35 protein-coding genes and 2 pseudogenes are annotated in these 40,700 nt (G+C 71.1%); 18 read left to right on the top strand and 19 right to left on the bottom strand.

Annotation, left to right across the window (positions count from 1 at the left end; translation table 11 throughout):
• The first annotated feature begins 270 nt into the window (after positions 1-270).
• Positions 271-1,776: a glycosyltransferase family 87 protein gene (locus ACWER9_RS25310; RefSeq protein ID WP_452304165.1), complete on the top strand. Its 1,506-nt coding sequence runs from the start codon at positions 271-273 to the stop codon at positions 1,774-1,776.
• A 58-nt stretch (positions 1,777-1,834) separates the two neighbouring features.
• On the opposite strand, the gene ACWER9_RS25305 is transcribed toward ACWER9_RS25310, so the two are convergent.
• Positions 1,835-4,144 carry a hypothetical protein gene (locus tag ACWER9_RS25305; RefSeq protein WP_452304164.1) on the bottom strand — a complete coding sequence of 770 codons (2,310 nt, stop codon included), beginning with the start codon at positions 4,142-4,144 and terminating at the stop codon, positions 1,835-1,837.
• Complete coding sequence (locus ACWER9_RS25300; protein ID WP_452304163.1) at positions 4,141-4,932, bottom strand: deoxyribonuclease IV; 792 nt, start codon at positions 4,930-4,932, stop codon at positions 4,141-4,143. Before ACWER9_RS25300 ends, ACWER9_RS25305 begins: the two co-directional genes overlap by 4 nt.
• 628 nt (positions 4,933-5,560) lie before the next feature.
• On the opposite strand from ACWER9_RS25300, the gene rpsF reads away from it, so the two are divergent.
• The 4 genes from rpsF to rplI all read left to right on the top strand — a co-directional run bounded on the left by rpsF (position 5,561) and on the right by rplI (position 7,208).
• Entirely contained in the window at positions 5,561-5,851 is a 291-nt protein-coding gene (gene rpsF, locus ACWER9_RS25295; RefSeq protein ID WP_036411437.1) for a 30S ribosomal protein S6, read from the top strand.
• An 81-nt stretch (positions 5,852-5,932) separates the two neighbouring features.
• On the top strand, positions 5,933-6,466 hold the full coding sequence (locus ACWER9_RS25290; protein ID WP_030331808.1) for a single-stranded DNA-binding protein: 534 nt from the start codon (positions 5,933-5,935) through the stop codon (positions 6,464-6,466).
• A 41-nt stretch (positions 6,467-6,507) separates the two neighbouring features.
• Entirely contained in the window at positions 6,508-6,747 is a 240-nt protein-coding gene (gene rpsR / locus ACWER9_RS25285; protein ID WP_013289355.1) for a 30S ribosomal protein S18, read from the top strand.
• Positions 6,748-6,761: 14 nt separating this feature from the next.
• A complete protein-coding gene (gene rplI / locus ACWER9_RS25280) occupies positions 6,762-7,208 on the top strand; it encodes a 50S ribosomal protein L9 (RefSeq protein WP_452304162.1) in 447 nt (148 codons plus the stop codon).
• Between the two features lie 95 nt (positions 7,209-7,303).
• On the opposite strand, the gene ACWER9_RS25275 is transcribed toward rplI, so the two are convergent.
• Complete coding sequence (locus tag ACWER9_RS25275) at positions 7,304-8,851, bottom strand: hypothetical protein (protein WP_452304161.1); 1,548 nt, start codon at positions 8,849-8,851, stop codon at positions 7,304-7,306.
• A gap of 395 nt (positions 8,852-9,246) precedes the next feature.
• On the opposite strand from ACWER9_RS25275, the gene dnaB reads away from it, so the two are divergent.
• Positions 9,247-10,650 carry a replicative DNA helicase gene (gene dnaB, locus ACWER9_RS25270; protein ID WP_452304160.1) on the top strand — a complete coding sequence of 468 codons (1,404 nt, stop codon included), beginning with the start codon at positions 9,247-9,249 and terminating at the stop codon, positions 10,648-10,650.
• Between the two features lie 23 nt (positions 10,651-10,673).
• On the opposite strand, the gene ACWER9_RS25265 is transcribed toward dnaB, so the two are convergent.
• From ACWER9_RS25265 to ACWER9_RS25245, 5 genes are all read right to left on the bottom strand, one after another.
• The gene (locus ACWER9_RS25265) at positions 10,674-11,354 is read right to left on the bottom strand and encodes a maleylpyruvate isomerase N-terminal domain-containing protein (protein WP_452304159.1); all 681 of its coding nucleotides are present in this window, start codon (positions 11,352-11,354) and stop codon (positions 10,674-10,676) included.
• A 106-nt stretch (positions 11,355-11,460) separates the two neighbouring features.
• Positions 11,461-11,838: a TFIIB-type zinc ribbon-containing protein gene (locus ACWER9_RS25260; protein ID WP_452304158.1), complete on the bottom strand. Its 378-nt coding sequence runs from the start codon at positions 11,836-11,838 to the stop codon at positions 11,461-11,463.
• Between the two features lie 22 nt (positions 11,839-11,860).
• On the bottom strand, positions 11,861-12,490 hold the full coding sequence (locus tag ACWER9_RS25255) for a phosphoribosyltransferase (protein WP_452304157.1): 630 nt from the start codon (positions 12,488-12,490) through the stop codon (positions 11,861-11,863).
• A gap of 41 nt (positions 12,491-12,531) precedes the next feature.
• Positions 12,532-13,881, bottom strand: coding sequence for a glycosyltransferase family 87 protein (locus ACWER9_RS25250; protein WP_452304156.1), 1,350 nt, complete (start codon positions 13,879-13,881; stop codon positions 12,532-12,534).
• A gap of 50 nt (positions 13,882-13,931) precedes the next feature.
• Positions 13,932-16,463 (bottom strand): putative bifunctional diguanylate cyclase/phosphodiesterase, encoded by a 2,532-nt coding sequence (locus ACWER9_RS25245; protein WP_452304155.1) that lies wholly within the window; start codon positions 16,461-16,463, stop codon positions 13,932-13,934.
• A gap of 543 nt (positions 16,464-17,006) precedes the next feature.
• On the opposite strand from ACWER9_RS25245, the gene ACWER9_RS25240 reads away from it, so the two are divergent.
• The 5 genes from ACWER9_RS25240 (at position 17,007) to ACWER9_RS25220 (ending at position 22,420) form a co-directional block, all read left to right on the top strand.
• Complete coding sequence (locus ACWER9_RS25240; RefSeq protein ID WP_452304154.1) at positions 17,007-19,691, top strand: AfsR/SARP family transcriptional regulator; 2,685 nt, start codon at positions 17,007-17,009, stop codon at positions 19,689-19,691.
• 10 nt (positions 19,692-19,701) lie between these two features.
• Positions 19,702-20,193, top strand: coding sequence for a cyclic pyranopterin monophosphate synthase MoaC (gene moaC / locus ACWER9_RS25235; RefSeq protein ID WP_452304153.1), 492 nt, complete (start codon positions 19,702-19,704; stop codon positions 20,191-20,193).
• Positions 20,190-20,660 carry a MogA/MoaB family molybdenum cofactor biosynthesis protein gene (locus ACWER9_RS25230; RefSeq protein ID WP_452304152.1) on the top strand — a complete coding sequence of 157 codons (471 nt, stop codon included), beginning with the start codon at positions 20,190-20,192 and terminating at the stop codon, positions 20,658-20,660. Before moaC ends, ACWER9_RS25230 begins: the two co-directional genes overlap by 4 nt.
• 78 nt (positions 20,661-20,738) lie before the next feature.
• A complete protein-coding gene (locus tag ACWER9_RS25225; RefSeq protein ID WP_452304151.1) occupies positions 20,739-21,995 on the top strand; it encodes a molybdopterin molybdotransferase MoeA in 1,257 nt (418 codons plus the stop codon).
• Positions 21,992-22,420: a molybdenum cofactor biosynthesis protein MoaE gene (locus ACWER9_RS25220; RefSeq protein WP_452304150.1), complete on the top strand. Its 429-nt coding sequence runs from the start codon at positions 21,992-21,994 to the stop codon at positions 22,418-22,420. Before ACWER9_RS25225 ends, ACWER9_RS25220 begins: the two co-directional genes overlap by 4 nt.
• A gap of 4 nt (positions 22,421-22,424) precedes the next feature.
• Here ACWER9_RS25220 and ACWER9_RS25215 read toward each other — a convergent pair whose 3' ends face one another.
• Together ACWER9_RS25215 and ACWER9_RS25210 are read right to left on the bottom strand one after the other, a co-directional pair.
• Entirely contained in the window at positions 22,425-23,891 is a 1,467-nt protein-coding gene (locus ACWER9_RS25215; protein ID WP_452304149.1) for a glycosyltransferase 87 family protein, read from the bottom strand.
• Between the two features lie 215 nt (positions 23,892-24,106).
• A complete protein-coding gene (locus ACWER9_RS25210; RefSeq protein WP_452304148.1) occupies positions 24,107-24,652 on the bottom strand; it encodes a DoxX family protein in 546 nt (181 codons plus the stop codon).
• A gap of 133 nt (positions 24,653-24,785) precedes the next feature.
• On the opposite strand from ACWER9_RS25210, the gene ACWER9_RS25205 reads away from it, so the two are divergent.
• On the top strand, positions 24,786-25,334 hold the full coding sequence (locus tag ACWER9_RS25205) for a GNAT family N-acetyltransferase (protein ID WP_452304147.1): 549 nt from the start codon (positions 24,786-24,788) through the stop codon (positions 25,332-25,334).
• A 22-nt stretch (positions 25,335-25,356) separates the two neighbouring features.
• On the opposite strand, the gene ACWER9_RS25200 is transcribed toward ACWER9_RS25205, so the two are convergent.
• From ACWER9_RS25200 to ACWER9_RS25190, 3 genes and pseudogenes are all read right to left on the bottom strand, one after another.
• Entirely contained in the window at positions 25,357-26,598 is a 1,242-nt protein-coding gene (locus ACWER9_RS25200) for an AAA family ATPase (protein WP_452304146.1), read from the bottom strand.
• A gap of 146 nt (positions 26,599-26,744) precedes the next feature.
• Positions 26,745-27,194, bottom strand: a complete 450-nt coding sequence (locus tag ACWER9_RS25195) for an LppU/SCO3897 family protein (RefSeq protein ID WP_452304166.1) — start codon at positions 27,192-27,194, stop codon at positions 26,745-26,747.
• Between the two features lie 431 nt (positions 27,195-27,625).
• Positions 27,626-28,111, bottom strand: a pseudogene (locus ACWER9_RS25190) (LppU/SCO3897 family protein); the annotation flags it as partial.
• 376 nt (positions 28,112-28,487) lie between these two features.
• Between ACWER9_RS25190 and ACWER9_RS25185 the strand changes: the two are divergent.
• A complete protein-coding gene (locus ACWER9_RS25185; protein ID WP_452304145.1) occupies positions 28,488-29,492 on the top strand; it encodes an EamA family transporter in 1,005 nt (334 codons plus the stop codon).
• A 10-nt stretch (positions 29,493-29,502) separates the two neighbouring features.
• Positions 29,503-30,156: a prepilin peptidase gene (locus ACWER9_RS25180; protein ID WP_452304144.1), complete on the top strand. Its 654-nt coding sequence runs from the start codon at positions 29,503-29,505 to the stop codon at positions 30,154-30,156.
• 30 nt (positions 30,157-30,186) lie between these two features.
• Here the strand turns inward: ACWER9_RS25180 and ACWER9_RS25175 are convergent, their stop codons facing one another.
• From ACWER9_RS25175 to ACWER9_RS25155, 5 genes are all read right to left on the bottom strand, one after another.
• A complete protein-coding gene (locus ACWER9_RS25175) occupies positions 30,187-33,363 on the bottom strand; it encodes a UvrD-helicase domain-containing protein (protein ID WP_452304143.1) in 3,177 nt (1,058 codons plus the stop codon).
• Positions 33,364-33,424: 61 nt separating this feature from the next.
• The gene (locus ACWER9_RS25170) at positions 33,425-34,669 is read right to left on the bottom strand and encodes a metallophosphoesterase (protein ID WP_452304142.1); all 1,245 of its coding nucleotides are present in this window, start codon (positions 34,667-34,669) and stop codon (positions 33,425-33,427) included.
• Between the two features lie 13 nt (positions 34,670-34,682).
• Positions 34,683-34,937, bottom strand: a complete 255-nt coding sequence (locus tag ACWER9_RS25165; RefSeq protein ID WP_452304141.1) for a MoaD/ThiS family protein — start codon at positions 34,935-34,937, stop codon at positions 34,683-34,685.
• A 2-nt stretch (positions 34,938-34,939) separates the two neighbouring features.
• Positions 34,940-35,953 (bottom strand): GTP 3',8-cyclase MoaA, encoded by a 1,014-nt coding sequence (moaA, locus tag ACWER9_RS25160; RefSeq protein ID WP_452304140.1) that lies wholly within the window; start codon positions 35,951-35,953, stop codon positions 34,940-34,942.
• Positions 35,950-36,864 (bottom strand): fructosamine kinase family protein, encoded by a 915-nt coding sequence (locus ACWER9_RS25155; RefSeq protein WP_452304139.1) that lies wholly within the window; start codon positions 36,862-36,864, stop codon positions 35,950-35,952. Before ACWER9_RS25155 ends, moaA begins: the two co-directional genes overlap by 4 nt.
• Before the next feature lie 164 nt (positions 36,865-37,028).
• On the opposite strand from ACWER9_RS25155, the gene ACWER9_RS25150 reads away from it, so the two are divergent.
• Together ACWER9_RS25150 and ACWER9_RS25145 are read left to right on the top strand one after the other, a co-directional pair.
• A complete protein-coding gene (locus ACWER9_RS25150; protein ID WP_452304138.1) occupies positions 37,029-38,072 on the top strand; it encodes a DUF4192 domain-containing protein in 1,044 nt (347 codons plus the stop codon).
• 152 nt (positions 38,073-38,224) lie between these two features.
• Positions 38,225-38,623 (top strand): hypothetical protein, encoded by a 399-nt coding sequence (locus tag ACWER9_RS25145; RefSeq protein ID WP_452304137.1) that lies wholly within the window; start codon positions 38,225-38,227, stop codon positions 38,621-38,623.
• A 27-nt stretch (positions 38,624-38,650) separates the two neighbouring features.
• Here the strand turns inward: ACWER9_RS25145 and ACWER9_RS25140 are convergent, their stop codons facing one another.
• Positions 38,651-39,274 carry a TetR/AcrR family transcriptional regulator gene (locus ACWER9_RS25140; RefSeq protein WP_452304136.1) on the bottom strand — a complete coding sequence of 208 codons (624 nt, stop codon included), beginning with the start codon at positions 39,272-39,274 and terminating at the stop codon, positions 38,651-38,653.
• A 49-nt stretch (positions 39,275-39,323) separates the two neighbouring features.
• On the opposite strand from ACWER9_RS25140, the gene ACWER9_RS25135 reads away from it, so the two are divergent.
• Together ACWER9_RS25135 and ACWER9_RS25130 are read left to right on the top strand one after the other, a co-directional pair.
• Positions 39,324-40,274, top strand: a complete 951-nt coding sequence (locus ACWER9_RS25135) for an NADP-dependent oxidoreductase (protein ID WP_452304135.1) — start codon at positions 39,324-39,326, stop codon at positions 40,272-40,274.
• Between the two features lie 201 nt (positions 40,275-40,475).
• Positions 40,476-40,700: pseudogene (locus ACWER9_RS25130) on the top strand (GAP family protein); the annotation flags it as partial.

The following is a 40,700-nucleotide window of genomic DNA, read 5'->3' as shown; positions in this document are numbered from 1 at the left end:
CAGCCGTACACGCCTATGCCTCCAGGGGTCGGTTGCGGGCCGGGCTGACGCTACGGCGCGCCTAACCCCGGCGGGGGTCCTGGCGGCGGCACAGGTGGGGGCGGCGGCGGGCTGCTGCCCGGCCTGCCACCCAACCGGGACTGACCCGCACCAGCGCACGACGCCGCCGCCGGCCGGACGACCTGTCCCGGCCGGCGGCGGCGTTTTCGTACCCGGAACTCCGCGCCGGGACGGGACGGGCACCCCTGTCGTACGGCAGGATGCCTCTTCATGAGCACCCAGTCGACGCCCGGCATCGACGACGCCGGAACCACTGATCACCCGTCCCGCTCCGACGGGTTCGTCCGCGGCATCTCCGGTGTCATCGGTGGTCCGCTCGGCGACCACGCGACCGCGCTGGACCGGCCGGCCGGGCGGGAGCGTCACTTCTGGACCGCCGCACGGATCGTGTTGGCGCTTGTGTGCCTCACGCTCGCGCTGCACTGGGTGCAGAAATCGCCCTGCCAGAACGGCGCCTGGCAGAACAACGTCCAGTACACCCGGTTCTGCTACACCGATGTCCTCGCCCTCTACTACGCCGAAGGGCTCAACGAGGGCAAGGTGCCCTACCGGGACCACCCGGTCGAGTACCCAGTCCTGACCGGCTACTTCATGGGTGCGCTGGGCCTGCCGGTGCACGCCATCGGTGACGGTGACCCGAGCATCAACCAGGGCCAGTGGTTCTACAACCTCAACGCGCTGGTGCTTGGCGCGCTCGCGGTGGCGACGGTGGGGGTGATCCTTGCGTTGCGCCGCCGACGACCCTGGGACGCGGCGATGTTCGCACTCGCCCCCGCGCTGGTGCTCACCGCCACCGTCAACTGGGACCTGCTCGCCATCGGGCTGGCCGCCTTCGGCCTGCTGGCCTGGGCCCGAGAACGACCGGCAATGGCCGGTGTGCTGCTCGGGTTGGCCGGCGCGGCGAAGCTCTGGCCGCTGTTCCTGCTCGGGCCGATCCTCATCCTGGCGCTGCGAGCCGACCGGGTTCGTGCCGCGCTCACCGCCATCGGCACGGCGATCGCGGCCGTGGTCCTGGTCAACCTGCCGGCGGCACGGGCGTACCCGGAGAACTGGGACCGATTCTTCGAGCTGAACACCACCCGACCGATCGACTGGGGCACGCTCTGGTACATCGGGCGCTACCTGGACGGCAAGGTCGGCAACGACCCCGCCAAGCTCGGCCCGTTCGAGTGGCTCAACGCCAACATCCCGACCCTCAACACCGTCTCGTACGCGCTGTTCGCACTCGCCTGCCTCGGCGTGGCCGTGCTGGCGCTGCGGGTGCCGCGCCGACCGCGGCTGGCGCAGCTCGGCTTCCTGGTGGTCGCGGCGTTCCTCATCTTCAGCAAGGTCTGGTCGCAGCAGTTCGTCCTCTGGCTGCTCCCGCTCGTGGTGCTGGCCCGGCCGAAGTGGGGCGCGTTCCTGGCCTGGCAGATCGCCGAGGTCTGCTACTTCGTCGCCTTCTACGGCGAACTGCTCGGCGCGGCAACCAGCCGTCCGGTCTTCCCGGAAGGGGTGTTCGTGCTGGCCTCGACGTTGCGGCTGGCCACTGTGGTGGTGCTCTGCGTGTTCGTCGTCAGGGAGATCCTGCACCCCGAGCAGGACGCGGTCCGGGCCACCTACCCGGACGACCCGGACGGCGGCGTCCTCGACGGCGCACCCGACGCCCCCTGGCTGGATCGCTGGCGCCGCCCCGTGAAGGAAGAACCCGCACCCGAACCAGCCATCACGACCTGACCACGTCACGGGTTGCGGGGAGCCCCGCCCGGCTTGGGCGGGCCCCCCGAAACCCGCCCTAGGAGTTCAGGCGATAGACGACGGCGTCCCCGACCTCCTGCCGGCTGATCCCGAGTGACTCGACAGGCGCGTCGATGGTGATCTCCCATGGCGTGCCGACCACCTGGCCGCGCAGCAGCACCACCGTGCGGACGCCGAGCGTGCGCAGATAGTCGACGCTCGTCTGGTCCGGGAACGACTGACTCACCCGGCGGACGTCGTCGAGCTGACGCGGCGTGAAGCCACTACCGCCGTTGACCACATCGGGGAACCCGCTCGTCGACCAGAGCATCACGTGCTGGTCCAGGCTCTGGTTGCTGGGCAGCACCAGCAGCGGCCCCTCCGCCGCACGCATCGCGGCCGGCTGGGTCGGCACCACCGGATGCGGGGTGGTGTTCAGACCTTCGACGGTGACAAGCAGCAGGGGCAGCAGAGTCGCCATCCGCAGCCACGGCCCCGGCCACGACGGAATCCGCTGCGCGGTCAACTCACGGACCCGGTCGGTGAGCGCGGTGACCGCGCCTGCCGCGAGCAGGCAGAGCAGCAACGTGGTCCAGAGCATCAACCGCCCAGGGGTACGCAGGCCGCTCCAGCCCGGCAGGTGCTCGAAGAGCGGCACGTAGGTGAAGGTGCCGTCGAAGAACCGGGTACCCATCGCGAAGGCCATCGTCACCAGCACCCCGGCGAGCAGCAGCAGTCGGTGCCGCAGCCGCCAGACCGAGAACAACAATCCGCCCGCGGCGAGCGCGTAGAGCACGAAGCCAGGCAGCAGGGTCATCTCCGGGTGCCAGGGCAGTGCTTCCCGGGCCCCCTCGTGCAGCCCACCCCAGATCCGCGACTCCGCGGGCGCCGTCACGAAGCCCGACGCCGGTGGTGAGAAGAGGCTGATGTCGCCGATCGTGCGCTCGGCGTACGGGTGCAGTTCGGTCACCTTGAAGAACGGGTACGCCATCAACAGACCGACACCGGCGAACAACACCCCGCCGAGCACGTCGGCGATGAACAACCGACGACCGAACGGAACTGCCTGTCCGGTACGCAGCCGCCGCGCGAGGAAGAGGACGGCAGCCACAAGCACCGCGCCGGCCAGGAAGTACGCGAATGGCAGGCCGATGCCGAAACCGAGGCTGAGTTGCCAGGCCGCCACCAACCAACCCGCGTAGACCCAACCGTCGTGCCGGAGCTCGGGACGGTAGCCGTGTCGCAGTGACCACCCGTGCCCGCGCGCCAACATCGCCAGCGCCAACGGAATCCCGCCGTTGGACAGCACGTGCAGGTGCCCGGCCTGGGCCAGCAGCCACGGTGCGTAGGTGTAGCTCACGCCGGCGACTGCCGCACCGATCCGGCCCGCACCGAGCTGTCGGGCCAGCGCGTACGCCCCGAGCGTGGCGAGCGCGTGCGCCAGCACGAACATGATGTTGTAGCGCAGCACCGCGTCCTCGGGGCCGCTGCCGAGCATCCCGGCCGGGGCGTACCCGAGCAGCGTGTCGGAGAACGCGAAGCTCCACAGCTCGGGGAAGAACGTGTTGGACTGCCACAGCCGCGCCGGGTCGGCCAGCAGGATGTGCCCGGACCAGGCCATCTGCCAGGCCTGCAGGCTCGGGTCCCAGTAGTCCTGCGGCAGGGTGTAGCGCGGAAAGCGGAGCGTCGGCCAGGTCATCAGCACGGCCAGGGCCAGTGCGCCGAGCGTGGCCAGGGTCCACTCGTGGATCAGGAATCGTCCGACGGCCCGGCCCGACCGCGTGACGATGGAGGGCCGTGGTTCCGGCGCGGAGGCGAACGCCTCCCAACGCTCCGGCCCGACCGGCTTCGTCTTGCCGTCGGCCTTGTCCGGACCGGCGGCGTCATCCGCCTTCGTACCCTTGGTCGCGTCGCCGTCCTTGGCTGCGTCGCTGTCCTTGGTCGCGTCGCTGTCCTTGGCCGGGTTGTTGTCCTTGGCGGTGGTGCTGTCCTTGGCTGGGTCGCCGTCCTTGGCCGGGTCGCCGTTCTTGGTCGCGTTGCTGTCCTTGGCGGGGTCGCTGTCCTTGGCGGTGGCGTCGGGCTTGGTTGTGCCGTCGGGCTTGGTCGTGGCGCCCTGCCGGGCCGCGTCCTTCCCGGCGGCGCCACCCTTCGCGAGGCCGGCCTCCGGGTCGTCGTTCGGGCCGGCTGCGGTCGTTCGACCGTTGCGTGGTGGGGAGTTACCCGTTGTGGTCTCCACGGGAGCCTTGTCAAGGGTGCGAGCCGGCTGGGTGGGTGTGCCGGCCGCCGCTGTCGTGGCGGGTCGGCTCTCGGCGTCCGCGTCGGTGGGAGTGGGCCGGGCGCTGCCGGTCCCGGGCTGTCCGCTCGTCATGCCGCCGGGCTCTCCGCTCCGAGCTGCTCGCGTAGGAAGTCGATGTCGGCGGCCTGACCTGTCACCCCACCCGGTGTCTCGACGACGACCGGCGCGCCGGCCGCCCGGATCACCGCCACCACCAACTCCGGGTCGATGGTCCCGCCGCCCAGGTTGTCGTGCCGGTCCTGGCCGGAGTTGAAGGCGCCCTTGGAGTTGTTGGCGTGCACCAGGTCGATCCGCCCGGTGATCGCCTTGACCCGGTCGACCAGGCCGAGCAGCTCCTCGCCCCCCGCGTACGCGTGGCAGGTGTCCAGGCAGAAGCCGACCTCGTGGTCACCGATGGCGTCCCAGAGTCGGGCGAGCGCGTCCAGTCGTCGGGCGCACGCGTTGTCGCCGCCGGCGGTGTTCTCGATCAGGACAGGCACGCCGAAACCGCCGGAGTCCGCCGCGTACGCGAACGTCTTACGCCAGTTGTCGAAGCCGACGGACAGGTCGTCGCCGGCGTTGACGTGCCCACCGTGGACGATGAGGCCCTTGGCGCCGATGGCGGCGGCCGCGTTGGCGTGCCCGAGCAGCAGCTTCCGGCTCGGGATCCGGATGCGGTTGTTGAGAGTGGCCACGTTGATGACGTACGGGGCGTGGACGTAGAGGTCGACCTCGGCAGCGCGGAGCCGATCGGCATCTTCGCGAGGCTTGGGCGCCTTCCAACCCTGTGGGTCGGAGAGGAAGAACTGCACGGTGTCGGCGGACCGGGCGGCCGCCTCCGCCAGCGGGTCGGTCGAATCGACGTGGGCTCCGATACGCATGCGAGCGAGCCTACGTCGCGACCCCGACCGGCGTGGTGACGGCCGGGGCGGTGTCGCGTCACCGGACGAACCGACGATCGTTGATGGGTGTGAACCGGCGACCAGTGCCCGGTGCGGCCAGCGGCGCGAGCGTCGCACACGGCGACCGGTGGTCGACGGCCGACAGCGAGGTCACCCCCGCCGCGCGGCCCGGCGCAGCGGGGGCGACCTGTCGCACAGCGAGGCACCGAGTAACGACGAATCTCGGAAAATTGTGCTTTTCCCCCCGACAAGGTACGAGTGCTGTTGTATCGTCAGATAACAACATGATAAAGCTCCGCGGGGCGTCTTCGGTCCAACCTCATCGGTGTGGTCGTTCCTCCCCAGGTCCCACCCAAGGAATGCGGACCGGACGCCCCGCGGCCTCGTAGACGGGGGTCCACCACGACCGATCGACGGTCGGACGGTGGGCCCCCGTCGGCACGTCCCGGGCGCCGACCCGACCGCTCCGGGCATGATCGTTCGGACCGGGTATCCTGGTCAGGTTGTCCGCGTCCGGCCGGGTTCCCTCGGCGGGTGCGGACGGCGACACAAGACCTCCTGCCACGGAAGGACCGTGGCCGCTTAGCCCACAGGAGGTGAGCACGTCTTGCGTCATTACGAGATCATGGTGATCCTCGACCCCAGCCTCGAGGAACGCACCGTCGCCCCGTCGCTCGACACGTACCTGAACGTGATTCGGACCGCGGGTGGCTCGGTTGAGAAGACCGACGTATGGGGCCGTAGGCGCCTCGCGTACGAGATCAACAAAAAGGCAGAGGGCATCTACGCCGTCGTCGACCTGCAGGCCACGCCTGCTGCGGTCGCCGAGCTGGACCGTCAGCTGCGACTCAACGAGTCCGTGCTGCGCACCAAGGTCCTCCGACCGGAAATGCGCTAAGCCTTCAAACCCCCGGTTCGTCCGGATCAGCCTCCGCGACTCTGTCGCACGGCTCTGAGAGCCTGTACGACGAGACGCTGAGTGCGCGAGGAGATGGTCATGGCAGGAGACACCACCATCACGGTCATCGGCAATCTGACCGATGACCCCGAGTTGCGGTTCACCCCCTCCGGGGCTGCGGTCGCCAAGTTCCGAGTCGCTTCGACGCCCCGTTTCATGGACAAGGCGTCGAACGAGTGGAAGGACGGCGAGCCGCTGTTCCTCGCGTGCACCGTCTGGCGGCAGGCCGCCGAGCACGTCGCCGAGTCGCTGCAGCGTGGCGCCCGGGTGATCGTGTCGGGCCGGCTGCGTCAGCGGTCGTACGAGACCCGCGAGGGTGAGAAGCGCACCGTCATCGAGCTTGAGGTCGACGAGATCGGCCCGTCGCTGCGCTACGCCACGGCGAAGGTGCAGAAGATGTCCCGCTCCGGCGGCGGTGGCGGCGGCTTCGGTGGCGGTGGTGGTGGCAACCAGGGTGGCGGCGGAGGCAACTTCGACGACCCCTGGGCTTCGGCCGCTCCCTCTCCCGCGCGTGCCGGTTCGGGCGCCAATTTTGACGAGGAGCCACCGTTCTAATGGCGCCGAGCGCCCGCGATCGCAAACCAGGAGCACGTGCAATGGCCAAGGCTGCGGCACTTCGCAAGCCGAAGAAGAAGGTGAACCCGCTCGACAAGGACGGGATCACCTATATCGATTACAAGGACACCGCGCTGCTGCGCAAGTTCATCTCCGACCGCGGCAAGATCCGCGCTCGACGGGTGACCGGCGTGACCTCGCAGCAGCAGCGGCAGATCGCCCGCGCGGTCAAGAACGCCCGTGAGATGGCGCTCCTGCCGTACACGGCCACCACCCGCTGAGAGGAGGCACCGATATGAAGATCATCCTGACTCAGGAAGTGTCCGGCCTCGGTGCCCCGGGCGACATCGTCGAGGTCAAGAACGGCTACGGCCGTAACTACCTGCTGCCGCAGGGCTTCGCGATCGCCTGGACCAAGGGCGCGGAAAAGCAGGTCACGGTCATCAAGCGGGCCCGTTCGGCCCGTGAGATCCGCGACCTCGACCACGCCAACGAGGTCAAGGCTCAGCTCGAGGGTCTCAAGGTCAACCTGAAGGTCCGCGCCGGCGACGGCGGACGGCTCTTCGGCTCGGTCACCCCGACCGAGATCGTCGACGCCGTCAAGGCGGCCAGCGGCCCGGTCCTCGACCGGCGTCGGCTGGAGGTGCCCGGTCACATCAAGTCGACCGGCACCTACCCGGTGAAGATCAAGCTGCACCCCGAGGTGACCGCGTCGTTCAACCTGAACGTCGTTCAGGGCTGACGTCCACAACACCACCACGAGGGCCCGCACCGAGCGATCGGTGCGGGCCCTCGTGCGTACGTCTCCCAAACCGCGGGCCCTGACCCGCCGGCGGGTCACCCGATGGGCTGGCCCGTCACCGCGCTGATCAGCACCGTGGACAGGCCGCCGCCCACGACCGCGGCGGCAACCGCGATGGTCGCCGAGCGCCACGTCGTACCCACCCGCCGTAGCAGTGCCGCCACCACCAGGCTGCTCGCCAGCGCGAGCCCGAAGCGCGGCGAACCGGCCAGGAGGGACTCCAACGCGCGGGACCGGGCCGAGTCGCACCCGCCTCCGCTGATGTCTGTCACACACCCAGCCGGCGCCTGGCTGTCCAACGTCAACAGCCAAACGAAGATCAGCATCGCCGGCACCAGGTAGCAGGCGGCCGTGTACAGCAGAGGCCGGACGGACCCACCCGGATCCGGGTCCAGCAGGTCGTCCTCCAGACGCCGGGCCCAGGCACCCGTGGCAGCCGACTCGACCCGCTGACGGACCGACGCCGTTCCCACCGACGGCCGGTCTGCCCGACGGCGGGGCGCAGCGGCACGCGGCACAGGCGCGCTGCGCGGCCGTGGAGCGGTGTATCCCACCACCGGAGACCGGGGCGCCGACGTCGGCGGATCCATCCAACGTGGGTCGTCACCGGCCAGCCGAGTGCCGGACCAGAATTCGTCCTCCCGGCTCGGCCACCCCTCGGCCGCCACCTGGCGATCGGAGCGCGGCGCAATCGTACGGTCCCACTGCTCGTCCTCGATCGCGGACCGCTCCCACTGGCCGGTGCGGTCCGATCGCTCCCAGCCGCCGACGCTCTCCACGGCCGACCACTGCCCGCTCAGATCCCCGGTGTCCGCCCCCGCCGCAGGCGGCCAGGCGTGCACGCCCGAGGCATCCCACGGGTCCACCGCCGGCGGGTACGACGGTTCGGGCTCCACCACCCGGTCCGAATCGCGGGCCCACGGGTCGGCGGGCGGGCGAGACCAGGACTCCTCCTCCGCCGCACGGCGGCTACGCCGGCTGCGGCGGGTCGGCTCCTGGTCCGGCACCTGCTTGTTCGGGGTGGCCTCCAACTCCCCGCCCGACCAGACCACCTGCGGACGGCCGACAGGCGCGCGGCGGGGACGCCGCTCCGAGACGGCGCCGGAGATTGGCTCGTCCTCCCCGGCATCGGCCCGTCGGCGGCCGGCGTAGCCCTGGTCCTGCGGCCGATCGAGCGTCCACTCCCGGGTGTGGTCCGAGTCTGGGGCCGCGCCGATCGCCGCCTGCTCCCACCGACGCGTCTCGCTGCCCCGCCGCCGACCACTCGACGACTCGGCGGAGCGCCGGCCCGTGCCGGACGTCGGCCGCTCGGGCTCGTCCTCGTGATCGTCGTCGTCCGGGGCCGCGTGGCGACCGCCACCGTCGGCGTGCCGGACCCCGGACTCCAGCGCCCACCGGGGCAGGTAGGCGTCGACAGGCTCGTCCTGGCCGCGGTCCAACGCACGCCGTCGGCTGGAGGTGCGGTAGCGCCCATCCTCGTCGTACGGATCAACCGGAACGGACGCCGCGTGCTCACTCCACGAGGCGGTTGGCTGGCGCTCGCGCGGGCTGCCATCGCCGCGTCCCCAGTCCCGGTAACTCACGGCCGGAGTGTGACCCTTCTGAACCGAAAGCGGAATCCGCTGTCCAGGTGTAGCCGTTCGCTGGAGATAGTACGGGACGATCGTGTCACAGGCCCGACCGAAATATTCTCCTCCACAGGCTGGGGAGCATGTTTCCGCAGGTCGACGACTTATGGCCGAGAATTCCCCAATGGTTGTCCACAGGCTGTGCACACGCTGCGCACATGCTGTCCACCGGGATCCACAGGTTGTCCCGAGGCTCGTCCACCGGCGTTGTTGAGTCTCTGACCTCGGGGTCCGTATGGTTGGCCCTCGACCGCCGGCGATGGCCCCCGATCGACCGGCCCGGTCGGACGGAAGTGTCGTACCCCAGCGGTAGAGCTGGGGCTGGATCCGGCGCAGTGGAGGGGGGACCCGTGTCGGTCACCGACGACATGCGGGCAGAGCCACGCTCCGGCGGGGGCCAGCCACCCGCGCCGCGGGATGGCCAGTTCGACAAGACCCCGCCCCAGGACGTCGCCGCCGAGCAGTGCGTCCTCGGCGGCATGCTGCTCTCCAAGGACGCCATCGCCGACGTCGTCGAGATCCTCAAGACCAACGACTTCTACCGGCCGGTGCACGCCACCATCTTCGACATCATCCTCGACATCTATGGCCGCGGTGAGCCGGCCGACTCGATCACGGTCGCAGCGGCGCTCGCCGACTCCGGTGATCTCGTGCGCATCGGTGGCGCGCCGTACCTGCACACCCTCATCGCCAGCGTGCCCACCGCCGCGAACGCGGCGTACTACGCCCGCATCGTCAGCGAGCGTGCGGTGCTGCGCCGACTGGTCGAGGCCGGCACCAAGATCGTGCAGTTGGGTTACGGCACCGCCAGCGGCGGCAGCCGCGACGTGGACGACGTCGTCGACCTCGCCCAGCAGGCCGTCTACGACGTCACCGAACGACGGGTCAGCGAGGACTTCGCGATCCTTGCCGACATGCTGCAGCCGACGCTCGACGAGATCGAGGCGGTGGGCGCGCAGGGCGGTGTGATGACCGGCGTGCCGACCGGCTTCAGCGACCTGGACCGACTGCTCAACGGCCTGCACGCCGGACAGTTGGTGATCGTGGCCGGAAGGCCGGGTCTCGGCAAATCGACCGCAAGTATGGACTTTGCCAGAAACGCCGCGATTCGGGCAAACCAGGCGGCGGCCATCTTCTCGCTGGAAATGAGCAAGGTCGAGATCGTCATGCGACTGCTCTCCGCCGAGGCGCGGGTGCCGCTGCACGTGCTGCGTAGCGGTCAGCTCTCCGACGACGACTGGACCAAGCTGGCCCGGTGTATGGGTGAGATCAGCGAGGCGCCGCTCTTCGTCGACGACACGCCGAGCATGAACCTGATGGAGATCCGGGCCAAGGCCCGCCGCCTCAAGCAGCGGCACGACCTCAAGATGATCGTGGTCGACTATCTCCAGCTGATGACCTCGCCGAAGCGCACCGAGAGCCGCCAGCAGGAGGTCGCCGACCTGTCCCGTGGTCTGAAGCTGTTGGCCAAGGAGGTCGAGTGCCCGGTCATCGCGGTCAGTCAGCTGAACCGTGGCCCCGAGCAGCGTACCGACAAGCGACCCCAGTTGTCCGATTTGCGCGAATCTGGCTCCATTGAGCAAGATGCCGACGTTGTCATTCTTCTGCACCGTGACGACTACTACGACAAGGAGTCGCCGCGGGCCGGCGAGGCGGATTTCATTGTTGCCAAGCACCGGAACGGACCTACCGACACGGTGACCGTCGCGGCCCAGCTGCACCTGTCCCGCTTCGTCGACATGGCCATCGGCTGACCGGCGCCGTGCCCTGTCGTCGGTCAGCCGAGCAGTGGGAACCAGCCCGCCGACTCACCCAACTCCAGCCGGTCCCGGTCGTTCAGCGGGACGCGCCCGGTGGCCTTCAGCAGGAAGTCGTGGTCGTCCCAGGCGGTGGGTCGAACGGTGTCGTCGCTGAGCAGGCCGTCCATGGTCGCCACCGCGACGCGTACCGCCAGAGGGCCGGGCGTCGGCGCGCCGGGCAGTTTCAGCGTCAGGTCCAGGTGGTGGACGACGGCCTCGGTGGTCAGGGTGGCGAGGAAATCCGGTACGCGCAGCACGTGCCCCTGTGTGGTCACGTACGCCTCGGGGTCGGCTGACGTGGCGGCGCGGACGGCTGCCGGGGCGGTGTCCCGCCAGAGGTCGACGATCCCGGTCGGACGGTCGAAGGCGGCAGCGGATCGGCGGACCCACCAGGCGTGCCCGGCGGCCCGGTTGTCGTCGCCGCCGGGGAAGTCGCGCCAGTAGCTCACGTCGTCGGCGTCGGCCGGGCCGTCGGCGGGGCTGGCCAGGGTGACGAGTGCCCGCTGGGCGTCGCCGAGCAGGTGCAGGAGCAGGTCGGCGACGAGCCAGCCCCGGCAGCGGGTGGCGTGTTGCAGGCCGGCGTCGTCCAGGCGGTCGACCACTGCGGTGATCCCGTCGTACGCCTGGGCCAGCGCCTCGTCCGGTCGAGTCGCGGTCATGCGATTCAGCCTCGCATGACCGCAGCGCACCCGCCAACGATCAATGGCCTGGGTGAGGTGCCCGGGCCGACGCGTCGATCGACCCGGGCTGGAGGTCGGCCTTGACTCAGCCGAACATCTCGTCGAGGAAGCCCTTGCGCTTCTTCTGCCGGTAGTGGCCGTGGTAGCCGTGGTGCTGCTGCTGGTGGCCGTAGGCCGGCTGCGGCGGGTAGCCGTGGGCGGGCGGGGGCGGCGGCGGGACGGTGCCGTAACCGGGCTGGTGCGGCGGGGGCGGCGGGGGCGGGTAACCGCCCGGCTGCTGCGCGGGCTGCCCGGGGGCGCCGCTCTGTTGGCGGCTCCAGTTTGCCTCCGCCTCGAACAGCTTCTCCAGCTCGCCACGGTCCAGGAAGATGCCTCGGCACTCCCCACACTGGTCGATGACGACGCCGCTGCGTTCGTACTGGCGCATTTCTCCGCGACACTTGGGACAGGTAAGGCTACTCATTGCCCGACGGTACCCGGTGGACCTATGCAGTTGCTGTGAGCGCCTCGGTGACTTCTTCGTCGGACACCTCGTGGAAGTCGTCGTAGTAGACGCTCACCGCGCCGAAGTCCGCTGGGCGTTGAGGACAGATGACCTGGTCCGCTTCGGCGGTCAGCAGCTCGTACGCCTCCTGTGCGCCGACCGGGACCGCGACGACGACCCGGTGTGCTCCGAGGTGGCGGACGACGTCGACCGCGGCACGGGCGGTCGCGCCGGTGGCGAGACCGTCGTCGATGATCACCGCAGTGCGTCCGGTCAGGCCCAGTTGCGCGCGTCCGCCGCGGTAGAGCCGTTCGCGGCGTTCAAGTTCGGCCTGCTCCCGGCGGCTGACCTCGGCGATGTCGTCGCTGCTGAGTCGGCTGGCCACCGCGTCGTTGAGCACCTGGACACCGCCGGGCCCGAGGGCGCCGAAGGCGACCTCCCGGGCCCACGGCATGCCGAGCTTGCGGACGACAAGCACGTCAAGTGGCGCGCCGAGCCGTTCGGCGACCACGCGGGCGACGGGCACGCCGCCACGCACGAGGCCGAGGACGACGACGTCGGGTTCGCCGATGAGTGCGGTGAGCCGTTCGGAGAGCACCCGGCCCGCGTCGGCTCGGTCGCGGTACGTCATGTCTTCAGGTCTACGCCCTGATGCGTCGTTCCGCCCGGGAGTTACGCCGAAGTGGTCCGACCGGACCGCTCGTCGAGAGCCGGGGCGGCCGGCGTGTCGGCCGGGCAGTGCAGCGCAGGTGCCCAGGTCAGCAGGGCCAGTGGGTACAGCAGGTAGCCGAAGCGGGTCGAGGGCATCAGGGCGATGGCGGCGAGCAGTCCGTACCCGCAGATGAGCGCGGTGGCGACGGCGGTGCGGGGCGGGCGGCGGGCGAGCCGGACGGCGATTGCCACTCCGGCCGCGACCAGCAGCCCTGCGGCGATCAGCCGGCCGGCGGGTAGTGCGGTGGCGATCAGGTGACCGGGGAAGGGAGACTGCGCGGGGCTGGTGACCAGCCCGTGGCCGAGGGGGAAGCGCAGTACGTTCTCGGTGAGGGCGTCGCGGTCCACAAGTAGCGCCGGCAGCAGCGCGGCGATGGGTAGGCCGATGGCGCCGGCGGCGACCCGGGTGCCGGCGCGTCGGGTGAGGCCCCAGACGATCAGCACCAGGGCGACCGGCCAGGCGAACAGCTTGAGTGCGCCGGCGAGTCCGACCGCGACACCGGCCCGGCCGGGCCGGTCGGTGGCGGCGAACGCGAGGGCAAGCAGGCAGAGCGCGAGTACGGGTAGGTCGTCGCCGCCGGTGGCGAGGGTGAGGGCGCAGATCGGCAGTACGGTGGCGGCCTGCACGCCGCGCAGCAGGGCGGCGTCCCGGCGGTGGGTGGCCGCGGTGGTGGCCCGGCCGGTGGTGGCGGGTGTGCCGCGCAGGGCGGCCACGGCCAGGGCGAGGGCCAGCACGGTGCCTACCGCGAACCAGACCCGGGAGTCGGTCCACCAGCTGTCGAGCAGTGCCCTGGGCAGGCCGAACACCGCCATGCCGGGCTGGTACGGGGTGTAGCCCAGCAGTTGCTCGCCGGGTGGCAGGGCGGCGATGGCGTCGGGTCCGAGGTACGGCGTGCCGTGCTCCAGGAGGCGGCTGCCGGCCTGCTCGACGACCAGCACCTCCTCCTGGGCCCGGTCGGTGCGTCCGCCGGCGCGGTCGATGCTCTGCCAGGCGAGGGGCAGCAGTGTGGTGCCCACCCAGGCGAGGCCGGTGATCGCCCAGCGGGCGGGCAGACCGGTCAGCCGGGAGGTCGGCGAGCGTCGACGTAGCAGGAGTTGGACGATCACGGTAAGCGTTGCGAGCAGGTAGCCGACGGCGGCGACTGCGCCCCAGGCGCGGTGCGGCAGCAGTGTCGACGTGACCGCGGTGATCGCGGCGAACGTGGCCGAGACGGCGTAGAGACCCAGGTCGAGGGCGAGTCCGCCGGCGGCGTTGTCGAGCGTCCGCACGTGCCAGCGACGGCGGTGCGCGCTCGGGTCGTCGACGATCACGCGCGACAGTCTCGCAGACCGGGCTGCCCGCCTGGTGGGCCGATGCCTGCTCAGGCGGGCAGGTGTGGGAGGCGGTCGGGCCTGGAGCGGCCGGCCGGGCGACGGTTCTGGCTCAGCCGGATCACCGCCCCGGCGTCGTGCAGGGGCGCGGCAAAGGTGCCCGGTCGGCCGCCTGAGCCGCGTTGCATCGCCTTGAGCAGGGTGCCGGACGGCATCGGCCGGGCGAACAGGTGCCCCTGGCCGGCCACGCAGCCCAACTCCCAGAGGGCCCGCCGCTGCGGCTCACTCTCCACGCCCTCGGCAACCACGTCCAGGTCGAGGCTGCGGCCGAGGTCGAGGGTGGAGCGGATGACGGCGGCGGCCTCCGCGGAACTCTCCATCGTCGTCACGAAGCTCCTGTCGATCTTCAGCTCGTGGACCGGGATCCGGGAGAGCAGTGAGAGGGAGGAGTAGCCGGTGCCGAAGTCGTCCAACGCCAACCGGACACCTTCGTCGCGGAGTCGGCTGAGCACCCGGTCGACCACGTCGAGTTGGCTGAGGGTGAGTGTCTCGGTCAGCTCCAGGACGAGCCGGTCCGGTGGTAGGTCGTGGGCGCGCAGACGGGCCAGCACCGAGCCGGGGAACCGCGCGTCGAGCAGGCTGCGTGGGGACACGTTGACCGCGACGGGTACGTCGAAACCGGCGTCGCGCCAACTGACCGCGGCGAGCAGCGCCTGGTCGAGGATCGCTTCGGCGAATGCCGGTAGCAGGCCCGAACGTTCCACCGCCTCCAGGAACCGCAGCGGGTCGATCATGCCGTGGGTGGGGTGGTGCCAGCGGGCGAGCGCCTCCGCGCTCGTCACCTCGCCGGTGCCCAGGTCGACTATCGGTTGGAAGTTGACGACGAACTCGTGGTCGGCGACCGCGCGGGGCAGGTCACCGCCGAGGGTGAGGCGGCCCAGGTCGGCGGTGTCCCGGGTCGGGGCGTACGTGGCGGTCCGCTGGCCGGCCCGCTTCGCCTGGTACATGGCCACGTCGGCGCGGCGCAGCAGCTCGGCCATGCCGCCGTTGGAGGGGGCGCCGGAGATGCCGCCGCTGGCCTCGACGCTGATGCGCATGCCGTCCAACTCGAAGGGCTCGTGCAGGGCGGTGAGCAGGGTCTCGGCCCGGTGCGCGGCCACCGCCGGGGCCGGCAGACCCCGCAGGAGTACGGCGAACTCGTCGCCGCCGAGGCGGGCCACCAGGTCTGTCGCCTGGGCGGCGGCCCGCAACCGGTCGGCCACCTGCACCAGCACCTGGTCACCGGCGGCGTGCCCGAGCGTGTCGTTGACCTCCTTGAAGTGGTTGAGGTCGATCAGCACCAGCGCGGTCACCCCGTCGGCGCGCCGGGTGCTCAACTGCTCGGTGCCCTGGTCGAGGAGGTGCCGGCGGTTGGCCAGGCCGGTCAGCGCGTCGTGGGAGGCGGCGTACGCGTGCTCGTCGGCGACCCGGGCCAGCTCTGCGTACGCCTGGGCGTTGCGGACGGCCGTGCAGAGCGCGGAGGAGAAGGTGCGCAGGGTGTACTGCTCCCGCTCGGAGAGCTGCACCGGGCCGCGGAAGCGCAGTCGAAGCACGCCGACGTCGACAGTCCGGTCGTGGCCTTCGAGCGGGGCGGGGACGATCGTGCCGTCCACGTCGGTGGGCGTGCCGGTCGGGCCGTCGAAGGTGATGCCGCCGGTGCCACCGCGGACGGTCCGGCCGCCGTCGCGCAGCTCGATCTCGACCTCGTCGGCGGAGAACAACTCGGCGGCCTGGGTGACGGCGGTGGTGAGGACGTTGTCCAGGTCGACCACGTTGAGCGCGTCGGTGGTGCGGGCCAGCCGCTGCCACGCCTGCTGCTCGGTGCGGCCTCTGATGCGGGCGGAGTAGGCGAGGTGCAGGCTCAGGACCAGGGGCGGGACGGCGAGCAGGAGCCGAGGGTCCGCCCAGAGGATGAAGAGGGTGCAGAGGGCGACGACGAAGCGTACGCCGAAGCCGGCCAGTCGGAGGTCGAGGTTGTTGAGGAACTGACGGGAGATCCGGGTGCCGGTCGCAAGTGCGATCACCGGGATCGCCAGCAGGTCGTCAAGCAGCGCTGCGACGAGGTAGATGGCTCCCAACAGGCCGATGAGCCCCATCGGCCCCGCAGGTGGCCATTGCCAGTGGACTGCAAGCGCGGTAGCGCTCGCTCCGCCGGCAACGAGGATGTTCTTGCTTACTCCGAAGGCGGTCTTGATCGTGGGGAGCTTCATGATCGCTGACGCGATGCCGACGCCCGCCCCGGTCGCCAGCAACACCCAGGCGGGTGGTGCCACCGCGAGACCGATCACGATCGCCGCCTCGATCCAGGTGATCGCGTGTGTGGTCGAGCGGATGCGGATGGGCGCCTTGATGATCGTCCCGAGGGCCGTCATGAAGGTCAGCGCGACGATCGTCGCCCCGTCGCCCACCGAGTTGGGCGGGTGGGCCAGTAGGTCGGCGACGGCGATGAGCGTCGGACCGATAGCCAGTACGACGATGAAGCCGACGAGCAACACAAGTCGCCGGTCTGCTCTCGTGGTGTCCTCGGATGTAACCCGACTCATGAAGCTCCTGTCGTTGCCGACAGTTACATGTTGACGACAGGAGCCTACCGCTGTGTGTCACTCGAATGTCAGTGCCAGTCGCTGCCGCGCATTGCACGCTCCCTCCACTCTCGTCTCCCGGGACTTGGTTCTGTGTCCCGGGCTCCATTTCGTGACGAGAGCCTAAGGCGAACTCGATGCGGTTAGCAGTAATAAATGTCGGTATGCGCAACATAAGCCAAGATAGAGGGTTTTGTAACGTTGTGTCCACGGCCCCTATGCGGAGCGCGGTCACGCACTGTTCGGTCTGCAGGTGGCATGTTGCCAGTCGTCGCCGGAGGTGTGCGCGGCATCCCTGCTCCTGCTGTCTTCGTCCCCCAGTCTGAACGTACAAACTCATCGAAGTTCGCTCAGCGTAGGTCCTGTCGGATGAATTTGCGGCACATGCCGGAATGTCGCCGCCTTCCGGGGCAGGCACTAACCTTTTTGACGCCGAATTCGTCCCCGCTAACCTTTCTCCGAGTGATCATCCGAACACCCACAGATTCTGGATCGGGGGGACCGTTGGAGATCAAGCTGTTGGGTGGGCTCGAGGTGCGGCTTGCCGATGTCAAGTTGCACACCGGGACACCGAAGCAACAGACGGTGCTCGCGATGCTCGCTGTGCACGCCGGGCGGATCGTCTCGGTCGATCAACTGATCGATGAGCTGTGGCCAGTCGCACCGCCACGGTCGGCAGTGCCGAACGTGCGCGGCTACGCCGCCAATCTCCGACGTATGTTCGAATCCACGGATTCCGGCGAGGTTCTCCTGAATCGGCAGCGGAATGGTTACCGACTGCAACTCGACCCGGGCCGAATCGATCTCAATCATTTCGAGAACCAGTACCGGGAGGCGCAGAGCCTTGCCGCGCAGGGTTCTCCGGGGGAAGCCGAACAGCGACTCGGGCTGGCGGTGGACCAGTGGAAGGGGGCGATGCTCGCAGGCGTTCCGCTCGGCCCGGTGCTCACCGCCCGCTGCATGGCGGCGGAGGAGGAACGCTGTCTCGCGGTCGAGTTACTTGCCGAGACGCGGACCCGACTCGGGCGCCCCGGACTGGCAATTCCGCTGCTCAGGCAGCTTGTGGCCCTCCATCCGCTGCGGGAGTCCGCCCACCAGATGCTGATGCGTGCCCTGCATCTGCACGGTGACGCGGCCGGCGCGGTCGCAGCCTTCGAGTCGGCCCGGGACGTTCTGCGCGGACAGCTCGGCATCGATCCCGGGGCCGAGATGCAGCAGCTCCGGCGGAGTATCGCCGGGCGGTCGGACGACAGCACCGCTCGCGTTCCGGCCGAGGTGGCACCACGCGCAGCGGCGCGGCGGGCCGGGGCAGACGACCAGGTACACGAGCCTGCGCCGGCCGTGGCCGCCTGGCTGCCTCGGACGGTAGGGCAGCTCATCGGCCGCACGGAACTCGTGGCGCGCGTGCTGTCCGAGGCCGAGCGAGGCGCGGGCAGCAGCTCGGCGGTTCACGTCATCGACGGCATGGCCGGGATCGGTAAGACGACATTGGCTGTGCACCTGGCTCGTCGGCTGACCGAGCGGTATCCGGACGCCCAACTGTTCATCGATCTGCGCGGCCACGGACCGGAGCCGGTGGACGCGGCCGAGGCGCTCGCCACACTGTTGCGGCAACTCGGGGTGCCCGGCACCCGGGTGCCCGCGCGTAGCGAGGATCGCGTCCACCTCTGGCGACAGGAGTTGGGCCGGCGCCGACTCGTGATCGTCCTCGACAACGTCCCCAGCAGCGCGCAGATCGCACCCCTGTTGCCCACCGGGCCGGGGGCTGTCGTGCTGGTCACCAGCAGGCGTCGGCTCGCGGTGCCCGGTGCTCAACTGCCGCTGTCTCTCACCCCGCTCCACCCGGAGGAGGCGACGGAACTCCTGGCGACTGTCGTCGGGCGGCAGCGGCTGGAGACGGACCCGGAGGCCGCCCGGTTCGTCGCCGAGCGCTGCGGCTATCTGCCACTCGCCCTTCGGCCGGTCGGCACCCGCCTCGCGCATCGTCCGCAGTGGCAGATCGGAGACCTGGCGCGACGACTCGGGAAGCCGGTGGCGTTGCTGTCGCAGCTGCGCGCAGAGGATCGGAGCGTGGTGGAAGCGTTCGCCGCCTCCTACGAGCCACTCAGCGCGGAGACCAGACGGCTGTTCCGGGTGGCCGGCCTGCACCCGGGTGACCATCTGGATGCCGCCATGATCGCTGCGGCCGGAAAGGTTTCGTTCGACGTGGCGTCGAGGCTTGTCGACGAACTCGTCGACAAGAACCTTCTCGAAGAAGTCGACGAGGGCCGGTATCGCCTCCATGACCTCATGCGCCGTTATGCCATCGGACTCGCTATGGAGACGGATTCTGCCGAGGATAGACGGGACGCGCTCGAAGAGTTGCTGGACTACACGCTGAATGCTGCGGTCTTGGCGTCAGAGCATCTTGAGGAACCCGGAGCTCTGCGGGCTGATGTGAGGCTTTCCCGGCCGCATCGAATGGATCTCGTCGACGAGCCGTCACAGTTTGACGCCCGTTGGCTGGAGAACCAGCGGCCCAACATCGAGGCGCTCGTTCGGAACGCGAGGCTGGAGGGAATCGGGACATACGCCTGGCAGTTGGCGCGGGTCACCTGGCGGTTCTGCTACATCCGTGGGTACTTCGACGACATCGTCAGAAACCATCAGGAGGGGCTTGCCGCCGCCAAGGCAGCAGGTGACCTGAGGGCCGCCGCCGAGATGCACAATTACATCGCCTCCGCCCAGGTGCGCCAGGCGGCATACGGGGAGGCCCTCTCCCCTCTCGACAATACGATTTCGATAAGGCGAAGCCTCGGCGACGACAATGGCGTCGCGAGAGCGCGGGTGAATATCGGGTCGGTGTTGTGGCTGACCGGAAGGCTGCACGAGGCGCTCGCCATCAACCAGGAGATGACGAGGAGTGGATATGAACTGAGGGGTCTGCTGATGCTGCCCAATACCGGCCTGACCCTCTCTGCCCTCGGCCGGTACGAAGAGGCTCTGAAAGTCCACCGTGTTCACCTTGTCCTGGCGAGGTCGGCTGGCGACTACTTCCAGATCTGCAACGCACTGAGCCACCTGGGGAGCGTCCGGACCCGGATGCGGGACAGCGCGCAGGAGCGGCGTCAGGCCGTCGTGCCGTCAGCACCCGGTGCGGCCGGTACCGTGACGCCGCTCCTTCCGAACACCGTCGTACCGCACCGATAGGCTCACGACCGTGACCGAACCCGCGCAGCTCAGCCACGTCGACCGCGCCGGCGCGGCCCGCATGGTCGACGTCTCCGCCAAGGCGGTGACGGGTCGGTTGGCCGTCGCTGCCGGCCGTCTGCGGACCACACCCGAGGTCATCGACCTGCTGCACCGAGACGGGCTGCCCAAGGGCGACGCGTTGGCGGTCGGGCGGCTGGCCGGGATCATGGGGGCCAAGCGCACCCCTGAGCTGATCCCGCTCTGCCACCCCATCGCCCTGCACGGCGTCACCGTCGACCTGCGGCTGACCGCCGACAGCGTGGAGATCACGGCCACTGCTCGCACGGCGGACCGGACGGGCGTGGAGATGGAGGCGTTGACCGCGGTCGCCGTCGCCGGTCTCGCCCTGGTCGACATGGTCAAGGCGGTCGACCCGGCGGCCTCGGTGGAGGCGGTCCGGGTGCTCCGCAAGGAGGGCGGCAAGACCGGCGAGTGGGTTCGTCCGGAGGATCGACAGTGATCCGGGCGCGGGTGATCGTCGCCTCCAACCGGGCCGCGGCCGGTGTCTACGCCGACACCAGCGGGCCGCTGCTCGTCGCCGGTCTGCGCGAGCTGGGCTGTCAGGTCGACGACCCGGTGGTGGTGCCCGACGGTGAGCCGGTGGGCGACGCCCTGCGAGCCGCCCGCGCCGACGCCGTCGACGTGGTGCTGACAAGCGGTGGCACCGGAGTGACCCCGTCGGACCGCACACCGGACGTGACCCGGGGCCTGCTGGATTACGAGATCCCCGGCATCGCCGAGGCGATCCGCGCGCACAGTCGCGACCGGGTGCCGACGTCGGTGTTGTCCCGGGGCCTGGCCGGGGTCGCCGGCCGGATGCTCGTGGTCAATCTGCCCGGCTCGACCGGCGGCGCCCGGGACGGCCTGGCGGTTCTCGGGCCGATCCTCGGGCACACCGTCGACCAGCTCCGCGGCGGGGACCACTGACCAATGCACGGCTGGGACCGCTCACCGGGTGTACGCCAGGCCCGGGCGGGTGTCGGTCCGTGCCGATAGGCTCGGTCGGTGAGCACGGAAACCGCACCCACCGCGGATCGGGTCGCCGCACCGCCGCCAGCGGGGTGGGAGGAGGCACGGTCGCGGGTCTACGCGGTCGGTCTCGCCGCCGCGCTGCCCGCCGCCGCCCGACCACTTGTCGACACCGACGGGTCGACCCTGGCCGAGCCGTTGACCACCCGCACCGACCTGCCCGCGTTCCCGACCTCCAGCGTGGATGGCTGGGCGGTGCGCGGCCGTGGTCCGTGGCGCGTCGTCGGCCGGGTCCTGGCCGGCAGCACCCCCGCGCCGCTCACCGAGGACGACACCACCGTCGAGATCGCGACCGGTGCGATGGTGCCCGAGGGCGCGACGGCCGTGCTGCGCGTGGAAGAGTCGACGACCGCCGACGGCCTGGTTCGCGGCGTCCCACGGGAAACGCCCGAGTGGCGGAAACCCGGCGAGGAGGCGTACGCCGATGAGGAGTTGGTGCCGGCCGGCACGCCTGTCGACCCGGCGGTGATCGGTCTGGCCGCCGCCTGCGGGCACGACACGCTGCGGGTTCGGCGGGCGCCGCGTGCCGCGCTGCTGGTCTTCGGCGACGAGCTGCTGACGGCCGGTCCGCCCGCGGCCGGTCGCGTCCGTGACGCGTTGGGCCCCGCGGTGCCGGCGTGGCTGCGACGGTACGGCTGCCAGGTCCGTCCATCGGACGTGGTCGGCCCGGTGGCCGACACGCTGCCCGCGCACGTGGCGGCCCTGCGCTCGGCGCTTGCCAACGCCGACCTCATCTGCACCACCGGCGGCACGATGAACGGCCCGGTCGACCACCTGCACCCGACCCTGGAGGCGCTCGGCGCCGACTACGTGGTCAACACGGTGGCGGTCCGCCCCGGCTTCCCGATGCTGCTGGCCCGGCTGACCGGCCCCGACGGGCGGCCCCGGTTCGTGGCTGGCCTGCCGGGCAACCCGCAGTCCGCGATCGTCGCGCTGGTGTCGCTGGTGGCCCCGCTGCTCGCGGGCCTTCAGGGCCGTCCGATGCCGGTGCTGCCGAAGGTCACGTTGGCCGAGGCGGTGCCGGGTCGCGGCGACCACACCCACCTGGCGTTGGTCCGACTGGACCGGGCCGCCGGCGTGGCGTCCCCGGTCCGCCACGTCGGCTCGGCGATGCTGCGGGGTCTGGCCGGCGCGGACGGGTTCGCGGTCATCCGACCCGGCACCAGCGGCGAGCCGGGCGACCGGGTGCCGCTGGTGCCCCTGCCGTTGTTTCCCGGCGAGCGTGCGTCGTGACGGCACCAACGATCACCTTCGGCGAGGTCACCGACCAGCCGCTCGACCTCGCCACGCACGAGGCGGCGGTCGCCGACCGCCGGGCCGGCGCCGTGGTGTCCTTCCAGGGCGTGGTCCGCGACCACGACCACGGTCGTCAGGTCGCCAGCCTGGAGTACGAGGGGCACCCGAGCGCCGCGCAGGTGCTGCGCGAGGTGGCCGCCGAGATCGCCGCGGAGCCCGACGTCTACGCGGTGGCGGTCTCGCACCGGGTCGGTCCGCTGGCGATCGGCGACGTGGCGCTTGTCGCCGCGGTCAGCACCGCACACCGGGCGGCGGCCTTCGCGGCCTGCGCCCGGCTTGTCGACGAGGTCAAGGCGCGACTGCCGATCTGGAAGCGGCAGGTCTTCACCGACGGCACCGACGAGTGGGTCAACTGCCCCTGACCGCTCAGCGGTGGCCGTTGACCACCACGGCCCTGGCGAGCCGGTCGCCGTAGAACGCCGGCTCCGCACCTGGCCGCCAGGGCAGCGCGGCCACCAGCAAGATCAGCGCGACCGCCAGCGAGTTCTCCATGAGTGCTCCGAAGAGACCATCCTGGTAGTGCGACATCTCCGGCAGTTGATGCTCGTAGGGCCAGATCGGAGAGATCAGGAAGAGCAGGTAGAGCCCGATCGCGGCGACGCCGTGGCGGAGCCCGGTGAGCGTCGGGTACCAGATCGGCGGGCGGAGCCCGTTGACGCCGGGTAGCCCACCGAAGGCCGGCCCCTGGCCGGTGCGCTGCGGCATCCCCCGGCTCGCCTCGCGGCGGCGCACGGCGGCGTCGGCCAACACGATGATCGCCGGGATCACCCAGACCAGATGGTGCGTCCAGGAGATCGGGCTGATCACGTTCGCGGTCAGACCGACGAGCGTGAAGGCGGTCAGCTCGTCACCGTCGGCGCGGGAACTGGCCGCCCGGGACAGGCCCAGCGCCAGGACCAGCACCGAGAAGGCGAGCCACAGCAGCCCAGGGGTCTCGATCGAGTCGTACAGCCGGGCCAACAGGCCGGCGAGCGACTGGTTGGGGGTCATGTCCGCCGCGCCGACCCGTTCGGTCTGCCACAGCACGCTGCCGAAGTAGGTCCGCGACTCGTCACCGACGATCGCGAAGGTGCCCACCGTCACGCCGATCGTGGTGCCGATGGCGGTGGCCGCCACCCGCCACTGACGGGTGATCAGCAGGTACGCGATGAACAGCGCCGGGGTGAGCTTGACCGCGGTGGCGAGGCCGATGCCGGCCCCGGCCCAGGCCCCGCCGTAGATGAAGCGCAGCAGCGGGCCGTCGGTGGCGGCGTAGTGGGTGCCCCGGCGGGAGCGCCAGCGAAGGCCGATGAGGTCCGCCATGATCAGGGCGAACAGCAGGATGTTGACCTGGCCGTAGCCGAGCGTCTCCCGACCCGGCTCGATGGCGACCGCGAGCGGCACCGCCACGGCCACCGTGAACCACAGTGGCCACCCCAGCCGGTCCACGATGGGTCGGAGCAGCCCGGCCAGCACCAGCGCCAACGCGGCGATGCTGGCGGCCGCGTTGACCAGGCCGGCGGCGCCGATCGGCAGCTGCGCCATCGGCAGCATGACCAACCCGGCGAAGGGCGGGTAGGTGAACCCGAGTGTGGTTTCGGGCGCGATGAACTCGTAGAGCTCGTGACCGCTCGCCCACCACACCACGGCGCCGTGGTAGATCTTCATGTCGAAGAAGTTGTACGGCCGCCCGAAAGTGCCGATGGCGAGCCATGCGGCATAGGCGACGGCGGCCACGATGGCCCCCCGTACGACGTTCCTACGATCGATCCCGCGCGTCATGCGGTCGATGCCGCGTGACACGCGTTGGATTGGGGCGAGGCGGTCCGCCCGTCTACCGACAGCCGTCGGCATGGCGTGGCCACCCCCGTACCAAGGTCGTCCTACCCGTCCAGGTCCTGCACGGAGCCTAGAACGGCGCCTCACGTCAGTGCCTCCCGCGTTATGCGACCGTGTCCGATCCCACACATGTTTTTGACATTTCCACCGCGTTAACGCCTACCGGGTGGTTCAGGTAATTCGTGGCCTTAGCGGGGGGTGGGGGTGAGATGCAGACGGATCGACGCAGGTCAGCCGGGGAGCCGACGTGCGGTGGACGCGGAGCGGACGGCGATCCGGGCCTCGCGTCGGGCGGTTCGGACGGCGCGCTGCATGGAACGTCGAGAGTGGCCGATGCGATGACCGGTGCGCCACCGCAGACCGGGCTTGCCGGCGGTGTCCGCCGCGGCGAGCAGCAGACCGCCGAGGAGCCCGAGGTTCTTCAGGGCGTGGATCTGGTTGTTGTTCTTGGCGATCGGGTCGTCGTTGTTCCAGAAGGGATGCCCGGCGATGGTCACCGGGACCAGGGTGCCGGCCAGCACCAGCGCGGCGGGCCGGCTGAGCCGCCCGGTTGCCATCATCAGACCCGCGCCGACCTGCACCGCCGCGTTGAGCCGGATCAGCGTCTCGGTGTCCGTGGGGAAGTTCGGGTGCGCCTTCTTCAGCATCGGTGCGACCTTGTCGGTCACCGGTTGGGCGGCTGCCGTGAGCCGACCGGGATTGCGGAGGTTGCGATACCCGCTGACCACGAAGATGCCGCTCAACATGGCGCGGGCGAGGGAGCGTACGGGCGTCATGGATCAGTCATACCCCGTCGCGGCGTTTGCTACCCCGGCAACCGCAGGATCGGATTGGTGTTCGTACACGTGCGCCACGCCGAATCAAGCGACCGTCACGGATGGACGGGCGCTGGCGGGTAACGTCGCGCGGGTGACCACGCTGCGGCTACGCCCCGAGGATCCGGCTGACGCCGGCCCGGTCCGCCGCGTGCTTGGCGCCGCGTTCGCCCGCCCGGACGTGGCGACGCCGCCGGAGGTCAGTCTGGTCGAGGAGTTGCGCGACACCACCGCCTGGTTACCGGAGTTGGCCATGGTCGCCGAGTATGGCGGTGAGGTCGTCGGCTACGCGTTGCTCACCCGGGTGCGGCTGCGGCCCGAGCGAGGCGTGGACGTGCCCGTCCTGGCACTCGGCCCGGTGGCGGTCGCGCCGCACCGGCAGCGTGTCGGCCACGGCACGGCCGTGGTGCAGGCCGCCCTGGACGCCTCCACCGAGCTGGGCGAACGGCTCGTCGTCGTCCTCGGCGCCCCGGCCTTCTACCGCCGGTTCGGCTTCGGCCCGGCGAGTGAGCTGGGCCTGACCGGCCCGTGGGCCGGCCTCGGTGAGCCCTGGCAGGCGTTGGTGCTGCCACCCTCCACCAGCGAGGAGGGCCCCCCGCCCCGCGGTGAGGTGCTCTTCCCGGCGCCCTGGTCGAAGGTCTGACCAGCGGCGCGGTCGTCGACGGTCAGGCCGGCTGCGTCCGCAGGTACCGACCGAAGTGCGGGACCGTGAAGGCGACGGTGCCCCGCTCGCCGGAGTAGATCAACCCCTTCTTGATCAGCGCGTCGCGGGCTGGGGACAGACTGGCCGGCTTGCGGCCGAGGGCTCGGGCGATCTCCGCGGTGGGCACCGCGGCGTCCATGTCGTCGCGCACCACCACGCCGGCCTCGCCCTCGACCGCCGACATCATCGCCATCGCCCGCATGTACTCGCGTTCGGCGGGAGTGGCCCGTTCGAACCGGGAGCCGAAGAACCCGACCGCCAACTCGGCCTCCGCCTCGGGCGCGGCCACCCGCACGTCGGCGGCGGTGATCGGCGAGCGCGGCGCGTGATCCCAGGTCGCCTTGCCGTACGCCTGGACGAAGTAGGGGTAGCCGCCGGACTTCTCGTAGAGCAGGTCGAGTGCCTTTTGTTCGTACTCGACCTCCTCGCGCTCGGCGGGCGCGCAGAGCGCCCGGTCGGCGGCGATCCGGTCGAGCCGGTCGATGCGTTGGTAGCGGAACAGCCGTTCGGAGTACGACTTGGCGGCGCTGAGCACGGCCGGCAGGTGCGGAAGGCCGGCGCCGACGACGATGAGCGGCGCGCCGAGCTGGGACAGCTCGTGACAGGCGGCGCAGAGCGCTGACACGTCCTCCGGGCCGAGATCCTGCATCTCGTCGATGAAGATGGCGATGCCGGTGCCGACGTCGCTGGCTACGGCGGCGGCGTCACTGAACAACTCGACCAGGTCGATCTCGATGTCGCCGGAGTCGGCCCGACCGCTGGCGGCCGGCACGTCGATGCCGGGCTGCCACCTGTCGCGCAGCTTCGTGGCGGCACCGGCCCGACCGGTCGGATTGGACCGCTGGGCGAACGCCTTGAGGACGCCGAGGAAGGCGTCGATCCGGTCCGGTGCGCGGTGCCGGGGGGCCAGCTCCCGGACCGCCATGTGCAGCGCGGCGGCGACCGGGCGGCGCAACGACTGGTCCGGTCGAGCCTCGATCTTGCCGCTGCCCCAGAGTCGGTTGATCGCCTGTGACCGGAGGGTGTTGAGCAGCACCGTCTTGCCGACGCCACGGAGCCCGGTGAGCATCAGGCTGCGCTCGGGTCGGCCCCTGGCGATGCGTTCGAGCACGATGTCGAAGACGTCCAGCTCCCGCCCCCGCCCGGCGAGTTCGGGCGGACGCTGACCGGCGCCCGGCGCGTACGGGTTGCGGACCGGATCCACGCATCGCAGATTATCGGGCCATCTAGCGGCGGGGCTAGACATGGATAGATGGGGCTACCGGCGTGTCGGAACCGTCGACAACAAACTAGGGCTGTCTAGCGTCCACGCTAGACAGCCCTAGTTTTGGTAATCGGACCCGGTTCGGGCTACCGCTCCTTCAGGCAGAGCACGTAGTCGAACAGGTCGACCGAGTTGTCGTGCACGTAGTTCGCGGTCGCCTGCGGCGCGAGCGTCTCGCACCGATCGCCGTCCGTGGTCGCCGGAATCCGCAGCAGCACCTGATAGGTGTTCGGGCCGCACGGCACCTTGCGGAGCTCCGCGTCGTCCTCACTGCCGTCGTTCACCACGCAGTCACCCCGCGCGAACTCCTCGTCCGGGCTCGGTGCGGCCGACGTCGGGGCGTCGCTGGGCAGAGCGGGTGGGACGACCGGAGCACTCGTCGCCGGGGTACGCGCGGCGTCGCTGCCCGCGTCAGCGATCTTCCAGACCGCCCAGCCGGCCAGGCCGAGGCACGGACAGAGCACGAGCAGCACCACCGCCGTGATGATCAGAGCGACGTTGCGTCCGGTCTTCTTCGCCGGCACGGCGGGCGGCATTGCGTACCCGCCGGGAGGCTGCTGACCCCACGGCGGGGGTGGCTGACCCGGAACCGGCCCGGCCGCCGGGTAACCCGGCCCCGCCATGGGCGGAGTCGGACCGGCCGGCGGGAACGGCCCGGGTGGTGCGTAGCCGGGGCCGGAGGTGGGCGGCTCCGGGTTGGCGGACGGCGGTGCCCACATCGGGGCGGTCGGCGGCTCCGGGTTGGTGAGCGACTGCGGGACGGTGGGCGGCTCCAGGTTGGGGGGCGGCGGGCCCCACTGCTGCCGGGTCGGGTCCTCCCCGGGCGGCGGGGTGCTCCACTGGGGCAGGGTCGGATCGACAGGTGGTGAGTTGTCAGACCCGGTGGTGGGGCGTTGGTACGGGTCGTCCGGCTGATCGGAACCCGTAGGTCCGTAGGTCGTCATGTCATCCCCGGGGGTGGGTGGTCTCAGCGTTGCTTGAGGCAGAGGACGAAGTCGAGAGTGTCCAGCTCACTGTCGAAGAAATACCAGTTGGTGTAGCCCTCGACCTTGCCGCACTTGGCCTCGGCGTCCCGCTCGCCGCTGGTCGGGCCGTCGATCCGGCTCAGCACCTCGTACGACTTGGCGGTACAGCCGCTGATCAGCAGCTTCGGTTTGCCGCCGGCGGCCCCGTCGTTGCGGACACACTGGCCGACCTTCGCGAACCGGGGATCGGCCGACGACTCCGGGGCAGCGGCGCTCGGCGCGGGCTCGACCGCGTCCGCGCTGGGCTCACCGGCACCGGCCGAACTGCTCGGCGCGGCTGCCGGCGTCGGGTCGCTCTGCCCACGACGGAGCCAGAACGCTCCGGCGACGGCCACCCCCAACAGCACGACGGCCAGTACCGCGACCAGCGGACCCCGACCGCGCCGAGGCGGTGCCGGATCCTCGCCGTACGGGTCGTCGGGCCGGTACGGCTGCCCGCCGTACGGGGGCGGCTGGTACGAGCCCCCATAGGGCGTGCGGGGCTCGTGGCCGTAGGGCGTGTCCGTCCCACCGCCGTAGGGCGCGCCAGCATAGGGCGGGTTTGGACCTCCGTACGGCCCCGACGGACCGTCGTACGGCCCGGGCCGTCCCTGCGGCGCGGGCGGGTACGACGGGACCGTCGGAGGGTAGGGCTGTTGCACTTGGCGACCGGGCGTGTCGTCGGGTCTCTGCTCACGCCACGGCCCGGGGTGACCGCCCCCCGGCTGTCCGTAGTTCGTCATGCCGCCCTCCTGCACGAGTGGTGAGAGGCCGGCCACCAAAGCGCGACGCGGACTCCGAGGTCACCGTAGCGTGGTCTCCCTGATGAGCTCACCTTCACCAAGCGCCACGGCCCTCACCGGCCGTCGCGTCGGCACCACTCCGACCCTGATCTGGACCGCGTTGATCGTGGTCTACCTGCTCTGGGGGTCGACCTATCTGGCCATCCGGATCGCCGTGGAGACGCTGCCTCCGCTGCTGTCGGCCGCGCTCCGGTTCGCCGTGGCCGGTCTGGTGCTGGCGGTGGTGCTGCGACTACGCAGAGGTCCGGGCGCGCTACGGGTGGACCGACGGCAACTCGGCTCGGCCGCGTTGGTCGGGGTGCTCCTGCTCGCCGCCGGCAACGGCCTGGTGGTGATCGCCGAATCGGGGCCGTCGGGCGTGGCGGTGCCGTCCGGGATCGCAGCCCTGCTGGTGGCCACGGTGCCGCTGCTGGTGGTGTTGTTGCGCTCGGCCACCGGGGACCGGCCGCCGGTCTGGACGTTCGCCGGGGTCACGGTGGGCTTCGCCGGTCTCGTCCTGCTGGTGCTGCCGAGCGGGAGTTCGGCTGCGGTGCCGCTGCTCGGGGCGTTGACCGTGGTGGTGGCGGCCACCTCCTGGTCGGTCGGGTCGTTCCTGTCCGGACGGATCCGGATGCCCGCCGACCCCTTCGTGGCCACGGTGTACGAGATGGTGGCCGGCGCGCTGGTGCTGGCCGTCGTCGCCACCGGTCGGGGTGAACTGTCCGACTTCCACCCGGCGGCGGTCAGTGCCAGGTCCTGGTGGGCGCTGGGCTACCTCGTGGTGGCTGGTTCACTCGTGGCCTTCACCGCGTACGTGTGGCTCCTGCAGAACGCGCCGATCTCGCTGGTGTCGACGTACGCCTACGTGAACCCGGCGGTCGCGGTGGTACTCGGCGCGCTGCTGGTGGCCGAGCCGATCACCCCGCAGGTGCTGCTCGGCGGTGCCGTCATCGTCGCCGGGGTCGCTCTGGTAGTGACCACCGAACGGCCACGTCGGGCGGGCTCGGGATCACGGTCGGGGGCCACGCTGGGGCGCGACCGCCGGTAACGTCCGGCCCATGTCGGCCGCCGCGCTGGTGTCGATCGCGCTGCTCGGCGCGCTTGTCGGCCTCGTCGTACCCCTGGTGTCCCGGCGCTTCGCCACGGCGGACGCCCGGCCCCGGGCGCTTCCGGAGCCGCTGACGCTCCGACGGCCCTGGGTCGGCCCGGTGGTGGCGGCCGGCGTCTTCGTCGGTCTTGCCGCCGCGATGGGGAACGACCCGGCGCTGCCGGTCTTCCTCGCGGTCGCGGCGGTCGGTCTGGTGCTGGCCCGGGTCGATCTGGTCTGCCTGCGGTTGCCCGACCCACTGGTGCTCGTCGCCGGGTTGCTGGCCCTCGGCGGGCTGGCCGCCGCGGCGCTGCTGTCCGGTGCTCCCGGTCGGCTGGCCGGCGCGCTGGGAGGTGCGACGGTCGCGGGCGCGGCACACGTGCTGCTGGCCCTGCTGCCCGGCTCACGACTGGGCTTCGGGGACGTGAAACTCGCGGCCGTCCTCGGCCTGCCACTCGGCTGGCTGGGCCGGGATGCCCTGCTCGCCGGGCTGCTCCTGCCGCACGTACTGCACGGCGCTCTGGTGCTCGGTCTCCTCGCCGCGCGGCGGGTCCGTCGACACACCCTGCTGCCGCTCGGCCCAGCCCTGCTAGGAGGCGCCTGGCTGGCAGTCCTCCTAACCTGACCCTCGCCCTCGCCCCAGGGGGCAAGGGGATCAGATCAGGCGGAGTTGGCGGTCTTTGGGGCGGCGGGGTTCGGCTTCGCCGAAGCGTTCGAAGAGGCCGGGGTCGATGGTGCCGAGGAACGGTGAGGGGGCGCAGTCGCGCTCGGTGCCGTGGCGGGTGCGGCGGGCGGCGTGACTGACGTACAGCCGGTCCTGGGCTCGGGTCAGGCCGACGAAGAAGAGCCGGCGCTCCTCGGCGACGGCGTCCTCGTCGGGGGTGGAGCCCGGCCAGCGCAGCGGCAGCAGCCCGTCCTCGACGCCGACCAGGAAGACCACCGGGAACTCCAGGCCCTTCGCGGCGTGCAGGGTGAGCAGTGTGACCGCTTCGGCGCGCGGGTCGAGCGCGTCCACCTCCGCGCCGGTGGCCAGTTGCGAGAGGAAGGTCTCCAGGTCGTCGCCGCAGCGCCTGGCCAGCGGGGTCAGCAGGTCCACGGCCGAGCGGACGTCCTCGGGACGGACCGCGCTGCCCGCGCCGTCCAGGGTGGGCACGGCGAACCGCTCCGCGACCACCTGACCGGCCAGCCGCACCCGGGCGGCAAGCGAGCCGTCCAGACCGTCGGCGTGCCGTAGCTCGCGGGCGATGGCCGCCACCCCGGGTCGATCCCGCAGCCGGTCGTGGGATCGCTTCTGGACAGGGATGTTCGCCCTGGTCAGGGCATCGACGATCGGGGCGGCCTGCGCGTCGGTGCGGTACAGCACGGCGATGTCGGCGAACGACAGCGTGGTCGATCGGCCGTCGATGCGGCCCGAGTCCAACGAGCGGTGCGACAGGCCGCCGACCAGATCGTCGACGGTACGCACCACGAAGTCGGCCTCCTCGGCCACCGACGCGGCCGGGTAGCGCCCGACCAGCGGAGCCTCCGGGTCGAGCCGTGCCGGGTCCAGTCGTCGTCCCCGGACCAGCGAGGTCGGCGCGATGGCCTGCACGGCGGCGGCCAGGATCGGAGCCGACGAGCGGTAGTTGCGGTTGAGCCGGACCAGTCGGGCGTCGGTGAAGTCCTCGGAGAAGCGCAGGAAGTAGCCGACGTCGGCACCCCGGAACGAGTAGATCGCCTGGTCCGGGTCGCCGATCGCGCAGAGGTTGCCGTTGGCGGGGCTGAGCAGCCGCAGCAGCTCGTACTGCACCTCGTCGACGTCCTGGTACTCGTCGACGAAGATCCACCGCCAGCGGTCCCGGTACCGCTCGACCAACCTCCGGTCGGCCCGCAGCAGCTCGACCGGCAGGCTGACCAGCTCGTCCAGGTCGACCAGATCCTGCTTACGCAGCAGCGACGTGTAGGCGGCACCGTCGTCGCCGGCCTCGGTGCGGGCTGCCGCCCGTTCGGCGTCGTCGGCGATCCGGAAGCCGGTCGGGAGGCCCGCCGCGTCGGCGTTCTCCCGCAGGATGGTCAACCCCAACGCGTGGAAGGTGCCCACCGTGACGTCCTCGGCGACCGGGCCGAGCAGGCCGTCGAGGCGGTGCCGCAGCTCCTCGGCGGCCCGGCGGGTGAACGTGATCGCGAGGCAGTGCTCAGGGAAGACGTTCAGCTCCGCGCAGAGGTAAGCGATCCGGTGGGTGAGCGTCCTGGTCTTGCCGGTGCCCGGACCGGCCACGATGAGCAGCGGACCCCCGGGTGCCGAGGCGGCCACCCGCTGCATGGCGTCCAGTCGGTCCAGCAGGCCGGTGCCGACCTCCTCCATGCCGGCGAGCATCGGCTCGAACGGCTCGTGCGGAGACGGCGGCGGCGCGATCGGTGGCGCGGGTGCCGGGATCGGCTTCCGCTTCGGCTCCGCCTTCGCCGCCGGGCGCTTGGCCGCGACTCGGGGAGCCGGCTCCGTGGGCTGTCGCTGCGCCGGCACGGGTACGTCGAAAAGCGTCTCCTGTGTGCCCAGCTCGCTCGGGTCGAAGAGCGTGATCACTCCGTACTCGCCGTCGTAACCGGGCACCCGGCGGACGTCGCCGCGCCGCAGCCGGCCGATGCCCTCCGCGAGCAGTTCGCCACCGGCCTGCGCGATCTCGGCCAGTGGTGTCGTGGTCAGGATCTCCAGCTCGGGGCCGAGCGCGCTCAGCAGCTCGTTGAACCGCCCCTCGACCTTCTTCGACCGGGCACCCACCTTGTTGATCTCGCCCAGGATCTCGGCCAGTGGCACCAGGTGGGTGACGTCCCGGGCGTGTGCGGGCCGGTGCCCGTCCGGGCGGTCGGCCAACTCCTCGATCCGGCTGAGAACACCCACGGTCAGGGGTTTTCCGCACTCGGGGCAGCGCCCGCCGGCGGCCCGGGTGCGCTCCGGAGACCAGTTGACCCCACACAGTCGGTGCCCGTCCGCGTGGTACTTGCCCTCCTCTGGGAAGAACTCGACGGTGCCCGCCAGGCCGTCACCGGTACGCAGCGCCTCCCGAACGGCGAAGTAGTCCCGTTCGGCGGTCAGCACCGTCGCCTCCCGGCCGAGCGCCGGCGGCGAGTGCGCGTCCGAGTTGGACACCAGTTGGTAGCCGTCCAGGCTGCCGACCCGCCAGTTCATGGCCGGGTCGGAGGAGAGACCGGTCTCCACGGCGAAGATGTGCTCGGCCAGGTCGGCGTAGCAGTCCGCGATCGCGTCGAAGCCGGACTTCGAGCCAAGCGCCGAGAACCAGGGCGTCCAGATGTGCGCCGGCACCAGATAGCCGTCCGGGCTGGCCTCCAGGGTGATCTCCAGCAGGTCGCGGGAGTCCAGTCCGAGGATCGGCCGGCCGTCGGAGCCGAGGTTGCCGATCCGGCCGAGCGCGGTGTTGAACCGGGCCACCGCGTCCAGATCGGGCAGGTAGATCAGGTGGTGCACCTTGCGGGTCCGGTCGTCCCGCTTGTAGATGGTGGAGATCTCCACGCTCAGCATGAAACGGACCGGGTCCGCGTCCGACGTACCGGCGAGCCGGGGTGGCAGCCGACGGGCGATGTCCCGTTCCGCCTCCGGGGCGAGCCGGTAGAGCCCCGGCTCGGCCGGGCGTAGCGTCTCCCGCAGGTGGTCGTACCAGGCGGGATGGGTGAAGTCGCCGGTGCCGAGCAGGCCGATGCCCTTACGTCGGGCCCACCACGCGAGGTTCGGCAGGGTGAGGTCACGGCTGCACGCGCGCGAGTACTTCGAGTGGATGTGCAGGTCCGCGACGAATGGCGGTAGGCCACCGGGGGGTACGGCGCTGAACGGGGGCACGCCGCATCCTGTCACGCCCGCCGCGCCGGCCACCCGCCGCCACGCGCGGACGTGACCTCCGCTATGCCGAGCGCAGCTCGACCAGACTGATCTGCGGCTCCGCGCCGACCCGGACCGGCGGGCCCCAGAAACCGGCGCCGTTCGTCACGTACACCTTGGTGCCGTCGACCTCGCCGAGCCCACTGACCACCGGCTGCTCCAGCCCGACGGCCAGGTTGAACGGCACCATCTGCCCGCCGTGGGTGTGCCCGGACAGTTGCAGGTCGACGCCGTACCGGGCCGCCTCCTTGGCCGCCAGCGGCTGGTGGGCGAGCAGGACGACCGGTCGACTCGGGTCGCGGTCACCGAGGGCGGCGGCGAAGTCCGGGCCGGCGGCGAGGCCGGTGCCGGCAGCGGTGAGGTCGTTCACACCGGCCAGGTCGAGCACACCGCCTCGGGCCTGGATCTCCTGCCGTTGATTCTGCAGGACCCGCAGGCCGAGCCGGTCGACCTCCTGCACCCACTCCTCCACGCCGGAGTAGTACTCGTGGTTGCCGGTGACGAAGAAGCTGCCGTAGCGGGAGCGCAGGTCACGCAGCGGCTCGGCGGCCGAGCCCAACTCGGCGACGGAACCGTCGACCAGGTCACCGACGACCGCGACGATGTCCGCGTCGAGCCGGTTGATCGCGGCGACGATCCGCTCGGTGTGTGCCCGGCCGCGCAGCGGACCGAGGTGGATGTCGGAGACGGTGGCGATGCGCAGACCGTCCATGCTGCGGGGGAGTTTGGCGAGCGGGATCCGCACCCGGTCGAGCTGTGGCGGGCTGAGCGCCGTGCGGATGCCGTACCCCGTGATGCCGGTGGCGGTGAGGCCGGCGAAGATGGCCGCCCCACGGGCGAGCAGCAGCCGACGGGACGGGTCGTGGTCCGGTGCCGCGATGGCGCCGGCGGCCGGCGGCTCGGTCGGCCCGGCGGCACCGACGAGCACCGGCTCGGGCGCGGCGGTGGTGGGCTCCGCGGCGACCACCCGGCGGCGCAGCACCAGCCTGGCGACAAGCATCGGGACTTCGAGCACGACCAGCACGACCAGCAGGTAGAACATCAGCGCGAGCCACAGGTAGCCCGGCCAGGCGAGCCAGTAGAGCCCGGCCTGCGTCCCGGCCATCGTGACCGGCACGAGCAGGGCCAGCACCAGGGCGGCGATCCCGCCGGCCCGTCGCCAACGGCCCGGCGTGGTGGTGTCCCGGACGAGCCGCTTCCACAGGTAGAGGTGGATGAGACCGGTGACCAGCGCCAGGACAGCCACGAACCCCAGAACCGCAATCATGAGCGCGCCTCCCTCAGCCGCCCGCGAACGGGGGCAGGACATCGATCGTGGCCCCGGCTGGCAGGGGTGCCTGACGATCATGACAGGTGACGCCGTTCACGAGGAAACTCGCCACCCGCAGCACCCCGGCGAGCCGGTCGCCGTGGCGCTGGGTCAGCTCGGCCGTGAGGTCGTCGAGTGACCGCCCGCCGGGAAGGGCCTCCTCGGCCCGGCCAGCGGCGGCGCGGGCACCCGCGAAGTAGCGGACGGTGAGCGGTGCCCCCTGCATGCTCAGCCTCCGATCGCGGACATCGGCCGGGTCGGCTGGAGGAAGGTGGGGTCGTCGATGCCGTGCCCGGCGCGCTTGCCCCACATCGCGGTACGCCAGCGCCGGGCCAACTCGTCGTCGTCAGCCCCGGTGCGGAGCGCGGCGCGCAGATCCGATTCCTCGGTGGCGAAGAGGCAGGCGCGAATCTGACCGTCGGCGGTCAACCGGGTGCGGTCGCAGTCCCCGCAGAAGGGGCGGGTGACGCTGGCGATCACACCGACCCGGGCCGGGCCCCCGTCGACGAGCCAGGTCTCGGCCGGTGCGGCACCGCGCTCGTCGGGGTCGGGGCTGAGATCGAACACGGTACGCAGGGACGCCAGGATCTCCTCGGCGGTGACCATCGTGTCGCGGGACCAACCGTGCTGGGCGTCCAACGGCATCTGCTCGATGATCCGGAGCTGGTAGCCGTGGTCGAGGGCGAAACGGAGCAGCGCCGGCGCCTCGTCCTCGTTGACACCGCGCATCAGCACTGAATTGATCTTCACGGGGCTGAGGCCGGCTGCCGCCGCCCCGGCGAGCCCGGCCAGCACCGCGTCCAGGCGGGGGCGGCGGGTGAGCGTGGTGAACCGGTCCGGGTCCAGGGTGTCCAGTGAGACGTTCACCCGGGCCAGACCGGCCGTCCGCAGTGCCGGGGCCAGCCGGTCCAGGCCGATGCCGTTGGTGGTCAGCGAGACCCGGGGGCGGGGTTCGAGGGCGGCGACCGCCGTCACGATGTCGACGAGCCCGGGTCGGATCAGCGGCTCACCGCCGGTGAACCGCACCTCGGTCACGCCGAGCAGCTCGACCGCCACCCGGACCAGCCGGACGATCTCCTCGTCGGTCAGCAACTCGGGGCCGGCCAGCCAGGGCAGCCCTTCGGCCGGCATGCAGTAGGTGCAGCGCAGGTTGCACTTGTCGGTGAGGGACACGCGCAGGTCCCGGGCGACGCGGCCGTACCGGTCGACGAGGACGCCGTCGGTCCCCGGGGCGACGCTCACCTGTCGACCGTAGCGCGCTCGGCGCGGCCGAGGACGGCACGGGCGGTCTGGACGACCACATCTCGGAAGCCGGCACCGAAGAGTGCGGTGTGCACGAGGAGGAGGTGCAGCTGATGCAGCGGCACCCGGGCACGCCAACCGTCGGGTAGCGGCCAACTCTCCTGGTAGGCGGCAAGCACCCGATCCAGGTGGGGGATGCCGCCGAAGAGGGCGAGCTGGGCGAGATCCGTCTCCCGGTGCCCGCCGTGCGCTGCCGGGTCGACCAGCCAGGCCCGGTCGTCGGCCCCCCACAGCACGTTGCCCGGCCACAGGTCGCCGTGGATGCGCGCGGGCGGCTCGTCGCCGCCGAGCCCGTCGAGGCGACCGATCACCTGCTCGACGAGGGCGGCATCGGCGCTGGTCAGCCCGCCAGAGTCGACCGACAGTCGTAGGTAGGGGGTGAGACGCCGCTCGGCGAACCACGTCGACCAGCGCCCGTCGGTGGGGGTGTTGTCCTGTGGGAGCGAGCCGATGAAACCGGGCCAGGTCGCGCCGAACGCGGGTGCACCCGCCAGGTGCAGCCCGGCCAGCTCCCGGCCGAAGCGCTCCGCGGCTTCCGGCGTCGGTTCGCCGGGCTCCACCCAGTCGAGCGCCAGCAGCTCCGGCAGCACCACGATCACCTCGGGTACGCCGACCGCGCCCGCCTCCCGCAGCCAGCGCAGGCCGGCGGCCTCGGCGGCGAAGAACCCCTCGGGCGCCCGTCGGTCGGCGCCCTCCGGCCACGACTTGGCGAAGACCGAGTGCCCGTCGTCGAGGGTGAGCCGGGCGGCTGCGCAGATGTTGCCACCGGCCACCGGGGTCTCCCGGAGCCGCTGATGGGTCCGGAAGGTCGGGAGGTGTGCCGGATGCGCGCGCAGGTACGCCAGGTCCATCAGCGCACGGTAACCGCTCCTTACGACAGCCAGGTGTCGCCCGCCCGCTTTTCAGCCCTCGTAGATCGGACGTGAGCAGGTAAAACACGCTCAGTAACTGTGGATAAGCCGCGTGTCGTCCACAGGGGTGGCCCAGGCCTGCACCCCCGCCGCAGGCTTCCGACATGACCTCGACCGAACGCCCGCAGCTCGCCGTCCGCTCACCCGCCGACCTGATCGCCGCCGTGCCGTACCTGCTCGGGTTCCACCCCACCGACAGCGTGGTCGCCGTGGCACTTGTCGGCCGGCAGATCATCTTCGCCGCCCGTGCGGACCTGCCCGACCCGGCCGACCCGGGCGGGTTGGCCGGGCACCTGGCCGGGGTGATCCGCCGGCAGGGCGCGGAGGCGGCCACCGTGGTGGGTTACGGGCAACCGGAGCGGGTCACTCCGGCCGTGGACGCGGTGCGCGACGCGCTTGACGACACCGGCCTGCACGTTCTCGACGCGCTGCGGGTGACCGACGGCCGCTGGTGGTCCTATCTCTGCACCGAGCCCGACTGCTGCCCTCCCGAGGGGCGCCGCTACGACCCGACCGCCAACCGGGTGACCGCCTCGGCGGTCTTCGCCGGCCAGGTCGCGCTCCCCGACCGGGCCGCCCTGGTGGCGCAGGTGGCCCCGGTCGACGGCCCGGCCCGGGAGGCGGCCTGTGCGGCCGCCGCCCGCGCCGAGCTGAGATGTGCCGAGTTGGTCGAGCAGGCACCCGAGAGCGACCTGCTCGGCGCTCGGGCGCTGCGCTCCGCCGGGGTGGCGGCGGTCCGTGAGGCCCAGCGCCGGCAGCGGCGTGGTGAACGGCTCGACGACGACGAGGTGGCGTGGCTGAGCCTGCTGATGACCCACCTGCCGGTCCGCGATCACGCCTGGGAACGCACCGACGGTCGGGACCACGACATCGCCCTCTGGACCGACGTGCTGCGCCGGGCAGAGCCGGAGGTGGCCGCCGCTCCGGGTGCGCTGCTGGCGTTCGCCGCGTGGCGCGCCGGGCAGGGTGCATTGGCGGCGGTCGCGCTCGAACGCACGCTCGACCTGCACCCCGACTACTCACTCGCCCTGCTCCTGGATGACCTGCTCCGGCGCGGCGTACCCCCGGCGGAGCTGGACGGCTGGCCGTCGGTCGGGATGCCCGGCGTCATCCGTCCGCGCAGGAGGAGCCGACGTGGCCGCCGCTGAAGGACGCAATCACCGTTCGGTAGTACCGAGGTGCTGCGGCGAGCCGGCATCGAGGTGACCGAGGAGGGCAGGGCCCGGTGGCGGGAGCGCCTGGCGACCCCCATCCCGGCAGACGCCCTGGCTGAGGGACGCCGGATGTTGGGTCGCGCCGGATGAGCGATCAGATCGCTGCCGTGTTCGACGCATCGGCGTTGACTGCCTACCTCGCGGGCAACGTCTCGGTGGGGGAGTTGATGCTTGAGGTCGCCGACGAGGGGCGGCAGGTGGCCATTCCGGCGACCTGCCTGGCGGCTGCCTACGCGAGCGTGGCCGACGAGATCGACGCCGCGCTACTGGCCCTGATGATCACTTCCCCGATGATCCGTCTGCTGCCGCTCGATATCGAGGATGTGCAGGACACCGGCAGGCTGGCCCGCGCTGTGGACGGCGACATCTCGTTCGGCCATGCCGCCCGTGTCGCCCTCACCCACGAGGCGCACTACGCGACGGTGCAACCCGGAGCGGCGGCGAAGGTGCTACCGACCAACTGGAGCATCCTCGACCTGGCCTGACGCCGACACCGTTGCCGCCCCTGCTGGTCAGGGTGTCGACAGCGGTAGGCGGACTGCTGGTGGCAGTGGTCCCCGCGTCGGGCTTGTCTGGAACGACTGGATCATGAATGCCGCGAAACGACGGGCGGCTGCCAGGCGGCTGGCTGTCGATTCGGCTCGTATGCCTTCGTTGGCCATCAGGGCCAGGATCAGGTCCTCCAGCACGAAGTCGTCCCGAAGTTCTCCTGCCGCTCGTGCGCGGTCGACGAGTTCGGCAAGCATGCGCAGTGTCCGGGTGCGATCGGCGGTGAAGCCGGCTTCCTGGGGAAGCTGACTGATGAAGGCGCGGGCGAAGCCTCGATCGTGGGCGTGGGCCTCGATGAGCTTCTCCACCACCAGGCGGAAGCCCAGCCAGGGATCGGGTTGGGCGAGGCCCTCCTCCGCTATCGCCGAGCACATGGTCATCTGTTCGGCGAACGCCTCGGCGAGCAGCGCGTCCTTGGTGGGGAAGTGCCGGTAGATCGTGGCGGCGCCCACCTGTGCCCGTCGTGCGATCTCTCGGATCGGCACGTCAAGGCCGTTGGTCGCGAACGCCAGGCGAGCGACGGCCAGGATGCGTTCCCGGTTGTCGCGCGCGTCCGACCGCTGAGGTTGTCTCACTTCGGCAGGCACCGGTCTCACTTTAGCTAACCGGACGGGGTGATCCGTTACGGTCCGGCACATGAGAGCTGTCGTATTCACCGAGTTCGGGCCGCCCAGCGTTGTTCACGTCGCCGAGGTCGTGGCCCCGCACGCCGGGCCGGGTGAGGTCCGCATCGCCGTCCGGGCGTCTGGGCTCTCGACCGGGGAGGTGCTGATCCGCTCCGGAAGGCTGGCCGACAAGGTGCCCGTGACGTTCCCGTACCGGACCGGCTTCGAGGCGGCTGGCGTGGTCGACGAGGTTGGTGACAGCGTTACCGGAGTCACCGTTGGCGATCACGTGTTCGGCATGGCCTCGCCGGCCACGCGTGGCGCCAACGCCGACCACGTGGTGCTGAGCGCGTGGGCCGGTAAGCCCGCGGTGTGGAGTTGGGAGGAGGCCGGCGGCGCCGCCGGTAGCGTCGAGACGGCAACCCGCGTTCTTGATCGGCTCAAGGTCGAAGCGGGGCACACTGTGCTGGTGAACGGCGCGGCTGGCGCGGTCGGCAGCGTCGCCGTTCAAGTGGCAGCGGCTCGTGGCGCCGTCGTCATCGGCACGGCGAGTGAGCGCAACTTCGACTTCCTGCGGTCGCTCGGCACGGTGCCGACGACGTACGGCCCCGGGTTGCCCGACCGAATCCGCAGGCTGGCACCGAACGGGATCGACGCGGTGGTCGACTGCGCCGGAGGAGCGCTGCTCGACCTCATTGCCATCGCCGGAGATGCGGCACGCGTGGTGACAATCGCCGACTTCACGGCCGCCGCCCACGGCGTCCACCTGTCGCATGGCGCACCTGCGGATCGGACTGGCAAGGCAGTGGGGTCGGGCGCAGACGTGCTTGCAGTGCACGGCCTCGATATCGCGGTGCGCCTTGCCGCGTCCGGTCGGCTGCGCATTCCCGTCGCGGCCACGTTCCCGCTCACCGAGGCCGCAGCCGCACACGAGTTGAGCGAAGCGCGTCACGCACCCGGAAGGATCGTCCTGCTCACCTGACCGTGTCGCCCGCCTCTACACGTCCCGCGGGCGCCGTCCTCCTGGATGTCTGATGTGACACCGCGTCAGCCGACGGGGCCCGATAGCCCCGCCGACGTCCTCCGTCAAAGGATGTACCCGTTGCTCCTGTCCACGGCCGACGCGGCAGGGCAACCGCTGCCAGAAGATTGATCTCGTGGCCGTTTTCCGCACTGGTACGACATGACCCCCGAGTTGCTGCTGTCGCTGGCCGGGCTGGCGTTGATCGACAGCACCAGCATCGGCACCCTCTTCATCCCCGTCTGGCTGCTGCTCTCCCCCGGGCCGATCAACGTCCGGCGGATCCTGGGCTACCTCGCCACCATCGCGGCGTTCTACCTCGCGGTCGGGCTGCTGCTGGTCTGGGGCGGCAGCACGCTCGGCGAGGCGCTGGGTGGCGCCCTGGAC

It is taken from the genome of Micromonospora sp. NPDC003944 (genome assembly GCF_053605225.1).
This window is presented reverse-complemented; position numbering and strand designations above follow the sequence as displayed.

Bases quoted from the DNA above. Each gene is read 5' to 3' on its own strand.
- ACWER9_RS25310 (WP_452304165.1), top strand. From the start codon at position 271: ATGAGCACCCAGTCGACGCCCGGCATCGACGACGCCGGAACCACTGAT.
- ACWER9_RS25305 (WP_452304164.1), bottom strand. From the start codon at position 4,144: ATGACGAGCGGACAGCCCGGGACCGGCAGCGCCCGGCCCACTCCCACC.
- ACWER9_RS25300 (WP_452304163.1), bottom strand. From the start codon at position 4,932: ATGCGTATCGGAGCCCACGTCGATTCGACCGACCCGCTGGCGGAGGCG.
- rpsR (WP_013289355.1), top strand. From the start codon at position 6,508: ATGGCCAAGGCTGCGGCACTTCGCAAGCCGAAGAAGAAGGTGAACCCG.
- rplI (WP_452304162.1), top strand. From the start codon at position 6,762: ATGAAGATCATCCTGACTCAGGAAGTGTCCGGCCTCGGTGCCCCGGGC.
- ACWER9_RS25265 (WP_452304159.1), bottom strand. From the start codon at position 11,354: ATGACCGCGACTCGACCGGACGAGGCGCTGGCCCAGGCGTACGACGGG.
- ACWER9_RS25260 (WP_452304158.1), bottom strand. From the start codon at position 11,838: ATGAGTAGCCTTACCTGTCCCAAGTGTCGCGGAGAAATGCGCCAGTAC.
- ACWER9_RS25255 (WP_452304157.1), bottom strand. From the start codon at position 12,490: ATGACGTACCGCGACCGAGCCGACGCGGGCCGGGTGCTCTCCGAACGG.
- ACWER9_RS25245 (WP_452304155.1), bottom strand. From the start codon at position 16,463: ATGAGTCGGGTTACATCCGAGGACACCACGAGAGCAGACCGGCGACTT.
- ACWER9_RS25215 (WP_452304149.1), bottom strand. From the start codon at position 23,891: ATGCCGACGGCTGTCGGTAGACGGGCGGACCGCCTCGCCCCAATCCAA.
- ACWER9_RS25210 (WP_452304148.1), bottom strand. From the start codon at position 24,652: ATGACGCCCGTACGCTCCCTCGCCCGCGCCATGTTGAGCGGCATCTTC.
- ACWER9_RS25195 (WP_452304166.1), bottom strand. From the start codon at position 27,194: ATGCCGCCCGCCGTGCCGGCGAAGAAGACCGGACGCAACGTCGCTCTG.
- ACWER9_RS25185 (WP_452304145.1), top strand. From the start codon at position 28,488: ATGAGCTCACCTTCACCAAGCGCCACGGCCCTCACCGGCCGTCGCGTC.
- ACWER9_RS25180 (WP_452304144.1), top strand. From the start codon at position 29,503: ATGTCGGCCGCCGCGCTGGTGTCGATCGCGCTGCTCGGCGCGCTTGTC.
- ACWER9_RS25170 (WP_452304142.1), bottom strand. From the start codon at position 34,669: ATGATTGCGGTTCTGGGGTTCGTGGCTGTCCTGGCGCTGGTCACCGGT.
- ACWER9_RS25165 (WP_452304141.1), bottom strand. From the start codon at position 34,937: ATGCAGGGGGCACCGCTCACCGTCCGCTACTTCGCGGGTGCCCGCGCC.
- ACWER9_RS25155 (WP_452304139.1), bottom strand. From the start codon at position 36,864: ATGGACCTGGCGTACCTGCGCGCGCATCCGGCACACCTCCCGACCTTC.
- ACWER9_RS25150 (WP_452304138.1), top strand. From the start codon at position 37,029: ATGACCTCGACCGAACGCCCGCAGCTCGCCGTCCGCTCACCCGCCGAC.
- ACWER9_RS25145 (WP_452304137.1), top strand. From the start codon at position 38,225: ATGAGCGATCAGATCGCTGCCGTGTTCGACGCATCGGCGTTGACTGCC.
- ACWER9_RS25135 (WP_452304135.1), top strand. From the start codon at position 39,324: ATGAGAGCTGTCGTATTCACCGAGTTCGGGCCGCCCAGCGTTGTTCAC.